Annotated in this window: 53 protein-coding genes (1 of these 53 only partly in view); 25 read left to right on the forward strand and 28 right to left on the reverse strand. The window is 63.7% G+C overall.

The genetic code is table 11. From position 1 onward, the window contains the following. From K8I61_12520 to K8I61_12535, 4 genes are all read left to right on the forward strand, one after another. Positions 1-1,007 (forward strand): efflux RND transporter periplasmic adaptor subunit (locus K8I61_12520; GenBank protein ID MBZ0272854.1); only part of this gene is annotated, 1,007 nt, incomplete at its 5' end. A 9-nt stretch (positions 1,008-1,016) separates the two neighbouring features. After that, complete coding sequence (locus tag K8I61_12525) at positions 1,017-1,715, forward strand: ABC transporter ATP-binding protein (GenBank protein MBZ0272855.1); 699 nt, start codon at positions 1,017-1,019, stop codon at positions 1,713-1,715. Beyond that, positions 1,715-2,905 (forward strand): ABC transporter permease, encoded by a 1,191-nt coding sequence (locus K8I61_12530; GenBank protein MBZ0272856.1) that lies wholly within the window; start codon positions 1,715-1,717, stop codon positions 2,903-2,905. Before K8I61_12525 ends, K8I61_12530 begins: the two co-directional genes overlap by 1 nt. Positions 2,906-2,907: 2 nt before the next feature. Further along, complete coding sequence (locus tag K8I61_12535; GenBank protein MBZ0272857.1) at positions 2,908-4,071, forward strand: ABC transporter permease; 1,164 nt, start codon at positions 2,908-2,910, stop codon at positions 4,069-4,071. Positions 4,072-4,074: 3 nt separating this feature from the next. On the opposite strand, the gene K8I61_12540 is transcribed toward K8I61_12535, so the two are convergent. Then, a complete protein-coding gene (locus K8I61_12540; protein ID MBZ0272858.1) occupies positions 4,075-4,773 on the reverse strand; it encodes a pirin family protein in 699 nt (232 codons plus the stop codon). 90 nt (positions 4,774-4,863) lie between these two features. On the opposite strand from K8I61_12540, the gene K8I61_12545 reads away from it, so the two are divergent. Then, positions 4,864-5,178: a hypothetical protein gene (locus K8I61_12545; protein MBZ0272859.1), complete on the forward strand. Its 315-nt coding sequence runs from the start codon at positions 4,864-4,866 to the stop codon at positions 5,176-5,178. On the opposite strand, the gene K8I61_12550 is transcribed toward K8I61_12545, so the two are convergent. Then, positions 5,144-5,770: a DUF4202 domain-containing protein gene (locus tag K8I61_12550; protein MBZ0272860.1), complete on the reverse strand. Its 627-nt coding sequence runs from the start codon at positions 5,768-5,770 to the stop codon at positions 5,144-5,146. The two genes, K8I61_12545 and K8I61_12550, sit on opposite strands and share 35 nt — an antisense overlap. A 125-nt stretch (positions 5,771-5,895) precedes the next feature. Between K8I61_12550 and K8I61_12555 the strand changes: the two genes are divergently transcribed. Then, positions 5,896-6,639 (forward strand): NAD(P)H-binding protein, encoded by a 744-nt coding sequence (locus K8I61_12555; protein ID MBZ0272861.1) that lies wholly within the window; start codon positions 5,896-5,898, stop codon positions 6,637-6,639. Positions 6,640-6,645: 6 nt separating this feature from the next. On the opposite strand, the gene K8I61_12560 is transcribed toward K8I61_12555, so the two are convergent. From K8I61_12560 to K8I61_12585, 6 genes are all read right to left on the reverse strand, one after another. Next, entirely contained in the window at positions 6,646-7,896 is a 1,251-nt protein-coding gene (locus K8I61_12560; GenBank protein ID MBZ0272862.1) for a glutamate-5-semialdehyde dehydrogenase, read from the reverse strand. 10 nt (positions 7,897-7,906) lie between these two features. Beyond that, on the reverse strand, positions 7,907-9,034 hold the full coding sequence (proB, locus tag K8I61_12565) for a glutamate 5-kinase (protein MBZ0272863.1): 1,128 nt from the start codon (positions 9,032-9,034) through the stop codon (positions 7,907-7,909). Between the two features lie 83 nt (positions 9,035-9,117). Beyond that, complete coding sequence (locus tag K8I61_12570; protein MBZ0272864.1) at positions 9,118-10,242, reverse strand: glycosyltransferase family 9 protein; 1,125 nt, start codon at positions 10,240-10,242, stop codon at positions 9,118-9,120. Positions 10,243-10,279: 37 nt separating this feature from the next. After that, positions 10,280-11,368, reverse strand: a complete 1,089-nt coding sequence (locus tag K8I61_12575; GenBank protein ID MBZ0272865.1) for a hypothetical protein — start codon at positions 11,366-11,368, stop codon at positions 10,280-10,282. A gap of 11 nt (positions 11,369-11,379) precedes the next feature. Beyond that, positions 11,380-13,290 carry a hypothetical protein gene (locus tag K8I61_12580; protein ID MBZ0272866.1) on the reverse strand — a complete coding sequence of 637 codons (1,911 nt, stop codon included), beginning with the start codon at positions 13,288-13,290 and terminating at the stop codon, positions 11,380-11,382. Positions 13,291-13,836: 546 nt separating this feature from the next. Then, positions 13,837-15,591: an alkaline phosphatase family protein gene (locus K8I61_12585; GenBank protein MBZ0272867.1), complete on the reverse strand. Its 1,755-nt coding sequence runs from the start codon at positions 15,589-15,591 to the stop codon at positions 13,837-13,839. A gap of 51 nt (positions 15,592-15,642) precedes the next feature. On the opposite strand from K8I61_12585, the gene K8I61_12590 reads away from it, so the two are divergent. Further along, entirely contained in the window at positions 15,643-15,951 is a 309-nt protein-coding gene (locus K8I61_12590) for a hypothetical protein (protein ID MBZ0272868.1), read from the forward strand. On the opposite strand, the gene K8I61_12595 is transcribed toward K8I61_12590, so the two are convergent. After that, the gene (locus K8I61_12595) at positions 15,948-16,601 is read right to left on the reverse strand and encodes a uracil-DNA glycosylase family protein (GenBank protein ID MBZ0272869.1); all 654 of its coding nucleotides are present in this window, start codon (positions 16,599-16,601) and stop codon (positions 15,948-15,950) included. The genes K8I61_12590 and K8I61_12595 overlap by 4 nt on opposite strands. Before the next feature lie 104 nt (positions 16,602-16,705). Here K8I61_12595 and K8I61_12600 point away from each other — a divergent pair, with 104 nt between their 5' ends. After that, positions 16,706-17,278 carry an isochorismatase family protein gene (locus tag K8I61_12600; protein MBZ0272870.1) on the forward strand — a complete coding sequence of 191 codons (573 nt, stop codon included), beginning with the start codon at positions 16,706-16,708 and terminating at the stop codon, positions 17,276-17,278. A gap of 101 nt (positions 17,279-17,379) precedes the next feature. Further along, positions 17,380-18,714, forward strand: a complete 1,335-nt coding sequence (locus K8I61_12605) for a M23 family metallopeptidase (GenBank protein MBZ0272871.1) — start codon at positions 17,380-17,382, stop codon at positions 18,712-18,714. 1 nt (position 18,715) lies between these two features. Here the strand turns inward: K8I61_12605 and K8I61_12610 are convergent, their stop codons facing one another. The 4 genes from K8I61_12610 to infA all read right to left on the reverse strand — a co-directional run bounded on the left by K8I61_12610 (position 18,716) and on the right by infA (position 22,587). Continuing rightward, a complete protein-coding gene (locus tag K8I61_12610) occupies positions 18,716-20,347 on the reverse strand; it encodes a tetratricopeptide repeat protein (GenBank protein ID MBZ0272872.1) in 1,632 nt (543 codons plus the stop codon). Between the two features lie 71 nt (positions 20,348-20,418). Further along, positions 20,419-21,438 (reverse strand): NAD-dependent epimerase/dehydratase family protein, encoded by a 1,020-nt coding sequence (locus K8I61_12615; protein MBZ0272873.1) that lies wholly within the window; start codon positions 21,436-21,438, stop codon positions 20,419-20,421. 3 nt (positions 21,439-21,441) lie between these two features. Beyond that, entirely contained in the window at positions 21,442-22,317 is an 876-nt protein-coding gene (locus tag K8I61_12620; protein MBZ0272874.1) for an acyltransferase family protein, read from the reverse strand. Positions 22,318-22,368: 51 nt separating this feature from the next. Then, the gene (gene infA, locus K8I61_12625; protein MBZ0272875.1) at positions 22,369-22,587 is read right to left on the reverse strand and encodes a translation initiation factor IF-1; all 219 of its coding nucleotides are present in this window, start codon (positions 22,585-22,587) and stop codon (positions 22,369-22,371) included. Between the two features lie 243 nt (positions 22,588-22,830). On the opposite strand from infA, the gene K8I61_12630 reads away from it, so the two are divergent. Then, positions 22,831-25,089: a hypothetical protein gene (locus tag K8I61_12630; GenBank protein ID MBZ0272876.1), complete on the forward strand. Its 2,259-nt coding sequence runs from the start codon at positions 22,831-22,833 to the stop codon at positions 25,087-25,089. Positions 25,090-25,116: 27 nt separating this feature from the next. Next, positions 25,117-25,353: a DUF2283 domain-containing protein gene (locus tag K8I61_12635; protein ID MBZ0272877.1), complete on the forward strand. Its 237-nt coding sequence runs from the start codon at positions 25,117-25,119 to the stop codon at positions 25,351-25,353. Positions 25,354-25,406: 53 nt separating this feature from the next. On the opposite strand, the gene K8I61_12640 is transcribed toward K8I61_12635, so the two are convergent. The 6 genes from K8I61_12640 to K8I61_12665 are packed head-to-tail and all read right to left on the reverse strand — an operon-like array spanning position 25,407 to position 33,086. Beyond that, on the reverse strand, positions 25,407-26,231 hold the full coding sequence (locus K8I61_12640; protein MBZ0272878.1) for a carbohydrate ABC transporter permease: 825 nt from the start codon (positions 26,229-26,231) through the stop codon (positions 25,407-25,409). Continuing rightward, the gene (locus tag K8I61_12645; GenBank protein MBZ0272879.1) at positions 26,228-27,106 is read right to left on the reverse strand and encodes a sugar ABC transporter permease; all 879 of its coding nucleotides are present in this window, start codon (positions 27,104-27,106) and stop codon (positions 26,228-26,230) included. Before K8I61_12645 ends, K8I61_12640 begins: the two co-directional genes overlap by 4 nt. A gap of 4 nt (positions 27,107-27,110) precedes the next feature. Next, complete coding sequence (locus tag K8I61_12650; GenBank protein MBZ0272880.1) at positions 27,111-28,445, reverse strand: ABC transporter substrate-binding protein; 1,335 nt, start codon at positions 28,443-28,445, stop codon at positions 27,111-27,113. After that, entirely contained in the window at positions 28,442-29,545 is a 1,104-nt protein-coding gene (gene ugpC / locus K8I61_12655) for a sn-glycerol-3-phosphate ABC transporter ATP-binding protein UgpC (GenBank protein ID MBZ0272881.1), read from the reverse strand. Before ugpC ends, K8I61_12650 begins: the two co-directional genes overlap by 4 nt. Positions 29,546-29,574: 29 nt before the next feature. Beyond that, positions 29,575-30,960 carry a hypothetical protein gene (locus K8I61_12660; GenBank protein MBZ0272882.1) on the reverse strand — a complete coding sequence of 462 codons (1,386 nt, stop codon included), beginning with the start codon at positions 30,958-30,960 and terminating at the stop codon, positions 29,575-29,577. Next, positions 30,957-33,086, reverse strand: coding sequence for a cellulase family glycosylhydrolase (locus tag K8I61_12665; GenBank protein MBZ0272883.1), 2,130 nt, complete (start codon positions 33,084-33,086; stop codon positions 30,957-30,959). The genes K8I61_12660 and K8I61_12665 overlap by 4 nt, the downstream gene beginning before the upstream one ends. 156 nt (positions 33,087-33,242) lie before the next feature. Between K8I61_12665 and K8I61_12670 the strand changes: the two genes are divergently transcribed. The 3 genes from K8I61_12670 (at position 33,243) to K8I61_12680 (ending at position 36,919) form a co-directional block, all read left to right on the forward strand. Next, positions 33,243-35,720, forward strand: a complete 2,478-nt coding sequence (locus K8I61_12670; protein ID MBZ0272884.1) for a hypothetical protein — start codon at positions 33,243-33,245, stop codon at positions 35,718-35,720. A 148-nt stretch (positions 35,721-35,868) separates the two neighbouring features. Next, positions 35,869-36,507 carry an FHA domain-containing protein gene (locus K8I61_12675; protein MBZ0272885.1) on the forward strand — a complete coding sequence of 213 codons (639 nt, stop codon included), beginning with the start codon at positions 35,869-35,871 and terminating at the stop codon, positions 36,505-36,507. A gap of 31 nt (positions 36,508-36,538) precedes the next feature. After that, the gene (locus K8I61_12680) at positions 36,539-36,919 is read left to right on the forward strand and encodes an FHA domain-containing protein (GenBank protein ID MBZ0272886.1); all 381 of its coding nucleotides are present in this window, start codon (positions 36,539-36,541) and stop codon (positions 36,917-36,919) included. Between the two features lie 42 nt (positions 36,920-36,961). Here the strand turns inward: K8I61_12680 and K8I61_12685 are convergent, their stop codons facing one another. Genes K8I61_12685 through K8I61_12715 form a run of 7 tightly spaced genes read right to left on the reverse strand, consistent with a single transcriptional unit; the run spans position 36,962 to position 43,482 of the window. Continuing rightward, the gene (locus tag K8I61_12685) at positions 36,962-37,984 is read right to left on the reverse strand and encodes a glycosyltransferase family 2 protein (protein MBZ0272887.1); all 1,023 of its coding nucleotides are present in this window, start codon (positions 37,982-37,984) and stop codon (positions 36,962-36,964) included. Next, a complete protein-coding gene (locus K8I61_12690) occupies positions 37,981-39,096 on the reverse strand; it encodes a glycosyltransferase (protein ID MBZ0272888.1) in 1,116 nt (371 codons plus the stop codon). Before K8I61_12690 ends, K8I61_12685 begins: the two co-directional genes overlap by 4 nt. Positions 39,097-39,100: 4 nt before the next feature. Next, complete coding sequence (locus K8I61_12695) at positions 39,101-40,210, reverse strand: DegT/DnrJ/EryC1/StrS family aminotransferase (GenBank protein ID MBZ0272889.1); 1,110 nt, start codon at positions 40,208-40,210, stop codon at positions 39,101-39,103. Further along, the gene (locus K8I61_12700) at positions 40,207-40,563 is read right to left on the reverse strand and encodes a hypothetical protein (protein ID MBZ0272890.1); all 357 of its coding nucleotides are present in this window, start codon (positions 40,561-40,563) and stop codon (positions 40,207-40,209) included. The genes K8I61_12695 and K8I61_12700 overlap by 4 nt, the downstream gene beginning before the upstream one ends. Beyond that, a complete protein-coding gene (locus K8I61_12705; protein MBZ0272891.1) occupies positions 40,563-41,399 on the reverse strand; it encodes a hypothetical protein in 837 nt (278 codons plus the stop codon). Before K8I61_12705 ends, K8I61_12700 begins: the two co-directional genes overlap by 1 nt. A gap of 10 nt (positions 41,400-41,409) precedes the next feature. Continuing rightward, complete coding sequence (locus tag K8I61_12710) at positions 41,410-42,708, reverse strand: aminotransferase class III-fold pyridoxal phosphate-dependent enzyme (protein MBZ0272892.1); 1,299 nt, start codon at positions 42,706-42,708, stop codon at positions 41,410-41,412. Between the two features lie 9 nt (positions 42,709-42,717). Further along, a complete protein-coding gene (locus K8I61_12715) occupies positions 42,718-43,482 on the reverse strand; it encodes a hypothetical protein (GenBank protein ID MBZ0272893.1) in 765 nt (254 codons plus the stop codon). A 141-nt stretch (positions 43,483-43,623) separates the two neighbouring features. On the opposite strand from K8I61_12715, the gene K8I61_12720 reads away from it, so the two are divergent. The 3 genes from K8I61_12720 to K8I61_12730 are packed head-to-tail and all read left to right on the forward strand — an operon-like array spanning position 43,624 to position 46,047. After that, complete coding sequence (locus K8I61_12720) at positions 43,624-44,694, forward strand: Gfo/Idh/MocA family oxidoreductase (protein MBZ0272894.1); 1,071 nt, start codon at positions 43,624-43,626, stop codon at positions 44,692-44,694. A 49-nt stretch (positions 44,695-44,743) separates the two neighbouring features. Beyond that, positions 44,744-45,019 (forward strand): hypothetical protein, encoded by a 276-nt coding sequence (locus K8I61_12725; GenBank protein ID MBZ0272895.1) that lies wholly within the window; start codon positions 44,744-44,746, stop codon positions 45,017-45,019. Further along, positions 45,016-46,047: a hypothetical protein gene (locus tag K8I61_12730; GenBank protein ID MBZ0272896.1), complete on the forward strand. Its 1,032-nt coding sequence runs from the start codon at positions 45,016-45,018 to the stop codon at positions 46,045-46,047. The genes K8I61_12725 and K8I61_12730 overlap by 4 nt, the downstream gene beginning before the upstream one ends. A gap of 9 nt (positions 46,048-46,056) precedes the next feature. On the opposite strand, the gene K8I61_12735 is transcribed toward K8I61_12730, so the two are convergent. After that, on the reverse strand, positions 46,057-46,491 hold the full coding sequence (locus tag K8I61_12735) for a DUF296 domain-containing protein (GenBank protein ID MBZ0272897.1): 435 nt from the start codon (positions 46,489-46,491) through the stop codon (positions 46,057-46,059). A 105-nt stretch (positions 46,492-46,596) separates the two neighbouring features. Continuing rightward, positions 46,597-48,630 (reverse strand): DUF2817 domain-containing protein, encoded by a 2,034-nt coding sequence (locus K8I61_12740; protein ID MBZ0272898.1) that lies wholly within the window; start codon positions 48,628-48,630, stop codon positions 46,597-46,599. 120 nt (positions 48,631-48,750) lie between these two features. On the opposite strand from K8I61_12740, the gene K8I61_12745 reads away from it, so the two are divergent. The 8 genes from K8I61_12745 to K8I61_12780 all read left to right on the forward strand — a co-directional run. Further along, a complete protein-coding gene (locus K8I61_12745; GenBank protein ID MBZ0272899.1) occupies positions 48,751-50,016 on the forward strand; it encodes a glycosyltransferase family 2 protein in 1,266 nt (421 codons plus the stop codon). Continuing rightward, the gene (locus tag K8I61_12750; protein ID MBZ0272900.1) at positions 49,995-50,930 is read left to right on the forward strand and encodes a glycosyltransferase family 2 protein; all 936 of its coding nucleotides are present in this window, start codon (positions 49,995-49,997) and stop codon (positions 50,928-50,930) included. The genes K8I61_12745 and K8I61_12750 overlap by 22 nt, the downstream gene beginning before the upstream one ends. Further along, entirely contained in the window at positions 50,927-52,237 is a 1,311-nt protein-coding gene (locus tag K8I61_12755) for an FAD-dependent oxidoreductase (GenBank protein ID MBZ0272901.1), read from the forward strand. The genes K8I61_12750 and K8I61_12755 overlap by 4 nt, the downstream gene beginning before the upstream one ends. A 4-nt stretch (positions 52,238-52,241) precedes the next feature. Beyond that, positions 52,242-53,585 (forward strand): glycosyltransferase family 39 protein, encoded by a 1,344-nt coding sequence (locus K8I61_12760; protein MBZ0272902.1) that lies wholly within the window; start codon positions 52,242-52,244, stop codon positions 53,583-53,585. A gap of 78 nt (positions 53,586-53,663) precedes the next feature. Then, the gene (locus tag K8I61_12765) at positions 53,664-55,217 is read left to right on the forward strand and encodes an L-glutamate gamma-semialdehyde dehydrogenase (protein MBZ0272903.1); all 1,554 of its coding nucleotides are present in this window, start codon (positions 53,664-53,666) and stop codon (positions 55,215-55,217) included. Positions 55,218-55,225: 8 nt separating this feature from the next. Further along, on the forward strand, positions 55,226-56,626 hold the full coding sequence (locus K8I61_12770) for a (2Fe-2S)-binding protein (GenBank protein ID MBZ0272904.1): 1,401 nt from the start codon (positions 55,226-55,228) through the stop codon (positions 56,624-56,626). Further along, a complete protein-coding gene (locus tag K8I61_12775) occupies positions 56,623-56,913 on the forward strand; it encodes a (2Fe-2S)-binding protein (protein MBZ0272905.1) in 291 nt (96 codons plus the stop codon). Before K8I61_12770 ends, K8I61_12775 begins: the two co-directional genes overlap by 4 nt. After that, positions 56,910-57,450, forward strand: the 5' end (the start) of a protein-coding gene (locus K8I61_12780) for an FAD-binding oxidoreductase (protein MBZ0272906.1). It continues 596 nt past the right edge of the window; only the first 541 of its 1,137 coding nucleotides appear in the window; the start codon lies at positions 56,910-56,912; its stop codon lies off the right edge, out of view. Before K8I61_12775 ends, K8I61_12780 begins: the two co-directional genes overlap by 4 nt.

The raw sequence follows: 57,450 nt of genomic DNA on the forward strand, positions 1-57,450 counted from the left end.
ACACGGGACCGGTTGCGGGTATCACTGCCAACGGATACGTCGTCGCGCGCACGCGCGCGTCCGTTTCCGCCAAGATCCTCGGCCGCCTCACGGAATTGAACGTCCACGAAGGCTCCGAGGTGAATAAGGGCGACATCATCGCGCGCATCGACGCGGCCGATTTCCGCGCGCAGCTTCAGCTCGCCCGATCATCGGGCGACCGCGTCAAGGCGGAACTCGAACAGGCCCAGCGCGCGCTTGAGCGCGCCCGAAAATTGCGCGCCGATGGGTTCATCTCCGCGCAGGAGCTCGAGACAATCCAGACGCGCGTCGCGACGCTTGACGCCGGAGGCCGGGAATCGACCGCGGAGGTGAGCCTCGCGCGCGCGAACCTGGAAAACACCGTCATCCGTGCGCCGTTCGACGGCACCGTTTTGCGCAAGGACGCGGAAGTCGGGGAGATCGTCTCGCCCGCGGGCGCGGGCGGCGTGGGCGCTTTGACGCGAACCGCCGTCGTCACGATGGCGGACTTGACGACGCTGGAGGTCGAAGTGGACGTCAACGAGGCCTACATCGCGCGCATCCGGCAGGGACAGCCCGCGAAGATCGTTCTTGACGCCTACCCCGACGCTTCGTTCAAGGGAGAGGTGCGGCAGGTTGTGCCGACCGCGGATCGCCAGAAGGCGACCGTGCAGGTCAAGGTATCGATCCTGGAAAAAGACCCGCGCATCCTGCCCGAAATGGGCGCGAAGGTCGTTTTTCTCGAGGAGGAAGTAACGACGGGGGAGGGCGAGGCGCCGCGATCGCGTGTCATCGTGCCGAATGACGCCGTTATCAAGCTCTCCGGCGGCGACGCGGTGTGGCTCGTGGAGGATGGCCGGGTGCGTCCGAAATCCATAAAAATCGGCGCGAGGCAGGGAAACGACGCAATTGTAAGCGAGGGCCTATTTGGCGGCGAGCGCGTGGTGCTAAATCCGCCGGAAAATCTGGAAGAGGGCGACCCGGTGCGCGTCGCGGAAGACGCGTAGGGAGGCATTATGGCGTCGGTCGAGGTTCGGAATCTGACGAAGATCTATCACCGCGACGCGGAAGATTTGCGCGTCCTCGACAATCTGTCCATGTCCATCAAGGACGGCGAGTTCGTCGCGCTGATGGGGCCGTCGGGTAGCGGAAAGACGACGCTGCTGAACATCATCGGCGGCATCGACGAGGCGACGAGCGGGCAGGTGAACGTCGGGGGCACGGACATTTCCGGGCTTTCCGGGCGCCGGCTCGCCAAGTGGCGATCGCGCAGCATCGGGTTCATCTTCCAGCTCTACAACCTCATCCCCGTGCTGACCGCGCTGCAGAACGTGGAGCTGCCGCTTCTGCTTTTGCCGATGAGCAAGAAGGAACGCATCAAGCGCGCGACGACGGCCCTCGAACTCGTCGGCCTTGGCGACCGGCTCGGCCATTTGCCGCGCCAGCTCTCCGGCGGGCAGGAGCAACGCGTCGCGATCGCGCGGGCGCTCGTGGCCGATCCGCTGCTGTTTCTGGCCGACGAGCCGACCGGCGACCTGGACCGCGCCTCGGGCGAGGAAATCCTGACGCTTCTCGAACGCCTGAATCGCGAGTTCAAAAAGACCATCATCATGGTGACGCACGATCCTCACGCCGCCGAACGCGCGCAGCGGCTTCTGCATCTGGATAAAGGCGAGTTGTCGAAGGACGAGACGCGGCAGGCGGGGAACGGCTGATGGGCTTTTTCCGCCTGGTCTTCGCGAACCTGTTTCGCAACAAGATCCGCACGACGCTGACGATGCTCTCCGTCGCCGTCGCCGCGTTCCTTTTCTGCGCCCTGGAGGGCGTGCTCGATACGCTCGAGGATGCGATCAAGCTCGGAAGCGAGACGCGCCTCGTGACGCGCAACGAGATCTCGCTCGTATTCCCGCTGCCGCTTTCCTACAAGGAGCGCATCGGCTCGGTGGCGGGGGTCGAGGACGTGACGACCCAGAACTGGTTCGGCGGGCAGGACCCGAAGGACTCGCGAAACTTCTTCGCCCAGTTCGCGGTCGAGGAAAACACGTACCCCATGTACAAAAACGAGATGGAGATCATCGACGCGATCGAGCCGCAGGCCGCACGCGGCGTGCCCGACGGCATGGACGCGAGGCTCGCGGCCTACCTGGAGGACCGAACGGCCGCGATCGTCGGCAAGTCGCTTTTTGATCGCATGGGGTGGAAGCTCGGCGATACGATCACGATCAACGGCACGATCTATCCGGGCGAGTGGCCCTTCAAGATTGCCGCCGTTTATCGCGCGAAAAAGCGATCGTTTGGCGAGGAGACGCTGTTTTTTCACTGGGATTATCTTTACGAAAAATCCGGCCGCGAGGCGCTCGCCGGCATCTACGTGTTGAAGCTCGCGGACCCCGACAAGGCGGGGGACGTATCGCGCGCGGTGGACGCGATGTTCGAGAACTCGACCGCGCAAACGAAGACCGAAACCGAAAGCGCGTTCCAGGCCGGGTTTGTCAGCATGTACGGGAACATCCCGTTCGTGCTTCGTGTCATTGGATTCGCGGTCGTGTTCGCGATTCTACTCGTCGCGGCCAATACGATGGTCATGGCCGTGCGCGAGCGCACCGGCGAGATCGGCGTTTACAAGACGCTCGGTTTCACCGACGGCGCGATCTTCCGCCTGGTGCTCGCGGAGGCCGCGCTGATCACACTGACGGCGGGGCTTTGCGGCACGATCGCGTCGAAATTGTTGATCGAAAAATCCGGATTCAACGCGGGCGGCATGCTGCCGCCGATGTCCGTGCACTGGGCGACGGTCGCGGCCGGCGTCGGCGTGACGCTGGTCGTCGGCGCGGTGTCCGGCATGGTGCCCGCCTGGCAGGCGGCGCGGCTGAAAATTGTCGACGCCATGCGGCGCGTGGGGTAGGTATGGCGATTCCGGTTTCCTACAATCTTCGCAACGTGATCCGCCGCCCCGTTTCGACCGCCATGACCGCGATCGGCATCGGCCTCACGGTCGCGATTTTCATCGGCGCCCTGTCGCTGGCCGCCGGATTTGAACAAGCGGTCAAAACCAGCGGTTCTCCGGACAACATTCTGGTGACGCGAAAAGGCGCGGACGCCGAACTGTCGAGCGCGGTATCGCGCGAAGCGGCGAATATCGTCCGCGCACATCCTTCCGTGGCCGCGGGCTCCGACAATCGCCCGCTCGCAAGCCCGGAGGTCGTCGTGCTGATCGTGCTTGATCGCCTGGGCCAGCCGGGATCCTCCAATGTAACGATCCGCGGCGTGGACCGCGAGGCGCTCGCGTTGCGCGACAACCTGAAGGTCGTCGAGGGACGCATGTTCGAACCCGGCCGCTCGGAGGTTATCGCCGGCAGGCGGCTCGCCGGACGATTCCAGGGGATCGACGTCGGCGGTACGGTCAAGTTTGGCGCGCACGAGTTCACGATCGTCGGCCTGTTTGAGGCCGGCGGATCGAATTTCGAATCCGAAATCTGGGGCGACAACAAGGTCATCATGCCCGCGGCGCGAGGCGAGGTTTTTCAAAGCGTCACGTTTCGCCTTGCGCCCGGCGCGAATTTTCACGACGTGAAGCACGAACTGGAAGCCGATCCACGCTTGCAGGTGGACGTTGAGCGCGAGTCGGAATATTACGCCAAACAATCGGAGATGCTCGCGAACATCGTCCGGTTTCTCGGCGTGTTCATCACGGTCATCATGGGCGTCGGCGCGGTCTTCGGCGCGATGAACACGATGTACGCCGCGGTCGGCCAGCGCACGCGCGAGATCGCGACGATGCTGGTGCTCGGCTTTTCGCCATTCATCATCCTGGTTTCGTTTCTGATCGAGTCCGTCGTCGTCGCGCTGATCGGCGGCGCGTTCGGCGCGCTTTTGTCGCTGCCGATCAACGGCATCTCCACGGGCACGACGAATTTTCAGTCGTTTTCCGAAACGGCGTTCGAATTTCGGGTGACGCCCGGCGCGATCGTAACCGGCCTTGTCGCCGCGGCGATCATGGGATTCGTCGGCGGCCTCCTGCCGTCGATCCGCGCCGCGCGCCACACGCCGGCGCAAGCGCTTCGCGGCTGAGCCTCAGACAAGATCGAATAAAACGATCTCCGCCGGCGACGTCGCGCGGATGACGATCTCACTTGTGTCCTCGACCGCCGCCGCGTCGCCCTCGTTCAGCGCCTCGCCGTTCACCGTCGCGCCGCCCTTGGCCATTTGAATCCAGATGTGGCGATCGGGCGTTGTCTCGTACCGCACCTTGGCGCCATCCGTGAGGATCGACGCGTACACGCGCACGTCCTGGCGGATCGTCACCGCGCTGTCGGATTCGTCCGGCGAGGCGATGAGCGCAAGCTTGTCCGTCCGGGCGTCAAGCGGCAGGCGGCGCTCCTCGTAGGACGGTTTCAGGCCCCGTACGTTCGGTTCGAACCAGATTTGCAGCAGATGCGCTTTTTCGGTGTCCGACGCGTTGAATTCGCTGTGCACGATCCCGGTGCCGGCGGTCATTTTCTGGATATCGCCATGTCGGATCGTCGATTTGTGCCCCATGCTGTCCTCGTGCGCGAGCGCGCCCTCGAGCATGTAGGTCAGGATCTCCATGTCGCGGTGCGGATGCATCGGAAATCCGCCGCTCGGCTCGATCCAGTCGTCGTTGAGCACGCGCATGGCCCGGTAGTTCATGTGGTCGGGGTCGTTGTAGCTGCCGAACGAAAACGAATGGTTCGAGTGCAGCCAGCCGAACTCGGCAACGCCCCGGTCTTTCGATCGTCGAATCGTGATCATGCGCGCTCCTGGAAAATGGTTTAGACTTTCCCCATGTCCAGATTACGTCGAAGTTTTTCCTCGCGGGAATTCCTGGCGGCGGCCATTGTTATCGCCGTTACCGTCGTCGCCGCCCTCGCGATCGCGTCGCGGTCGTCCGCCGCGGAAAAAGCGGTTTCGAAGGACTGCACGTTCAACGGGAAACCGCTCCACGGCAAGGTGAAATACGTCAGCAATTTTCCGGACATCAAGGTGAAGATCGTGGATTCGTTTCCCGATCTGAAGGTCAAAATGGTGACGAACTTTCCGGACTCCTGCGGCAAGTGGCAGATCGTCGAAAACTTCCCGGATTTTACCGTGAAGTTTGTCGACTCGTTCCCGGACATCAAGATCAAATACGTGGATAGCTTTCCGGGTCTTCCGTAACCTCGCCGGCGAGCGCGGCCTCGATCGTCGCGCGCGCCGCGTCGGATATCGGCAAGGCCAGCGCGGCGTCCCGGCCGCGCGGCGTCATTTTCGCCCACGTGCGGCGAATGATATTCGGCATCTTGGCGGGGTCGGTTTTCGCGGCGAACGCATCCAACTCGTAGCGGATGAACACAAGCGCGATCGCGTCCTCGAGAAGTTGCGTCAATGGGTCAGACGCAAGGTCCTCCTTGCGGACAATCGCCTGGACGCGCGCGATCGTCGCGTCGTCGTATCCCACGTCGCCAAGGATCTCGCCTGCGATGCGCGCATGCTCCAGCGCGGCGTCGCGCCGCCAACGATGGTAGCCAGCGCGCCCCTCGGGATAGCGGTCGCGCGGAAATTCCCATCGCCGGACGTGCTGCGCGCGGGCGGCCAGCAGCACGTCGTCCGGGGCGTCCGGATCGAGCGCGAGCACCGCTTCCGTGAGACGGCGCGCATAGAGCAGCTCCTTGGGGATGCCGGCGCCGTCTACGCTCTCCGAGCGCGGATCCCGCGCATTTTCCGCGTCCAGCCGCGTAATTGCTGCCGCGAATCGTGGATCGGCTGACATTTCGTGCGTCCCTCCGCTTATCAACGGCGGTTTTCTCGTGTTAACTAGAGCCGCCTGTTTCGTTCCTGATATCGTTTCGATCGGTCCCCGGCAAGGCGGGGGGCCACGGGGTGCCCATGGTTCCGATGTCCGCGCAAGGCAGCGCGGAGTCTCGACATCGCGCGTTCGTTACCGGTGCGACCGGCTACACCGGTCACGCGGTCGTTCGGCGCCTGCGTGAACGGCGTGTGGAAACCTGGGCGCACGTCCGTCCGGATTCGCCGCAGCTCGATGATTGGCGGCGCGAATTCGAGGCCGTCAACGCGACCGTCGATACCACGGCGTGGGACGCCGACGCCCTGGCCACCACCTTCCGCCGCATCGATCCGACGATCGTCTTCATTCTCGTCGGCACGACGCGCCATCGTGCACGCGCGGCCGCGCGCCGGCGTGGTAATGCGGAAAACGAAAGCTACGAAAACGTCGACTACGGCCTGACGAAAAAGGTTCTCGACGCGCTCCTCGCCGCCGGGATACGCCCGCGCGTCGTTTATCTGTCCGCCGCGGGCGCCGCGCCCAATGCGCACTCGGCCTACGGCGCCGCGCGATGGCGCGCCGAAGAGGCGGTTCGCGGCTCCGGCTTGCCGTACACGATCGCGCGGCCCTCGTTCATCACGGGTCTCGACCGGCCGGAACTGCGCGCCGCGGAGTTTGCGTTCGCCCGCACGCTCGACGCGGCGCTGTCGCTTGCGGCGATGCTCGGCGGGAAAAGCCTGCACGACCGCTATCGCTCGACGAGCGCCAAAACTCTCGCGCAAGCGTTGGTCGCGATCGCGCTCAATCCCGCGGCGGAAAATCAGGTGGTCGAGTCGGAGAACCTGCGGCGGTAGGATTCGTTACGACGTTCGGATCTGCCCGTCGCCGAACACGACGAACTTGCGCGTCGTAAGGCCCTCTAGCCCCATCGGGCCGAAGGCGTGCAGGCGGCTTGTGGAGATACCGATTTCCGCGCCAAGGCCAAGCTGAAATCCGTCGGCAAATCGCGTCGACGCGTTCACCAGCACGGTCGACGAACCCACGCGCCGCAAAAACTCCATCGCGCTCGGATGATGGTCGGTCACGATCGTTTCGGTGTGATCCGATCCGTGCGCGCGGATGTGCTCGATCGCCTCGTGCATGTCGCGCACGACGCGCATGGCGACGATGAGATCGAGATACTCCGCGCCCCAGTCGTCCTCGGAGGCGGGCGCCGCCTCGGGGAACAATGTGAGGGTGCGTTCGCAACCGCGAATTTCCACGCCGGCCGCCGCGAGCGTACGGCACAGCGACGCGAGCAGATCTTTCGCGTATTCCTCGTGCACGAGAATCGTCTCCACCGCGTTGCAGACGCCCGGACGCTGCGTCTTGCCGTTCAACGCCAGCGCGACGGCCATTTCCGGGTTTGCGGTACGGTCGATGTAGAGATGGCAGACGCCCTTGTAGTGCTTCAGCACCGGAATCCGCGAATTTTCCGCGACGAAGCGGATCAGCCCTTCGCCGCCGCGCGGAATGACAAGGTCCACCAGGTCATCGAGCGCGAGGAATTCCTTCATCACCTCGCGCGAGGGATCATCGATAACCGTGACCGCCGCGCCCGGCAGGCCCGCAGCCGCGATTGCGCCTTGCAAGACCTCGCCGATGACCTTGTTCGAGGATGCCGCATCCGACCCGCCGCGAAGGACGATCGCGTTGCCCGCCTTCAGGCACAGGGACGCCGCGTCCGCCGCGACGCCCGGCCGCGCTTCGTAAATGAGCCCGATGACGCCGAGCGGAATGCGCATGCGCCCGACGAGCATGCCGTTCGGACGGCGCGAAAGGCTCGAGATCTCGCCGACCGGATCGGGCAGGGCCGCCACTTCCTCGACGCCGCGCGCGATGGCGTCGAGGCGCTCGGGCGAAAGGCTCAGGCGATCCATGAGCGCGTCCGATAGACCGCCTTCCAGGGCGCGCCGCCGATCCTCGTCGTTGGCGGCGACGATCTCCGGCGTGCGTTCGCGAAGCGCGGCCGCCATCGCGAAAAGCGCCGCATTTTTCGCGCCGGTGTCGGCGTCCGCGAGCGCCCGGCTCGCGGCGCGGGCTTCGGTGGCGAGCCATCGGATGTCGGACATCGGCAAACCCCTAATCCAGAACGAGGAGATCGTCGCGGTGGATGACCTCATCGCCCAGTGTGAATCCCAGAATTTCCTCGATCTCGCCGGATCGCCGGCCCATGATCAGGCGGATCTCGCGCGACGAGTAAGCCGACAATCCGCGGGCGAGGCTTCGACCTTCCTCGTCGCGGACCTCCACGGGCGCGCCCTGGCTGAATTCGCCGTCCACCTCGCGGATACCGCTTGGCAAAAGGCTGCGCCCTTTCTCGATGAGCGCCCGCGACGCGCCCGCGTCGACAAGAAGGCGTCCGAGCGGCGCGTCGTGAAAAAACAGCCAGCGCTTCTTGCCGCGTATCAGCGTGTCGCGCGTTTCGAAAATCGTCCCGACTTCCTCGCCCGCCAGCACATCGCGCAACACACCGTCGCGCTTGCCCCGTGCGATGACCGTGGTCACGCCGAACCGCGCGGCGAACCGCGCGGCGGTCACCTTTGATTGCATGCCCCCCAGACCTCGCCCGGAGCGGGGCAGGCCGGGCACGAAATCTTCGTCGCCCGTCAAGCTCACGACCGGGACGAGCTCCGCGTCCGGGTGCGCTGTCGGATCCCTGGTATAGAGGCCCTCCTGATCGGTCAGCAGGATCAACGCGTCCGCGTCGACGAGCCCGGCGACGACGGCGGAGAGTTGATCGTTGTCGCCGAGGCGAATTTCCTCCGAAGCGACGGTATCGTTTTCGTTCACGATCGGCACCACACCCCACGCGATGAGCGCCGAGAGCGTATGCCGCGCGTTGAAAAACCGGCGATGCACGTGGATGAGATCGCGCGTGACAAGCACCTGCCCGACGCGCACCTGGTGTCCGGCAAAAAGGTTCGCCCAAAATCGCATGAGTTCGGTCTGCCCCACCGCCGCGAGTGCCTGCTTGACGGTGACGTCGAGCCTGTCCGCCGCGCGCCCGCCTTTTTCCATGACGCTGCGCCCGGCTAACACCGCGCCGGACGAGACGATGACGATCTCCCGGCCGGCCGCGCGCGCCGCCGCAAGGTCGGCCACGATCGCGGCGATCGCCGGCTCGTCGAATCCGCCTCCGGCCGCGCCCAGCACATTCGTGCCGAGTTTGACGACGACGCGGCGGGCATTTTTCAGGCGGTTACGCATGGATCCTGCGAGGCGGCGTCCATGTGGACGCGCCCGGTCGGTTCGGGGATAACGCTTGGGTGTATGGCGAAAACGGGGTGCGTTTACGCCGCCGGTTTGATCGCGATGCGGCCAAGCGCCTCGACCACGTCCTCGGCACGCACGTCGTTCATGCACGTGTGATGATCGCACGTCTGTTTGTAGCAGGGCGAGCACCACGGCTGCATCAGGAATTTCTCGCCGCGACCGTAAAGGTGAACCTCCTGGGGACACGTCGGCCCGAAGATCGAAAGCACGGGCACGCCTTCGGCGATCGCCAGATGTTGCGCCAGGGTATCCACGCATACCATCGCGGACAGCCCGGAAACGATCGACGCGAATTTCCGGATCGGATGCTCGCAGCCGGCGTCCTTCACGATCGCGCCGACGCGCTTGACGATCTGTTGATTGCGCTCGGCTTCGCTCGGTCCGCCGAGCAGCACGGGCGTATAGCCCAGGCGTTCGCGAATCAGGCGGCAGATGTTAGCCGTCGTGTCGATCGGCACGCGCTTGGTGGCGAAAAAATCGCCCGCGCCCGTATTGACGCCGATGAACGGATCGCGCCCCCAGCGCGCCAAAAATCGGCGGCCTTCCTCGCGCTCGTCGTCCGTGATCCCGATGCGAAGGGGCTCGCCGTTAAAGCGGAAGCCGCTCATCTCGAAGACGATTTCCTGATACGTTTTTTTGTTTTCGAGGAATTTGAACGGATCGTCGATCCCGAGGCGCAGGGCGTATAGGCCGTCGTCGTCGTGCACGTCGAGCGTGCCGTAGGGCGACAGCGTAAATCCTTTTTTCGTCCCGGCCGGCACCGTCGCCGACAACGCGATCGCGCGCGGGTCCTTGTCCAGGCAATAGACCTCGTCAAATCGCTGCGCGTTCAGAAACTGCACCGTTTCCTGGTTCATGACCATGATCTTCTCGATGCCGGGCACGCCCGTCAGAAGCGGCACCGTCGCCTTGTCCATGACCCACGTCACGTGCGTGCGCTCGTGGCGAGCCCGGATCGGCTCGAGGATCGGCGTCGTGCGCACGACATCGCCCATCGCGGCAAGTTTGATGATGAGCACGCGCTTGCCCATCGGGTCGTAGAAAGTGCAGCCCTCGCACGAATCGCGCTTCAGGCGGCAAGGAACGACGCCGTCGAAGTGCCGGCAGTCGATATTCGCCCAGGTGGTTTTTTCGGCCGTCATACCCGAAATCATTGCAGGCCGCGCGGCGCTCGGCAAGTCATGGCCGGATTCGACTCGCGACAATCGTCCGCGTGAATCTCATGCGGCCATCTCCAAGGCCAGGAGACGACTCGAAATGGGGCGTGAGCGGAATCGGCTCCGATCGGATAATCCCTGGCGCGGATTTGAATGCCTCTTTTTGTCCGCCGGACGAATACCACGAAACGGTGCAGTCGGGACGATCATCGACTCCATTGATGTCCAGTGCCACGACACCGCCCGCGCTTCCGCCGATGACGCACCAATGGCCGTTGGTCCAGTACAAGCCATCTTCCGTGTTGCCGCTGCTCGCGACCTTCTCGACGAAATTGTTCGTGCGCAACAGCGCAAGACCCCAGTCAAAAAACAAGCTCCTCCCGAAATCCGGGGCACCATTACCGATGCCGGGGAAGCCGTCGATGTAGTCATTTGGGCAACCCATGCCTTCGCCGACGCTGAACTGGTCAGGACCGAAATATGGGTTCGCCGCCAAAGCGCATTCCGGCCTGTTTCCGTCAACGCCTTCGTATGTATATGGATCGTCAACCTCGACACAATCGTAACCTTGTCCAGGCGCGGAAAGCGCAAACACGATCGTTGGCACGTCGTCGGTTGACGTGATCTTCGCCATCATCATCGCGTCCAAAAACGAGCCGCGAAAACCGTCGCCGTGAAGCCAGATGATGCCGGGGCGGAGAGAGCTAGGATCGTAATCGCGAAATCCACCGGAATTGCCGTTAAAACCGTCGTCGGCAAAGTGATCACAATCAAGGTCCAGTGCGTCGGGAACACTCTTTCTGGTCGCATAATACATAAAAACCGGCCCAGGCTCGCTAGAGCCATCTACCTCCGCGACCGTTGCTAACCAAATAATGCCGACGCAATACGGTCCGTCCCATGGTCCGTTCGCCAGCCAGTTTACGCCGCCATTGTATTGTCCTTGCCAAACAACATTCCAGGTATCGTACGTCCCCGATCCACGAGGCTCTTCTTCGAGCGTATAAAGAGCTTCGTAATCTGACCAATCGGCGGGTTGCGCCTTCGCTTCGATTGACAACCCGAAAACAACCAACGCCGATACAATCACCGTCGCAATGCGAAAAGACATGGTATTCCCCCTTAAGGTATTATGGACTCGTAGGCAGCTCCACTGTCACCATGAACCTCGAAAAAGTTCCCATTTTTATCGAATTTCGCACTTTGCATTGTACGCGCTCGATCGATAAAAGACCTTTCCCAACCGATTCCGTTAAAAAAGTAGACGGCGATCTCTGCATTTTCGTAGTCTCCCACGGCCGCGCCTATGAAGCCAGTGCCTGTCAGCGTGACGCTGACGTAACGTGCATCGGCGTCAAGATCGGTCCATTCCCAGGCACCATCTGCGTTCGTCGCATAGCGAACACCAAAATCGTTTTGATACAAAACATGCACGATCCCATCGCTATCGACGAAAATCGATTCATATCCCTTGTCGGTCACGGGAAGAGTGGCATCGATAACATCGAATCGCCATGTTCCCTCGTCGTTTGTCGCATAGAGAACGGCATTCGATTGACTATAAGTCAAATAAATAGAGCCGTCGTCGTCATAAAAAATATCACCGACGTCCGCGCCCATCGGATCGACCCACTCAAAAAACCAGTCGCCGCCATCGTCCTGCTCCCCAACATGCACTCCGGGCGCGTCATAGCCGAAAAATGTTACCGCGCACCTACCTGTGGCATTACACGAAATCCGTGGATGGTCCGCATCGTCGTTGATCGGTGTCGCCGTCCAGGCTCCCGACTCGTTCGTCACGTAAGTTATGCCAAAAACATCGATGACAAGATGTGCGATTCCGTTGACATCCAAGTCGAAATCTGACCAGAGCCCAACTCCATAGTCGTCGGTTATCAATTCAAACGACCAATCGAGACTGTTTTCGCCTCGTGTCGCGTAGACATATCTATCACCGGCCTGGTCGCCGATAATCGCGTGATGCAAGTTTTCGCCGTCAATATCCATCCATGCTAAATTAAATAGTCCAGAATCCAGCGTCGCTTGCTTCCAAGCGCCCGACTCGCGCTGAACGTATATCGCCGCGAATCCGTCGTCCGAATAATATACCACGCGCGGCTCGCCGTTGGCGTCAAGCGCGATCGCAGCGTTTTCGGTCCATTCCTCTTCGTTGAGGGAGGCAAGTTCGCGATGCCATGTCCCCGAAGCGTTGGTGAAATACGTCGCTCCTACGGGCGACGGTATGACGTCGTTGCCCGCCCAATCCGCGACGTGGGAGAACCCATTCTCGTCGATGACGAGATAGGGATCCCAGCCTTCGCCGAGAACTCCACCCATGGGAGAAAAGGTCCATCCAGACGGCGTATGGGTGCCGTATTGCAATAGAAAATTTCTTAACAGCGCCATCCTCGGTTCGCCATCGATCCCGATCGCGATCGACGGGCGAAGGATGCTTCCCGACGGAAATTCCGTTGTCCACGTCCCACCCCGGTTTGTCGCGTAACCGAGATAGCTCGCCGTGAAATATTGGATCGTCATTGCTGCGACGTGCGCAGAGCCGTCCGGCGCCACGGCGATCGACGTGTGCTTTCCCCAATCGCCCTCTGCGATGATCGTTTCGACGGACCACGTGCCGCCGGACTTCGCCGCGTAACGAATGTCGGCGTTATCGCGCTCGACGTAAGCCAGGTGTGGCTCGCCTTCAGCACTCAGGGCGATCGACGCGTGTGCCTGATCGATATGATCGTCCGGAAATTGGTGAAAAGCGCCGATCGAATCGACCGTTTCGATGACCCACGTCCCGCTTTCGTCCGAGGCGTATTTCAGCGCGTCGTTCCAGAGGTCGGTATACACGAGATGAAAGCGACCAGCGGCGTCCATCTTCATGTCCACGCCGGAGGCCATGAAGTCGATGGTTCGCGCCTCGCACGAAAATTCGCCGCCCGCGTCTTCCGTGATCGAGTAGATGCGCACGTCGCGGCCCTTCACCGCGGCGACGTACGTCGTGTCGTCCGCGCCGATCTGGATCGCCATGCCGGTCGACCCGGGCATCCCGCCCGCGATCATCGAGACGCACGCCCCATCCGGGTTCAGGAACCCGCGCGGGCACGGCTCGTCGTCGTGCTCCCAGACCTCTTCGCAAATACCCGGCGGGGGTAACTCGTCGTCGTCGTCCGCATCGTCGTCCGCGTCGTCATCGCCGGACGAATCGTCGTCGTCCGCGTCGTCATCGAATCCAGAGTCGTCGTCGAAAGTGGAATCGTCGTCGCTCGCCGAGTCGTCGTCGTCGTCAATTGGCGCGGACACGCCATCGCTATTGTCGTCGTCGCCGCACGTGCAGCCGGGGAGCGCGAGGAGAAGCGGGAGGGCGAGGAGGAAGAGAGCGCAAAACGCAAGGAAGCGGCTCGCGGTTTTTTGCCGCGATTCGGCGCGCCACGATTTTTCGGCGACGCTCATGAACCCTCCCTCATTGAGCAGAGCGATATTCGCACTGACAGGATCATTTTGTGTAGCAATTTTTGCTTTTCGGCGCGTCGCGCCGCGGTGTCTACACGGCGCATTCGACTTCGCAAACAACGTCTAACGTATCACCGGCGCTCCATCCATGATTTCGGGGATCGCAAGGCCGAAGTGCCGCAAAATCGAAGGGGCGATGTCGCGCAGACGCACGCTCGCGGCCTCCGGCGTGTTCGCGGAGGCGAAGAAGCCGGGAATCAATTCGGGATCGACGCCGCAGTGATCGGCGCGCCATCCGGAGTCATTCGGCGCGAACGCGGGGGTGCCGGTGCCGCCAAGCGAGCCCGCCCAGTCCACGCGATATCCGGATTCGAACCCCAGTACGAGATCGCCGGACGCCGCCATCGCGGTGCCCCAGTAGATCCGCCGCGCGTCGAAAACGCGACGCAGAACGCGCGCGCCAGTTTCCGGATCGCGCAGGTCGAGCAGGCGATCGGCAATCTCGGCGCGCAAAATCTCTGCCGGGCGACCGGGCGGCACGATGCCCGCGGCCTCGCGCCCCTCGAGGTTGAGATAAACCTTCGAGAGCCCAAGCGCGTAGGCACGCGATCGCCCCCAATCGACGCCGCTCCAGAGCACACCTCCCGGCGAAAGCGAGGAGAGACTCGGGTCGGCATCGCCGCCCTCGACGACGAGATAGCCCCAGTCGCGCAGGATGCGGTTGATGTTGACGCGCCGCGTCCACGGCGCGAAGCCGTGATCGCTCGCGAGCCACAGCGTCAGTTCCGGATGCTCGCGAACGATCGACCCGACCACGCCGTCAAAGCGCACAAGAGCGCCGGCGAGCGCCGCGCGGGCTTCCTCGGGCGCATTGTCGCCGAATCCGGCATGAGCGAGGCGGTCGAACAACTCAAGGTCGGCGAACACGAGATCGAGCGACGAATCCGCGAGCGCGTCGAAAATCGTCGATTCGACGAACGCGGATGTGCGTTCGCAGAGTTCGAGAAACGCGGGGAAGGGGATGTTGTCCTCGGCAAGCAGGAGATTCGGCTCCGGCCAACCCGAGACGGGCTGCGTCCCGTGCCGCGCACAAAGTTTCGCGCCGAAATCGGCCGGGCGAAATGCCGGCAGGCGGGTGTCTTCCGGATGTTCCCACACCGGCGTGACGACGAAAACCGGCACGTCACACGTGCCTGTCGGGCAAACCGCAAGCACGCCGCGCCGCCCGTTTTCAAGCCCGACTTCGATCCACGGGCCAAAGCGGTTTCCCGGAAATCGCACCTCGCCCGCGCGGAAGGAGTCTCCGTCGCGAAAGAGCGCGATGGGGTCCCGCGCGAGCGGAACGTCGAGCACATACGCCTCGCCCACGCGCCGAAGCGGATGCGTCCGCGTGCCGAACAGATCGTCGGATTCCTTCGCGCCGTCGCGGAAAATCGTTCCGCGTCCCCACGAGCCTTCCGCGTCCGGGATGCCAAGGCCGCTTGCCGCGAATGTCGCGGTTTCCGGCGCCGGGAACGTGCCCGGAAGGCGGATGAACGCGTGCCTCACGCCCGCGCGCGAAAGCGGCTCGCTGATCGTCGGCACGCGCAACGTCGGGGAAAAGCCCGCGTCGGTCACGTCGTAGAGAGCAATGCGCGGAAGGTAGGTCGCCGGATCGCGGTGCAGAAAATCGAAAATGCCATGTTTGCCGGGATTCGTCCCGGTCAACGCCTCGGCAAACGCGACCGGGCTTTCCGCCGGGCAGGACGTCGCCAACGGAACGCACGCGCCACCCTTCACCAGGCGCGCGATATTCGGCAAGAGGCCTCGCCCGAGCATCTCCGACACGAACGAAAACGGCGCGCCGTCGCAAAACAGAACGGCAAGCCGGCGCTTCACGCGGCTTCCGGCGCGCGTACCAACTCGACGCGCGCGTTTCGCGGCGCTAGCATGCCGCGCGACATGAACGGAGCCGAAACGAAAATCTGCGCGTCGTGCCTGACGCTTTTCACCGCGGGCGATACGTGCCCGGCGTGCGGCCGGGGCCTCGTGCCGCTGGGAATGTGGCGGCGGATGCGCGGCGAACCGATCGAAACCGAACCGGCGTCGGCGCGGGATTCCGCGGACGCCGATAACACCGCCGCGGCAACGGGCGCGATCGATGGCGCCGATCGTTCGCGATTCGTTCTCGGCATCTTTCTCGCCTCGCTCGCGTTTTTCATCGCCTTCCTCGCCGCGTACATCGTCACCGAACTCTAACCCGCATTCGCGGATCGCCTCGCGTGCCCGCACCGCAGGATATCGCGAACGCGCGCGCGCAATTCGGGAACCACCTCGGCCTCGAACCACGCGTGCGTCTTGAACCAATGCTGATTGCGCGGCGACGGGTGGGGCAGCGGCACGTATCGCGGCGTGTATTCCCGAAACGCGCGCACCGTTTCGGTCAGGCTCGCCTTTTGCCGATTGCCAAGATAAAGCCGGTGCGCGTACGTCCCCGCGAGAATCGTCAACTCGATATCCGGCATGCCCGCGAGAATGCGCGCAAGCCAGATATCCGAGCACTCGCGGCGCGGAGGCAAATCGCCGCTCTTGCCGCGCCCGGGGTAGCAATAGCCAGCGGGCACGATGGCGATGTGCGACACGTCGTAAAATGTCTGGCGGTCGACGTCCATCCACGCGCGCAGGCGGTCGCCGCTGGGATCGTTCCAGGGAATTCCCGTGGCGTGCACCTTCGTCCCTGGTGCCTGGCCGACGATCAGAATGCGCGCCGTGGCGCTCGCACGCAGGACCGGCCGCGGCCCGAGCGGCAACTCCGCCTCGCAGAGCCGGCATGCGCGCACCTCGGCCAGGAGAGCGTCGAGGTTCCCGGGGGCGTTTTCGATTTGTTGTCGCGGCGAGCGCCTGATCATACGGGCGAGTCTAGATTCGGCGGCGCGACACGCCAAGCGAGTCCGCGTTGCGTCGAGGAATCGTTCTGCTAAGATCGCGCCCGCATCGTGGAAAGGAAATCGACATGCCCGAATATGGCGAACTTGAAAACTCCCGCGCGTCCACCGCGCTGCTTATCGTCGACGTGCAGGAAAAGCTGTTCCCGTTCATCCACAACCACCAGGAACTCGAACGAAGTATCGTCAAGGTCGTGACGTTCTGCCGCCGCCTCGGCATTCCGGTTTTCGTCACCGAACAGTATCCGAAGGGACTGGGCACGACGATCCCCTCGGTGCGCGAGGCGATCGGCGACGCGTACAAACCGATACCCAAGACGGTATTCTCGTGCTTCGGCAGCCGCGAATTCGTCGACGCAATCGACGACGCGAACGTGGACGTCCTGACCGTCGTCGGCATCGAGACGCATATCTGCGTTCAGCAGACGGCGCTCGCGGGAATCTGGTCCGACGAACTCGAGGTGCAGATCCTTGCCGACGGCGTCGGTTCGCGAAAGCCGCTCGATCATCAGATCGGTATCGAGCGTCTGCGCGACGAGGGCGCCACGATCGCCACGATCGAGAGCTTCATGTACGAGATCCTGCTCGAAGCGAAAACGGACGATCACAAAAAGGTCTTCGACCTGTTAACGGATCGCTAGTGCGCCCGGGCGGATCGCGGCTTAAAGTAAAGTCGTCGCAAACATTGTCCAACTATCGATAATCCTTGCTTTTCATACGCACCGCGGGTTAACCTCTACCCATGCCACGCAAGACACCGCCCAAGACGCGGCCGGCCCGCCGGTCGACGTTCCTTTTGCGTGTCTTTCTGGTCGTTTTCGGCGCCGCGCTGATCTATGGCGAGCTGCGCGCGCTCAACTGGATCGAGCGCCGGGAGTTGCGTTCACGCGAGGCCGAGGCGCTCTGGGTGCCGCCCCCGGCGACGCACGTCGTTCGCGGCGGCGTCCTTTCGGGCGAGGCGATCGGCGCTTCCTTCGAACGCGCGGGCATCCCCGGCGTCACGGCCGGCGACATCATCCGCGAGCTTCGCGCCGAGGGCACCTTCGATTTTCGTCGCTGCCGCCCGGGCGATCCGTTTGCGGCGCGGATGTTCGACGACGGTTCTCTCGTCCGGTTCACGTACGTTCTCGATCCTCTGCGCCGCATCGTCATCGAGCGCGGCGACGATGGCGATCTATTCGCGCGGGTCGACGAGTTGCCGACCGAGACGGCGACCGTGGTCATCGAGGGTTCGATAACGTCGACATTTTACGAATCGATTCTCGGGCGCGGCGAGTTACCCCGGCTCGCGGGCAACGTCGTTCAGGTTTTCGAATACGACATCGACTTCGTGCAGGACGTGCGCGAAGGCGACCGCTGGCGGATCCTTCTCGAACGCGTCACGCACAAGGACGCGGTCGTCGACTACGGCCGGATTTTCGCGGCCGAATACGTCGGCAAACAGGCCGGCACGGTGAAGGGCTATTGGTTCGATCACGAGAATAAGGAAATCGCCGGCTTTTATAACGAGAAGGGCGAGCGCCTGAAAAAATTCCTGTTGCGCGCGCCGCTCGACGTCCTGCGCGTGACGAGCCGTTTCGGAATGCGTTTTCACCCGACACTCAAGAGTCGGCGCATGCACACGGGCATGGACTACGGCGCCCCGACCGGCACGCGCGTCTGGGCCGTCGCCGACGGAGTCGTCACGCACGCGGGGCGCATGGGCGGATACGGCAATCTCGTCGCCGTCAACCACGGCGGGCTGACATCGCGTTACGCCCACCTGTCGAAAATCCACGTTCGCCGCGGGCAACGGGTCAGTCAGCGCCAGGTGATCGGGCGCGTCGGATCGACCGGTCGCTCGACGGGACCGCACCTGCACTTCGAGCTGCTGCAGGGCGGCCGGCACATCAATCCGGCCAAGGTGAAGGTCGGCAATCCGACCAAAATCGACGCCAAGCTCATGCCGCGCCTTCGCGAGATCATGGCCGCCGCCGACGCGCGGATGGAATCGACGGCCGTGCTGGCGCCGGACCCCGCCGATAACGTCGCCGCCGGTGTGACGCCTGCCGCAAGCGCGGCCGAACCCGCCTCCTGAATCAGAGCCTCGCGAACGCCTCGCGAATCGCCGCCTCGCCCGATTCGGCAAGGACACCGGCGCCGAGCAACGAGCGCGCGTAGTTTGCGATCGCCGGCGTCGCCGATCGTTCGATCGCGCCGGCGACTACCAAGGCGGCGTCGTGCGGCCGTCCCTGTTGCAAACGGACCTTCACAAGATTGTCGAGCGTCTTTACATCGCCGGGGCGAAGCGCCAGCGCCCCGGAAAGAACCGAGGCGGCTTCGTCGAATTTATTCTGGCGTGCGAGCGTCGTGCCGAGGTTATTCATCGCCGGGGCGTGGCGCGGCTCGATTTCGAGCGCCCGCCGATAATGAGTCTCGGCCGCGGGAAGATCGCCGTCGTGCGCGGCGACGAGGCCGAGGTTGTAATACCCCAGCGCCCGGTCCGGGCGGTCCACAATCGCCTGATTCCAGAAAATTTCGGGACGGCTCCAGATCCGTGCGCGTTCAAACGTCGTCAGGGCCAGAACGCACGCGATCAGCATGAGGGTCGGCACCGCCACGTTGCCCGCGCGGCCCCCCAGAAGCGAGCGCGACAGATCGCCGAGCGCGATCGCGAAACCACAGAGCGGCAGGAGAAAATAGCGCTCCGCGATCGGCATGCCGATGGGCACGATGTTCGACGAGGGCAGGTAAGTCAGCCACGCGATCGCAAGCCCAAGCGAGGCTACGGGATGTTTTTGCCGCAAACGCCAGGCCGCAAACGGCAACCCGACGAAGAACGCGATCCCGATAAGAATGTGCGGCGCATCAATCGGTGCTTCGGGGAAAAAAATGCGCGCGTTTATCGGGAACAGGAAGCGCGTCACGTACACGCCCGGCGCCGCCAGCACCCGCAGCAGGTGTTCGCCGAGATTCCCCCCGGCGTCGATCTGGGCGACGCGGCCGACGAGCATCGTGCGGACGATGAAGTAGATCGCCGCGAACACGAACGTCAACGCGATAACGGGCTTCGCACCTCGACGGTCGATCGACGGATCGGCGGTCGCCGCCGACACCATCAGCACGAACGGCGCGACGACGCCCGTCTCCTTGAACAGCATGGCGATCAGCGCGAACAAGGCCGCCGCGAACATGTATCCGTCCCGGCGGCGGTCGACGCAGCGCATCCCGAATTGAAAGACCAGCACCGACGAGAGCAGCCAGACCGCGCACCAAAGCGTCGCCTGCGCGCTTACCCACGCCGCCGCCTCGGCGCTCATGGGATGGATGGCGACAAGGCTCGCGGCGAGGGCGGCGGCGCGATTGTCGCCGCCGCGTAAATACGCGACGAGGCTGTGGATGACGCCGACGACATTGAGAAACACCAGCAGCGAGAACACGTGATACCCGGACGGGTTCGCGTTGAAAATCGCGTGCTGGGCGGCATACGCGCTTGTCGCGAGCGGCCGATAGATCATCCGCGCCTGTTCGGGATGCGCGACAGCCGTCTCGGGGTTTGAGAAGAAGAAGGGAAGATTCGCGAGGCGCCGGATCGCCGGATTGTCGCGAACGTAATAGAGATCGTCGTAAATGAAATCGCCGGGGATCGCGCGCGCGTAAAGCAGCACGATCAGAAGGCCGATGAAAACGCCCGCGTAGCGGACGGTCGCGGGATCACGCGCCGGCGTCATGATCGGATGATGACATGAGCCGGGATTTGCCGCGACACCCGCGCGCGCTCGCTCGCGGAGCGGGCGGGGGCTCAGAAATCGATGTGCCCCGTGGGCTCATAGCCCAACACCCGCTGGGCTTTCGCCATATCCAGAAGGCACGTGTATTTCTGCCGTTCCTTGTCCACGTCGTAGTAGTACTGCGTCAAACCGAGCACGCGCTGGATCTTGTTGACGAACGGCAGCAGCGGCTCCGGAAGGCTGACGACGGGCGCGCCGGAAAGCTCGGCGATCGTGGAGATCGGCGCGGTGTCCGCTCCGGCGATATTGAAAATGCCGTGGGCGTTTTTCTTGAACAGCGAAAGCTGGATCGCCTGGATGACGTCCTTCATGTGCAGAAGGTTGATCATCGGATTGAAGCCCATCGTCTTCACAATCGGCTTGGAGTCGAAATACGCGTTGAGCTGCCCGTCCACCTTGCGCCCGATGATGTTGGACATCCGCAGGATGACGATGCGCATCGACTTGTTGTCCATCATCGAGCGGCAGATCATGTCCGCGTCCACGCGATCCTTCACCCACTGATCGGCGTTCGAGCCGAAATTCAGGTCCGCATTTTCGTCCAGGTAGATGGGGTTGTTCGGGCGAAGCTTGTAAACGACATCCGAGCTTTTGAAAACGAATTTGCGGATATGGCCCGACTCGATGCACGTTTCGAGAAGCGCCTTCGTCCCGAGCACGTTCAGCGCGTGCACATCCTCGCTGTGATACACGCGCGTCTTGAACGCCAGGTGCACGACGGCGTTGATGTTCGCCTCGACGAAGAGGCGCGAATAAAACAGATTTTTCAGCTCGCGGGCTTTCAGGATGTCGCAGGTGCGGTAGATGAAGTTGCCGCGCGGCGCGATGTCGTCCACCCAATACGGGCGATCCTGCTGTCCCACGCCCATCACCACGCCGACCTTCGGATCGCGGCAAAGATGCGTCGCCAGGTGTCGGCCGATCGACGTCGTCACGCCCGTGATGAGAACGTTGACCTTGTCGTTCGAACGCGGCGGCGCGCCCTTGCGGGGTCGCGTGGCAGGTACGGGGCTGGTGCGTTTGGCGGGCATTGTTTAAGCGAAAACCGATTGCCGCTCGTCCAGGCCGTGAACGATCATGTCCTGCACGATCATTTGCACGCGGTCGGCGAGCATCCGGATGCGTTCCGGATTGTTGATGGTTTCCGGGCCGTATTCCTCGTAGAGATGGATCGGCTCGCCGTACGTGACGTGGTAGCGGACCGGCATGGGGATCGCGCCGAGCGGTCCGAGCCAGGGGAAAAACGGCGTGATCGGGAAATACGGGAAGCCCAGCATGCGCGCAAGCGGCTTGATGTTGCCGATCATGGGCGCCTGCTCTTCGGGACCGATGATGCTGACGGGCACGATCGGCGCCTTGTAGCGAAGCGAAAGTTCGACGAATCCGACATTGAACCGCAAGAGCTTGTAGCGCTCGGAAAACAGCTTGCCCGTTCCCTTGGCGCCCTCCGGGAACACCGCGAGAAGCTGATCGTGGCGAAGCAGGTCCTCGAAGTTGCGCCGCGCGCCGACGACCTGTCCGACGCGGTTGAAAAATACGTTCACGAACGGAAGGAAGCCGGCGAAATTATCGACCATCGCGCGGAGCACGCGCGGCTTTTTCATGCGGAACAGAACATCGACCGCCAGCATCGAGGCGTCGATCGGAATCACGCCCGAATGGTTCGGGGTCAGGATCGCGCGCCCGCACAGGGGAACGTTTTCGATTCCCTTCGAGAGCACGCGAAAATAATACTTGTGAAGATAGCTCGCGAACGCAAACGCGAGGATGACGGATTCCTTTTCCATCCCGAAATGGTCGTAGCCGAAGCCGTTGTCGTCGGCCTCGATGCCAAGGAGGTGCTGGAACTCCTGGTCGGACAGGAGCTGCTTGGCGAGTTTGACGGCGGCTCGGCGCTGCGTTCGTGTCATGGTCGATTCGATCGTGTCTCGCGCCCGAAGGCCGGGGCGAAAGCCGCGGTATCAGCGTTTTCGGAAAATGATGCGTCCGCGGGACAGATCATACGGGGAAAGCTCCACCGTGACCTCGTCGCCCGGAATGATCTTGATTCGGTATTTGCGCATCTTGCCCGTCAGATGGACGAGCGCGTTGTGCCCGTTTTCGAGCTCCACCCGAAACATCGCGTTCGGCAGGGCCTCCGTGACGCGCGCCTGAACCTCAATGGCTTCTTCCTTTGGCATTCGGCCTCACAAAAAAACCGGGTCGCCCGCCGCGTCGTTTCCGGCGCGGATTGGGGACCAGCGGCAAATGATTTTGAACAAGCCGGCGAAAATCGCCGAAATGGTTGCGCATCGTTTAGCGCATTTCGCGCCTCCTGTCGAGCGAATCCGCGCCCCTATGCTTTGTGGAATCCGCTGGAATTTGGTAAATTCATGCGCCTTTAATTGGGAGCATGTTCGCGCTTTTTGCGCGAATACAAACCGATGCGCACAAATCATTCCGCGTGGATCGCGATATTCATTTTCGCGCTCGCCGCCATCGTATCCGGCTGCGGTTGTGGCGACGATGACGATGACGACGGAACGCCTTCCTACAATTCTCCGACGCCGCCCGACGATGACGCGCCGGACGACGATGGTGTTGACGACGACACCGGCGACGATGACTTCGATGACGACAGCTCCGATGACGACGTCGATGACGATAGCGACGACGACGCCACGGATGACGACGACGCATCCGATGACGACACCGGCGACGACGATACCGCTGATGACGACACGTCCGACGACGACACCGGCGATGACGACACCGGCGACGACGATATCGAAGGCGTGACCATCGTCTTTGACCGTGCCGATCCCGACTTCTGGGCGTTGCCGTTCCCGAGCGATCTGCATCTCGATCCGGACGGCACGCTCGCCGTTCAGAACTTCCCGAATCCCCGAAACTCGCCGGTCATCGCGCGCTATCTCGATGTCGGCGATCGCGACGTATCCGGCTTCGGGACAAACGGCGCGACGTTTTTCCAGTTCACCGGTCCCATCGATCCGGCGACGCTGCCGGCCGACGAAATCGAGTCGCTGCAAACGGCCTCGCCGGTCTTCCTGGTCAGCGTCGATCCCGACGCCGCGGATTTCGGCGCACGTTATCCGCTCCAGTTCAAATTCAGCGAAAACGCGTCCGTTTATGGCCCGCCGAATTTCCTTTCGATCCTGCCGGTGCCCGGAGTCGCGCTGTTGCACGACACGACCTACGCGGTGGTGCTGACGACCGATCTCCTTGATCCCGACGGCGAGCCGCTCGTCTCCAATCCAACCGTGAAGGCGGCTCTTGCCGGCACGGCCGCCGATGCCGAATTGAACGCCCTTTTCGCGCCGCTGGCCGGGTGGCTGACCGACAACGGATATTTTTTCACGGAAATCGTGGGCGCGACCGTTTACACGACTTCCGATCCGCGCCCGCGCTACGCGGCGCTGCGCGACGATGCCCTGACGCAAGACCTCGACCCCATCGATCCGGGAACGCTGTCGTTCGAGCGCGCACAAACGCGCTATTACGACGTGCGCGGCGAAGTCGAAATCCCGATCTACCAGCAGGGAGATCCGCCGTACCTTTTCGCCGGCGGCAACATCAAATACGACGCGAACGGCGATCCGGAATTATATTCTACGCTGACGACACGCTTTGCGCTTTCGATCCCCAAGGGCGACATGCCGCCAGGCGGCTGGCCGATCATGGTCTACAGCCACGGTACGGGCGGCGACTGGGACAGCTTTATGAACAGCGACCAGACTGCCGACCTCATGGCGCACGCCGGCATCGCGGTCGTGTCCATCGACGCGGTGAACCACGGCACGCGCAATCCGTGGGGTGGCGGCGAGGACTTGTTGTTTTACAACGCGCTCAACCCCGAGTCGTTCCGCGACAACGTCGTGCAGTCGGGCGTCGAACTCATGGTCGTGCTGCGCCAGGCGGCGGACCTCGTGGTGCCCAAGGAGCTGATCGGGATTTCGAACGACGCGATTTTCGACATGGAATACGCGTATTACGCCGGGCATTCGCAGGGGTCCACCGTCGCGCCGGTGACGGTGACACTCGATCCCGATATTCGCGCCGCGTTCCTGTCCGGCGCGGGCGCGTACATCATCTACACGATGCTTTACAAGGACGCGCCGTTCCCGATCCGGCCGCTCGTGGGGCTTGGCCTGTTCCTGAACGCGCAGGAGATGGCGGCGGAACTTGACGAGTTCCACCCGGCGCTGTCTCTCGTGCAGCACCTCGCGGATTCCGTCGACGGCGCGGGGCTGAACCGCTACTACTACCTGGACACCATCGACGGCTCACGCCCAAAGCACATCTTCCAATCCCAGGGCATCACGGATACCTACGTCACCTGGCAAAACGAGCACGTCTTCTCGGTGACTTCCGGGCTCGACGTCGTCGGCGACGTGCTGCTCGACGACCTCGCGTGGCGAACGCTGCTGGCCGGCGGCCAGTTGCTCGAGGATGCCGGCATCAGCGGCAACGAGTTCGATCTGCACGGGAACCCGATGACGGCCGTCACCGCGCAATACCCCGCCCCCGAAGGCGGGCAGGACGGGCATTTCGTCTACAAGTATTTCCCGTCGCTACGTCACCGCGTGGGCTGCTTTTTCAAAACCGATCTCGAGGACGGCATCCCGACCTTCGTGCCCGAGCAGGAAGCCGGGTCCGAGGACCAATACGCGCCGTGTGACTAGCGAGAATCGAGCGAACGAATTGCGGAAATCGCGATGAGCCTACGCTTTGAATACGACCGTGACGGAGACATTCTCGCGATCTCCCGTTGTCATCCGTACGCCCAACAGGTTTCAGAAGAGTTGGGCGACGACATCGTCGTACGCTTGAATCCCGCATCGGGCGCGGTCGAGGGTATCGAATTGTTGTTTTTTTCAGCCAGGTTCCAGGCGACGGATCGATTCGAAATCCCGATCGACGCCATCTTAACATTGAGCGCAATCTGACGGCGATCTGAATCTGTGAAATCTGTGAAATCTGTGGATCCAGTTCCGATCCGCTATCCCTTAACACTCCCCGCCAGGACGCCGCCCGCGAACCAGCGCCCCAGTAGCACGTAGACCGCGAGCGTCGGCACGCTCGCGATCAGCGCGCCGGCCATCTGCGTGTTCCATTGGCTGATCATCGATCCCGACAGGTTCTGCAGCGCCACGGTCACGGGCTGCGTCGCGGGGCTCGATGTCAGCGTCACCGCGAATAAAAACTCGTTCCAGATATTCGTGAACTGCCAGATCGCGACGACGATGAAACTCGGCAGGCTGATGGGCAGGAAGATGTGGCGGTAGATGCCGATGATTCCCGCGCCGTCCACGCGGCCCGCTTCCACCAACTCGTTCGGGATCGTCGCGTAGTAGTTGCGGAAAATCAGCGTCGCGATCGGCAGGCCGTAGACCACATGCACGAGCACGAGCCCGGCGATTGAATCGTAGAGCCCGACCGCGCGCATGAACGTCACAAGCGGAATCAGGATGCTTTGATAGGGGATGAACATCCCGAACAGCAGCAGCGTGAACAGCAGGTTCGAGCCGCGAAAACGCCACTTCGAAAGCACGTAGCCGTTGAGCGATCCGGCAAACGACGATAGCAGCGTCGCGGGGATCGTCAGCAAAAGGCTGTTCACGAGTCCGCCCGCCAATCGTCCGAACGCCGTACGGAATCCATCCGCCGATATCGCCGCCGGCAGCGCCCACATGGGCGAGGCCTGCGCCTCGGCCAGCGTCTTCGCGCCCGTGGAAAGCATCACGTAGATCGGCATCAGGAAGAAAAGCGCCGCCGCGCCAAGCGTCGCGTACACGGCGAATCGGCCGATCGCGCGCGTCGTCATCGCGCGTCCATTTTTCGCGCGTACACGAGGTACGGCACGATGACCGCCGCGACCATGACGAGCATCACGATGCCGATCGCCGCGCCGCGCGCGAACTGATCCGCGCGGAACGTCGCCTCATACATGAAGATGCCCGGCACATCCGTCGCCCGCGCCGGGCCGCCCTGGGTCATGACATAGATGAGATCGAAGATCTTCAGGCTGATATGCCCGAGGATGACGATCGCGCCGATTGTCACCGGCCAAAGCTGCGGCAAAAGGATATGCCGGAATATTTTCCACTCGCTTGCGCCGTCCAGGCGAGCGGCCTCGCGGATTTCGCCGGAAATCCCCTGCATTCCGGCGAGGAACTGCGCCATCGTGAAGCCCGCCATCTGCCAGACCGCCGCCAGCGCGACGCACGCGAGCGCCATGCGCGGATCGGTGATCCAACCCCAGCGCGCGGTGTCGAACCCGATGGCCACGAAAAGCCGGTTGATGCCGGACGTCGGGTTGAAGATCCACACCCAGATCGTCCCCGTGACGACAAACGAGATCGACATCGGAAACAGGAAGATATTTCGAAAAATGGCGTGGCCGCGAAGGCGCGCGTCGAGCAGCGCGGCGAGCAAAAGTCCAAGAAACAGGTTGCCGGCGAGGAACAGCGCGGTGAACGCGCCGGTATTCACCAGGTCGCGCCGAAAGCGCGGATGATCGAAAAGGCGCTCGTATTGCCCGAATCCCGCGAACGACCAGTCCGGCGTCAACGTGTTCCAGCCCGTCAGGGATATCCACGCGGACACGCCGATGAAGCCATACACGAACACGAGCGCCGCCGCGACCGACGGCGCGAAGACGCACGCGGCGACAAGGCGATCGCGACCGGCGCCTTTCACGCGATCATTCCGAAATACCCGCGTCCTTCGCCGCGGCCATAAGCGCCTTGGCCGTCGCCGCGACGTTTTTGCTTTGCAGGAACACGGAAAGCTCGTCGTTCAATGCAATGACAAACGCCTCGCGCACGGCTGATCCGTGGGCCGCGCTCGGCACAAGCGTGTCTTTCGCGAAGTCGGCCATCGTCTGCCGGGCGATCGCGTCGAACGCATCCATCGGCGCGTCTGTCCGCGCGGGGATGGAACCTTTTTTGACGTTGAACGCGACCTGTCCGTCGATCGATCCGATGATCTCAAGCAGGTTTCTTGTCGCCTCCGGATTCGGCGCTTTTTTCGGGAGGCCGAAGGTGTCGGTCACGACGATGAATTGCCCCACGGTTCCCGGCGCCGGCACCGCGCCGTAGTCCACGCCCGCCGTCCAGCCCTGCGCGAGAAAATAGCCCTTGGCCCAATCGCCCATGACCGTCATCGCGGCCTTGCCTTCCTGCACCAGGCCGCACGCCTGATCCCACGTCAACGCGGAATGATCGGCGTTGACGAATTCCATGAGCGCCGCAAGGCGCTTCAACGCTTCTTTCACGGCGGCGGAGTCGAAAGGCGTCTTTCCCGCGAACAGATCGCGGTAGCCGTCCGGGCCTGCGGCGGCCAGCAACAGGCCCTCGAACAGGTGGAGCGTCTCCCATTTGTTGCGCGACCCGAGAGCGAGCGGCGTGATGCCCCGGGCTTTCAGGATTTTGGAAACGCCGATCATCTCCTCGAGCGTCCCCGGCGGCGAAAGCCCCGCGTCGTCGAAGACCTTTTTGTTGAACCAAAGCACGTTTCCGCGATGCACGTTCGACGGCACGGAGTAGATGGAACCCTCGTGCGTCACCATATCGAGAAGCTGCGCGGGGAACTTGTCGCGCGGGATGCGCGATTCGAACAAATCGTCGAGCGGAGCCATGTAGCCCGTCTTCACCCAACCGTCGATCAACTCCGAGCCGCCGTGCACCTGAAACGTCCCCGGCGCGTCCCCGCCAAGCATGCGCGTTTTCAGCACCGCCTTCGCGTTCGTGCCCGCGCCGCCGGCGACCGCCGCGTTTTCGACCGCCGTGTTCGGGTACTTCGCCTCAAACAGACGGATCAGTTCCGCGAGACCGTCCGCCTCGCCGCCGGCCGTCCACCACGAAAAAATGACCAGGTTCTCCTTCGCGGATTCGGGCGATGCGGAGGAACCCGGGTCCGCGGGCGGGGATTGCGGCGCGGGCGCCTTCTCGCCAACCGCGACACGTTTTTGCTCGCACGCCACAAGCGCGACGCAAACCGCGAGCGCGAAAACGAATCCGAAAACGATGCGTCTCATGTTCCCTCCGGATAGCGGGGCGACGCGATCGCCGCGCCGGTTTGTTTGTCGAAAAGCCGGGTGTGTTCCGGGTTGATGAAAAACGTCGTCGTCTCGCCCGGACGCACGGGGTATCCCGCGGGCACGAGCGCTGAAATCGTCTGCCCGTCAACGCTCGCGAAAACGAGTATCGACGCGCCGAGCGGCTCGAGAATGTCCACGCGCACGCGCACCGGTCTGTAACGCTCGTCGTGATCGGCGATCGCCCGGATATTCTCGGGGCGAATGCCGAGCACGCGTTCGCCGAGGGCCGATTCGGCCGCGCCCGGCAGCGGCAAATCGAATCCCTTCGCGCGCGCAGAGATACCGCCATCGCCGCGTTCGATATTCACATCCAGAAAATTCATCGCCGGGCTTCCGATAAACGAGGCGACGAAGAGATTGTTCGGGCGATCGTAGATTTCGAGCGGCGTTGCGATCTGCTGCGCCACGCCCTGGTGCATCACCGCGATGCGTCCGGCGAGCGTCATCGCCTCCATCTGGTCGTGCGTCACGTAGATGCTCGTCGTCTTGAGGCGCTCGTGCAGGCGCTTCAATTCCAGGCGCATCTGCACGCGCAGCTTTGCGTCGAGGTTCGAAAGCGGCTCGTCGAAAAGAAACACGCGCGGATCGCGCACCATCGCGCGCCCCATCGCCACGCGCTGCCGCTGCCCGCCGGAGAGTTGCGCGGGTTTGCGGCCAAGCAGCGGCTCGAGCTCCAGCACGCGCGCCGTCTCGCGCACGCGGCGGTCGATTTCGCCGGCCTCCGTTTTCTGCATGCGCAACGCGAACGACATGTTTTTGTAGACCGTCATGTGCGGGTAGAGCGCATAGCTCTGAAACACCATTGCCACGCCGCGATCCTTTGGCGCCGCGTCATTCACGACACTGCCGCCGATGCGAATCGTCCCGTCCGTCACCGCTTCGAGCCCCGCCACGAGGCGAAGCACGGTCGATTTGCCGCAGCCCGACGGGCCGACGAGCACGAGCAACTCGCCATCCTCGACCGCAAGCGACATGCGATCGACGACGAGCGTCTCGCCGAATCGCTTGGTGACGTTGTCGAGTTCGACGCGAGCCATAATGTCCCGGCGCGGCGGGCGCGCCGCGGCTAGAAGCGGATGATCATCGAACCCTGAGCCTGGCCGAGCGGCTCGGTTTCGCCCTGGTCGATTTCGTTGACGAGCATCGCGCCCGCGCGTCCAGGCAGCATGCCGCCGCCGATCAGATGAAAGAGCACGTGCTCTTCGTACGGCGCGAATTCGAGACCGATCTGCCCCTCGACGCCGAGATAAAGTTCATCGTCCGTCGCCGCGCCGTCGAGCAGCCAGCCCGCGCCGCCGACAAGTAGCAGCCGAAATGCGTGTCCGAGATCCAGCTTGACGGACTGATCCGCGACGACAAGCCCCGCGCCCTGCGCCGCCGCCCGTTCGTCGATATTGTCGTAGTGATCGGAAAGCCAGTTGAGCGTCAGGATCATCGTGCGGCTTTTCGACCACCCGGAATACGACGAAAATGCGGTGTCGTATTGATCCTGCCGATCGCCGTCGTCCGACGTGAACGCCAGCGCGCGCTCCTCGAGCGTCACCGCACCGAATGTCAGCGTCAGACCGAGCTGCGACGCGGCCGCGAGGATGCTGACGTCGCGATTATCGAGCCCCGCGCGCTCGTGCACGCCCCACTGGCCGACGAGATCCCACTCCAGGCGCACGGTGTCCGACGGCGTCCAGACCGTGTTCAGAAGCGGGTTCGCGACAAAACGCGGGCGGTCGATCTCCGTCTTGTCCCAGCGCGTCCACACCGCGGGTTCGATCGTGAAGCTTCCGTGCTCGTGAAACCGCGCGCCCGCACCGAGAACGAACGCGTCATGCTCGAAGTTGTTACGCGCCAGGCGGTCGCCGTCGCGCGCGAATGCCAGGCCTTCGTAGGTCGTGTCCGGTACCTGCCCGGCCACCGCGTAAATGGTTGTCGCGCGGCTGGGGTTGTACGAAAGCAGCCCCGCGCCCATGTAGCGGTCGAGCACGAGATGCGTCGGATCGTGCAGGTACATATACCCCGTACGTAGTCCAACCCCGCCGCCCGGCGTCGTCACCTCGCCCCAGACCTCCTTGTGACGCATCACCGGTCCGTTGGCCGCGTTCGGATCGCGAACGTCAAGGTCGTTCGCGCTCCACACGTTTTCACCGACCTCGAACTCGTAGCGGATCGCGACGGGCGCCGCCGGCCGCCACGTGATTCCCGGGCGGAAGGTCGTCAGCACATATCCGCTCGTCTGCCCGTTGTCGTCGTACAGCGGCGGGGTGCGGTCGAAATCGCGATCGTTCGCGACGAACACGTACGTCTGGAAAAACAGGTCGAAGCTCGGCGCGAGGGGGTTGACCTCGACGACATCCGCCGGGCGCACGCGATCGGCCATCGGGTGATCGGAGTCCTGCGCGAAAGCGGTGCACGCGAGAACGCAAACGAGAAGCGCGGCAAGCGCGATACGCATGGTCATCGTCCCGGCCCCTCGCGAACGGTGTCGCCGTCGAAGAAATAATCCCACGCCGGGTTCTGCCAATTCGAATACGTCGGATGAACGCGCAGCGCGTGCGTCGTGTCGGGATCGTCCGCGGCCGGGTACCAGTACACGACGAAGCGCTCGGGATCGTAATCGGCGCGGCCATCGGAAATCTCCAGGTAGAAACCGTCCGGATATTGCAGCGGCGGCACGAAGATCTCGGTCGGCGCATCGGTCTCCTTGCTCTCCATCTCCATGGCGAACTCGAGGTACGGCGTCTGTTCGCCGTCACGCGGCTCGAAATAGTGCATCGGCGAGTGGAAATGCATCGAAAGCAGTCGCCCGCTCGTGAAGCGCGGCGCCGTGCGCGAATACGCAATCCATGCGCGCGGTTTGCGATCCGGCCCGAGGATCGAGAAATCTTCCTTGTTCCATCCGTCGCCGTTCACCGGATCGTTTTCTGGCGAGTAGCACCACAGCATGCGGTGCAAAAGCAGTTCCTCGTACGCTTCGTAATACGGATTCAGCACGGCCGACGAGACGATGTATTTGTTTTTCATCGACTCCTCGATGCCGCCGAAGTTGTAATACGTGCCGAATTCTCCGAGCACCACGGGCGGCTTGCCGAGCGAAAAGTCGACCGAGCTGACCGCGTCCTCGATGCCCGGCAGGTAATCGCGGAAGCGCTTTTCGTCGACCGTGAACTCGCGCGGCGGCACGTTGAAGCCGAGCTCCGGGTAGATGTCCGTGTAGAAATGCGGCGCGTACGCGACCGAGTTCAATCCCGCCGGACGCAACATCGGCTCCGCCCAGAAACCCGCGATGCCGCGATCCGGCAGCCCAAGCACCTGCTCGATGAAGATCGTCGCATCCGGGTCCGCCTCCTGGATCGCCTTCCCGACGCGCTCATGGAACGGCTGCATGTAATGGCGGTTGAAGTTCGTGTTCAGCGCGAGCACGGCGTTGACATCAGGCCGATAGGGCGCCGCGGATTTCTCGTCCGGCGCGAATCCCCGCGCGCGCATGTCGGCCAGGCGCTTGGGAAGCAGATCGTAATCGACCCACGTGGCGCGCAGCAGCTCCGCCTGATCGAGCGACATGCCCCGGTCCATCAGCGTTTCGATGAATCCGTCGAGAACCGAAAGCGCAAGCGCCTCGTCAAGGTCACCCGCGGGCGCGGACTTTCCGGCCTCGTAGAGCAGGGCGTAGAGCGTCAGCGCGATGAACACGCCGCCCGGCTCGTTCATCACATCGTAGCCGATGACATTGCGATATCCGCCGACGCGCGCCGCGACCTGCCGCCAACTTTCGGCGTACGCCTCCTGCAGGTAGTCCTTAACGTTCTGCTCGCCGATATAATAGCCCGGCCACACGGCGTCGCCCGCGAACAGCGCCGCGAAGCAGCGGTTGATATCCACGCTCGTGCCCATGTTGATGAACCAGCTCGTGAACGGCAGCACGTCGCTCGTGGCGGTCGCGCTCGACACCTCCGTCCACGGCAGGCCCCACTCCGGCCCGTCCACGTTCTTCTCCGGCAGGCACGTCTGCACAACCCAGCGCGGGGCGCCGTCGCCGCCGACGCGGTTGTTGAATCCGTATGGCTCCGCGCGCTCGATCTCGTCCGGATCGACAAGCCCCATCTGATCCGTGCCGTCGTCGAACATGCGGAATAAAAAGCGCGAGAACATGTCCTGGTGCATGTCCATCAGCACGTAGATGCCGTGCTCTTCCGCCTTGGCGACGACCTTTTCGATGTAGTCCAGGTACTCCAGGTCGTATTCGCCCTTTTCGTACGGCTCGATCGCCTCCCACATCAAGAGCAGGCGGATCGAATTGAATCCGAGCTTTCGCAGCATCTTGAAATTCGCGTCTGCTTCTTTAAGCGGAAACGGCTTGCCGACATAGCTCACCGGGTCCGTCACCGCCGGCACCTTCGTGGAGCCCGAGAGGTTCACGCCGTTGATGTAGAGGTAACGTCCGAAATCGTCGCGGAAAAACGTCTGATCCACGTGGATCGGCGACATCGAGGCGTCCGCCTGGTCCTCGAAATCGTAATGGTCGTCGCACCCCGCCGCGAAAATCGCGCAACACACGGCCAGAGCCGCGAAAAAGCCCCGCTTCATGGCACGCACCCCGAAATGGAAAAAGAGCGCGCGCATCTTAGCACAGCGCGCGGGGGAGGGAACGGCCAGTCGGCGACACGATCGATGCTGTACTCGGTGGACGCTGGACGCGTGCGCGGGTACTCTTGTCCAAGGTATTCGTGGTTGGGTGGCACAATGGCGGTTCATCCTTATTCGTTTGGGATCGATCACCTGTCCCGGCACGAAGGATATTTGCGCGCTGTTCAATTTCTGTGGCTTTCCTTCGGCGTGTTGATCGTGGCGTTCCCGATCTCCGGTTGCGTCGACGCATCAACAACCGACGACGCAATAACCGACGATGACGATGACGTCTTTGACGCAAACGACGGCGCAAGTGACACGGTGTCCGGGCCGGACGACGACGATGCGTTTGACGATGACTACGCCGACGACGATCGATTCGATGACGACAGCGACGACGACAGCGACGACGATACCGATGATTCCATCTTTCCCTTTACCTGTACTCCGATTTCTGATCCGCAACCGTCGCTCGGAATCTGTTCCTCCTACATGCAAAGAAGCGGGTCGCCATTTCCGGGGGAGCATTGCGCCATCGCCGCGCGGAGTGGAAGCGATCTGGGCGCGGAAATTCAGCAGGCGCCGGACGGTACACTCTATGCGCTCGTAAATAGCGGCGGCGAGCTCCGTCTATATGAAATTGAGTCTGAAACGAAATCCGCGGCACCCGGCGCCTTCGAACCTCGCAAGTTCGAAATTCTTGCGTCGAACGTCGTCGTCGCCCGCTTTGCGATAAGCGACAACGGTTTGTTTCATGTCGTTTACAGCGGCGCCGCACGCGAATTGAAGTATGCCGTCGGTTGTTTTGGCGGCCAATGGGACACATTCGAGATATCCAAAAACGGGCCCGTTTACCAATACAATTTGGCGATCGCGGTAGGACGCGATGGCATTCCGCACATCGCTTGGCAGAGCAGTAGCGGCTTCGATCTTCGGTACGCAACCCCGACTCCGCCTGATTTCGATTCCTGGCCAGTCGAAGTTCTGAGGGATTTCCAAGGGTGGTCGCCATTTTTTGCAGCGTTCGCGGGAGTCCATATCGACATCGCCATTAACGCTGGTGGCGACGTTCACATCGCATCTTTGTCGGACTTCGGTTTTTGGGTAAACCTGGAACACCTTTCGAAATCAGATGCGAACTGGACGAACGAAACGATCGATTTCGGGGCGATCTCTCATCCGAAAATGCTGCTCGGAGACAAACAAGGAGAGATCGCGCTCGTCTACGTATCGGGTTGGGGCGCTTCGGACGCAAGAAGCTGGATCGCTGTATTTCAAAATGGAACGTGGCGCCGTTTCGGTATCGACCGCTTTTTTTACGACCGCGATCTCGACAATATCGGCACGGCTGAGTGGGGAAGCGCTACGGCCGCCATCGCCTACCTGGACGAACAGTCCGGGGCGCAGCTGGGTTCGCGACTTTGGAAAACGGAATTTGGTCCCTCGGGCAAAGCAAAGACGTTAGTTCGCGAATGGCCGGTCGGAACGGATCCGAACTTTCTTTTTTATGCGGGCGATCTCTCGGGCGACTGGGCGGTGAGCTACTTCGAGTGGATCGAAGGGCCGATGTTGTTGCGTTCCACGGGCTCGGGAACGTCGGTGAACTCGTTGACCGATCAGCCGTTCTACCAAACCATTGATTTTGCTTTCGGTCCGTCGGGCGAGATCATGCTCGCGGCCGTCGCGGGTGACGACACGATTCGATATATCGGCAATCCGAACGACGAATGGATCGGCCAGATCGTCGGATACGCCGATTCAACGCAGCTTGATCGAATCTCGATTGCGGCGGACCAAGGCGGAAATGCACACATCGTATACAGGGACGGGGAGCACCTCGTCTATTCGACAAATTCCTCAGGTGACTGGCAAGGCGAATCCATTAATTCGTCTCTCGAACACCCGGTCGCGTCGCAAGGCTTCGTCGCCGTGGACTCGCATGACGAGATCTATGTCGCGTTTTCCGATGATGCCGCCGGCGCCTGGCACATGGCGCATCGACAGGCCGGCAACTGGAGCTATGAACCGATCCCGCATGTCGGAACGGGACTCGTCGCGGATTTCGTTTTCGGTCCGGACGACGTCGCGTACATCGCTTACAAACGATACGATGACGCAAACTTGGGCTCATATCTCATTGCGAAAACCGGTTCACGGTGGCCGCCGTTGTTCCGCTACCCGAAGGCTTTCGGACGCGCACATCTGGCGACGGACGAACATGGGCACATTCATCTCGTCTTCAACGCCGTCACGGCATCGGGTTTCGGCGAACACATGTTTTATGCGTCTAATCGAACCGGCGCCTTCACGCTTCAGTCTTTCGATAATGCCACTGAGTCTTTTGTCGCGTGGGATTCCAACCGTAGTGTCGCCGTCATCTACCGCGAATGTCTGGACAGACTCGAAATCGACGATGCGCTCAACGTCGTCGCCGATTCGGCGCCTTGCCCGTTCCGTTCGACTTATTTTCGCGACGAAATAAACGGGGTCGCCGTCGACTCCACCGGCACTCAGCACGTGATCGTCGGGGGGCCTGCTGGAGAAGCGCCCGGAATCGGGTATGTCCGCGTGTATCCCCCGACGGCGCCGTGACTTAGAAAAAATTCGACACGGCGACAACGATGATGGCACATCGTGAACCTTGTGCGGCTTCCTTTGCACTTCGCGCCGCACATGGAAGGCTTGCGCCGCAAATCGTGGTTCGCTATTCATGATCCGAAATGTCGGCGAGCGGCAAACCATGATTCGGCTGGTCATGCGGGACGCGGAGGGCGGCGAGGCGTCGTTCCCCGTCGTGGCGGAGGTGACGATCGGCCGCAGCTCCGAGTGCGAGGTGCGCGTCAATGACGCGGCCGTTTCGCGAAAGCACGCGCGCGTCTCGATCGACATCGAGGCCGGTGGCGGGCTTGTCATCGAAGACCTCGGCAGCCCGAACGGCACCTTTGTGAACGGCGCGCGCATTCAGGGCGCGACGCCGCTGAATCCGGGCGACACCATCCAGGTCGTCGCGCAGAAGATCCGCGTGGTCGAAACAAGTCCGCTCGAGGACTACGCCTCCACGACGCGCATCGACTTCAAGGGCGCCCCCAGGGCCACCGCCCCCGGCGGCGCCGAAAGCGGCCTTTCGTCCGCGCGCGACGCGGGGCTGGCGATCGACGAGAACTCGCTCGTATCCGCCGCGGCCCGCGCCGAGCGCCTGGAGCGCGCGATCCGCAAACAGAACCCTGAAAACAAGTGGAACCACACCATCGCGCCGGGCACGTACCGGAACAACACGCCGATCGCGCCGCGCGCGGGCGGCTCGAATCGTTCGTTCTTGTGGATCGGGCTGGCCGTCGTCGCCGGTATCGCCGTCATCATCTGGCTTCTGGCAAGATGACGGGCGCGCCGCGATCCCCTGGAGTCAGGCGATGAGCGAGAAGGAAACCGACGTCACGATCATCCACCAGACGCCGGAGGGCGGCGCCGTGCCGCGCTCGCGCGCGTTCGATTCGCCCGAGCCGTTCCTCGTCATCATGAACGGCGACGAAAAAGGCAAGAAGATCGTACTTCTCGCGGCTACGACCACGATCGGCCGCGGCAGCCGCAACCACATCCGCCTGAAAGACCCGCTCGTCTCCGGCAGCCACGCCGAAATCCTCCGCGACGGCGCGAATCTCACCATCCGCGATCTCGAATCCACCAACGGCACCCTCGTCGAGGGTGGGCGCGTCACGACCGCGCCGCTGTTCACCGGCGCGCGGATTCAGATCGGCGGAACGCACCTCGAACTCGTTATCCCGGAATCGTAAACGTTTCATTTCACCGCGAAGACGCGAAGGACGCGAAGTCGGTTATTCTTTCGGCCTTTGCGGTAAAAAACTATTCACACGCCCCCAGCCGATCGCAAGCCGCCGTAGATAAAGCAGCGACGGCGTCGCGATGAATGTCGCGACATCTCCGCGCCTCGCGGTGAGGTACAGCGCGCGCGTCGTGGTGCGATCCTCGAAAATTAGATACGCGATACCGGCGGCAAATGGCAGCCAGAACACCGGATGCCAGGCGAACGCGCCGGCGGCGTACAGCGGCAGCGCAGCAATGAGCGCGAAGCGGATCGTGTAGAACAGCTTTTGCCACCCGCCCGACAATCCGCGCCAACGAGCCGCGACCACGCCGGAGTGCAGCGCGCCGCGATACGCGCGTCGCATGTACGCGCGCAGCGTGTCCGGGTCCTTGTGGTAGAGCGTCGATCGCCCGCCGACGACGGTGCGTCCGCCGCGCGCAAGCAAGCGCAGCACGAGATCCACGTCCTGACCGATGCGGCACACCGGGTCGTAGCCGTTCACCGAAAAGAACGCGTCGCGCGTGAAAGCCCAGGCGCCGGTGCCGCGCTTTCCCGCAAGCACGAGATCACCCGCCGCTTCGAGAAGATCATTCTGATGACGCACCAGCACGTTGTCGCGATCGGTCCACACGCGCCGGCCGACGTTCGTCGCGCCGACGACATCGGGCAGATGCAGATGACGCACGATCTTTTCGACGTAGTCCGCGTCGTAGTAGCCGTCGGCCTCGGCGAAAAAGAAGATGTCGCCTTTCGCCGCCCGCGCGCCTTCATTCCGCGCGACGGCCGCGCCGGCGTTTTTCTCCTGCCGCAGATACGTGAGGCCAAGCGCGCACACGACGCGCGCCGTGTCGTCGGTCGAGGCGTCGTCGCTGACGATGATCTCCGTGCGCGGATACGTCTGCGCCTTCAGCGACGCGATCGCGCGTGGCAGCGTCGCGGCGCAGTTGTACGTGGGAATGATGATCGACACGAGGCCGGGATCGGGATTCGGCGGCGTGTCCTCGGGAGGAATATACGGATAGGGCAGCTTCATCGGCTTGCCGCCACGCGCCGGTAGATGTCCTCGAGGCGTTCGATCTGGCGGTCGATGTCCCACGTCTTTTCGACCAGCCGCCGTCCCAGAAGCCCCAGCCTCCGGCGAAGCTCCGCGTCCGCCACCAGCCGCCCAAGCGCGGTTGCGAGCGCGTGCGTATCGCGCTCCGGCACGAGCAGGCCCGTTTGCCCGTCGGTGATGACCTCGGGAATGCCCGCGTGGATGGTCGTGACGATCGGCATCGCGGTCGCCATCGCCTCCTTCAGGACCATGCTGATTTCGTCCTTGCCGCCGAACTGGTCGGTCACGCTCGGCAGGCAGAAAATATCCGCGTTTTCCATCTCGCCGGGCAGGCGATCGAACGGCAGCACTCCAGCGAATTCCACTTGATCGCCAAGCCCAAGCTCCGCGACAAGCGCCTCCAGCCGTCCGCGCAGCGGCCCCTCGCCGATGATCCGAAGCGGCACCGTCTTCCCGCGAACGTTCAGGATACCGACCGCACGAATGAGAAATTCGAGCCCCTTTTTTTCGACAAAGCGCGCCACGGTCAGGATGCGCGGCGGCCGTTCCGGGCGCGCGGTGACGCGAAAATCGCGAAGATTGATGCCGAGGCGATAGATTTCGATTTTTTCCTCCGGACAACCCAGGCGGACAAGGTCACGGCGCATGTCTTCGGATAGCGCAAGGACAAGGTCGGTGCCGGCGAACATGGCCGCATAACGATTTTTCCACTTCGGAACCGACGGCACCTCGAAGACATCATGTCCGTAAATGCTGGTGATGAGCGGAATGCCGAGTTTCCGTTTTGTGGCAAGCGCGTAATAACCCGTTTGCCCGAAGTGCGCGTGCAGCAGCGTGGCCCGGAGGCTTCGCGCCGACCCGGTGTAGAATGGAATCTCACCGAGGATCCCGCGCTGAAGGTCGTTGAGGCGGCGCCGCCAGGAAGGCTCATTGCCCAGCGAATAGACGTTCGCCGTGGGGAAGTTGCTCTCGTTCGCGGTGCGTTCGCAGAGGAAAACCGCCTCCACCGTTTTGTGGCGCGTGTAGATATCGTAGATGAATGTTTCCGTGCGGCGCAGGAACGTATCGCGCAGGTGGGCGACGCGGATCAAACGTTCATCCGAAAAACGAGCGTACGCCCGCGATGACGCGCTCGATCTCGCCGTCGGTCATCTCCGGGAACAGCGGCAGGCTCAGAATCTCGCGCGAAAGCCGCTCGGCAACGGGAAAGGCGCCGTACCGATAGCCAAGCTCCGCGAACGCGGGCTGCCGATGGATCGGAATGGGGTAGTGGACCTGCGTTCCGATCGCGTGCGTACGGAGATGTTCGGCGAGCCGGTCGCGCTCCGGCGTCGCGACAACGTACAGATGGTAAACGCTCGTCGCGCCGTCGGGATCGGCCGGGCGGCGAAGCGGCAGTTCGGCAAACGCCGCATCGTATCGCGCCGCGATCTCACGGCGTTTCGCGTTCCATGCGCCGAGATGGCGAAGTTTGACCGAAAGGATCGCCGCTTGTATTTCGTCGAGCCGGCTGTTGATGCCCGGCACGGCAGCCTCGTAACGCGAGGTCTGTCCGTAGTTACGCAGATAGCGTACGTCGCGCGCCACCACATCGTCCCGTGTCGTCACGGCGCCGGCGTCGCCCGCGGCGCCGAGATTCTTGCTCGGGTAAAAGCTGAACGCGGAAGCGCGGCCGAAGCCGCCGGCCGGTTTATTCGCGATTCGCGCGCCGTGCGCCTGGGCGCAATCCTCCACCACCGTCAGATCGCGAGCGTCCGCAATTGCCATGATGGCCGGCATATCCGCCGGCCGGCCGTAGAGGTGCACCGGCACGATCGCCTCGGTCCGATCCGTCACGGCCGACCCGAGCAACTCCGCGTTCATGTTCCACGAGCGTTCGTCGACATCGACGAAGATCGGGCAGCAGCCCATGTCCGCGATCGCCATCGCCGTGGGGATCGCCGTGTTCGGCACGGTTAAAACGTCCGCGCCGCGGCGCACGCCGCAAGCCTCGAGCGCGAGACGGATCGCGTCGGTGCCGTTTGCGACTCCGATCGCGTGGCGCGCTTCGGCAAATTTGGCGAACGCCGCTTCGAAATGCTCGAGGCGCTCGCCAAGGATGTACCGGCCGCCGGCGAGACACTCGGCGACCGCCGCGTCGATCTCTTCGCGGATCGCGGCATATTGCCGGGCCGCGTCGAAAATCGGGATGATCGGCTCGCTCATCTGTCTTCCGCCCCAGCATCGTCGGCCGACTCGACAAGCGCGACGCCGATCGCGATGCCGCCGTCGTGCGCGATCGACAGTTGAACGACATCCGACGACGGCGCGCCGAGGTGCCGTGCCGTGGGTGCGCCGGATGCGTCGATGGAAATCTCGACGTGGAAGGGGTCCGTGTCGCTTCGTCCGTAAGCCGCAAGCACCGCGCGCCGCGCCGCCGCGCGCCCGGCGAGAAACGCGGCGGAATCCGTGCGCGTCTTCGCGATCCGGCGCTCCGCGTCGCTGATCGACTCCCACGGGGTATCGCCCGGCACATTGGGGATCGGCACGATGCGGATGCCGACACCGCGAATCCGCATTACGATCCGGGCGTGCGGACGCTGACCGCGGATTCCGCGAAGGAAATGACGCTGCGTTTCGGGTAAAGGCCCGAAGGCGGATTGACGCACGGCATGATCCACGACGACGGGCCGAGCAGCGTGCCGGGAGAGGTCACGGCGTTGCAGCCGGTTTCGCATCCGTCGCCGAGGATGGCGCCGAGCTTGCGCCGCCCGGTGTCGTGCCGCTCGCCGTCCGGCGTCCGGACGCGAACGCTGCCCGGCGTGATCTTCAGGTTGGCGAGCTTGGTGCCCGCGCCAAGATTGACGCCGCGTCCGAGGATCGAGTCGCCGAGATACGCGAAATGACCGGCCTTGGCGCCGTTCAACATGATCGAATTCTTGATCTCCGTCGCGTGCCCCACGAGCGCCTCGTCGCCGACCAGGCAATCGCCGCGAAAATACGCGCCCTGGCGAACCTCGGCGCGCGCGCCGATGACGGTCGGCCCCTTGATGAGCGCGCCCGACTCCACCACGGTTCCCGGCCCGATGATGACACGGTCGTCAAAGAGGTACGCGCCCGCCTGGATCACGGCCGCCTCGGGCTTGGGCTCGTCGTCGATGTGTACGGTGACCGAACCCTTTTTCGTCGGCACGAGCGCGATATTTCCCTCGAGTACGACCTCGCCGTTCAGGATGACAAGCGGTTCCTGAACAAGGCCGACAAATCCCTTCAGCGCCCAATCGCCCTCGAACAACGCCGCAAGGTAGCCCGAAAGTCGATCGAGCGCGGTCCACACGGGCGCGTCGCCGTCGAAAAGCGCGCGGTGTTCGAATTCAGCGAGATCGAAAAACGCGGATGCGGAAAACATCGTCATTCCGGCCGCGTCATCCGGCCTGCATCGCCTTGAGCGCCGACTCGCCGTGATTCAGCGTCTCGTCGATATCGGCCTCGGTGTGCACGGCGGACAAGAACCAGTTGTGATGCGGATGCAGATAGCTGCCGCGCCGCGTCGCCTCGGCGCAGAATCGCTGCACCTTATAGAGATCCGCGTCGTCCTCGAGCACGAGATACGGCATCGACGCCGGGCCAGTGAGTTTCATCGGATATCCGTAGCGGTCGCCAAGTTCGGAAAGCCCCTTGCCGAGCCGCTCGCCCATCGCGAACATCGCCGCGATGCCCGCGTCGCGCTCCAGGATTTCCAGCGTCTTCAAGCCGGCGGCCATGCACATCGATCCGTTCCAGTAGCTGCCTGTGAGGAACACGCGGCTCGCCGCCGCCTTGAGCTCCGGTTTGCCAACCGCCGCTGACAGCGGAAAACCGTTGCCGATCGCCTTGCAATACACGGCGATGTCCGGCACGAAACCGAAAAAGTCGTGCGAGCCGTGAATCGACAGCCTCCAGCCCGCGCGCACATCGTCGAGGATCAAAAGCGCGCCGTTCTTGTCGCAAAGCTCGCGCACCTCGCGCCAGAAACCCGGCGCGGGCAGCACGCTCTCGCCGAACGCGGGGTGGTGGTAGGGCGTCATGATGACGGCGGCGATTTGGCCGCCCTGCGTCTTGAAGAGGTCCGCGAGCTGGTCGGCGCGGTTCCAGTCGAAAAACAGCATGTTGCTGCGATCTTCCGGAATGACGCCGCCGTGCCCCGGCGTGCACCACGCGTGCGCGCCGTGATACGTACCGCGAACCATCGCGATCTTCGAGCGATCCGTGTGCTCGCGCGCGACCAGCGTCGCCCATGTCGTCAGGTCGCTTCCGTTTTTTGCGAAGACCGACCACCCAGCAAAGGGCACGAGCGTCGTCAGCCGCTCGGCGAGCTTCAACATGCGCGGGCCCGGGTGGTTGAAGCAGTCGCCTTCTTGCAACGCTTCGATCGCCGCCGCGTTCACTTCGTCGTTCGCGTAACCGATGACCATTGGCCCGTACGCGCACATGTAATCGATGAACGTATTGCCGTCGATGTCCGTGTAACGCGCGCCTTTGCCCCAGGCGGCATAATAAGGAAACGACCCCGGCACCATCAGGGCGGGGCTCTGGTGGCCGTAGATGCCCTGGGGGATGAGCCGGGTCGCCTTGACGAAGGTTTCGATGTTCTTGTCGAAGGTGCGCAGCTTTTCCACCGGCGCCGCGATCGTGGCCGCGGCCCTGGTTTCGATCTCGTCCACGTGGGAGGGTTCGGTCGCCATGATCGTCTCCTAACTCAGATAGACCGGCAGGCGGTCCAGAGCAGCGTTCAACTTGTCCGCGATTGGCACGAAGCCCTTGATTTTGAGACGGCAGGAGCCGACAAGCGCCATTGCGTCGCCCTCGCCGCCGAAGAGCTCGAACGCCGTGTCGTGATCGGCGATCTCCATGATCATGCTCGGATTTTCGACGATGCCCTTTTGCGGGAAGAGCCGTCCACCCTTAATGACCACGTGCGCCGCGGGACCGTTCGGGATGTGGATCAGGCCGATGCCGTCGCGGATCGACGCGGCCGCCAGGCGCGCCTTTTCATCGTGCTCCGCGACGGGCGAAAGCCCGAACGTCACCGTGTTCAGCAAGAGGCCGACATGAAATTCGAAAACCTTACGGTCCTTGAGCATTTCCGGCGTCGGCTTGAGGTAATGCTCCATCCGCTTGGCGAGCTTGTCAAAACCCTTCAGCACTTTCAGGCGCGTCAGCCCGCGCAGCGGGATCGGCATGCTGAAACCGCCCGTTCCGGCGAACGTCCGGTTGAGATGCTCGGCGGACAGGAAATGCAGGTGCACCGTCGGGCGCTTCGTGCGTCCGGCATGCCAGCGCACGCGGCCGTCGCCGATCTCCAGATGCGCCGCGATGCCGCCGGGGCAGGAAAACTGCAAGACCTCGTTCCAGCCCCGGATGATGTCCCGGGCCTCGTCGTCAAACGCGACGACGTCCTCGAGATTCTGGAGCACGGCCGACAAATGCAGCCGCGCGAGCACGTTTTGGTCGATCATGGGATAAGCACCTGAAATGACGGAACTTGGCGAAAGCATAGGTCAGATGAGGGGGCGCTTCAAGCGAGGGCGCGTCGTCTTATTTGCATTCACCGGGGGCGTTGCTATCGTTCGCGCCTTGTTAACACTCGTCGCCGGTCCATGAAAGAAACGCTCGGTATCGGAATCGTCGGCTGCGGCCGCATCGCGGATATGCATGTCCCGGGTTACCGGCGGCGCGCCGATGCGCGCGTCGTTGCGATTTGCGACACGGACGAGGCGCTTCTCGAACGCCGGCGCGTTGAGTGGGACGTGCCGCGCGCGTACACGCGATACGACGAGCTGCTCGCCGATCCCGCGGTGGACGCCGTGGAGATTCTCACGCCGCACGATACGCACGCCGCGCTCGTCGTCGCCGCCGCGCGGGCGAAGAAGCACGTCAGCGTGCAAAAGCCAATGGCGGTCACCGCCAAGCAATGCGACGAGATGGCGCGGGCGTGCCACTATGCCGGGGTGACGCTGCGCGTTTTCGAGAACTTCATTTTCTATCCGCCGTTCGTGCGTCTGAAACAGCTCGTCGAAGCCGGCGAGATCGGCGAGGTGTTGACCGCGCGCGCCAGACTCGGCGCCGCGTCGGGCGGTTGGCGCGTGCCGCTTTCCGCGTGGCTGTGGCGGCTTGATCCCGTGCGCGGCGGCCCTGGCGCGACGATCTACGACGACGGTTATCACAAATTTTCGATGCTGGTGGACCTGTTCGGACCGATCGCGGGCGTGAAGGCAAACGTCGATCGCTCGCTTGCGGTCATCGACGCGCCGGCGGTCATCAACATCACATTCCGCGACTCGCCCGCGCTCGCCACGTTCGACGCCGCCTTTTTACCGAACCTGCGCGTGCGTTCGAAGTATTACGGCGCGGACGAGCGGCTGGAGCTTGTCGGAACGCGGGGGACGATCCGCCTGACGCGCTGCACCGCGCGTCTTTTCGACGAGCCGGCGGTCGTGCTCGAACGCGACGGCCGCACCTACGGTTTCGACGACGTTTCCGACGACTGGCTCGAAAGCTTCATCGGCAGCACGCACGATTTCATCGACGCGCTACGGGCGTTTCGTGCGCCACGCCTGGAGCCGTCGGTGGGTAAGCATCTTGTGCAAGCCGCACTCGCCGCGTACGTCTCGAACGCAACCCGGCAGGTCGTCGATCCCGCCACCGTTACCGGCGAGGAAGCGATTTGAATTGGGAATTGCGAATGGCGAATTGGGAATGCCGCCGAAAGGCTCATCAATGAGTCCGGCGGGTGCGCGTATTCGGGCGTCGATCGCCTATTCCGTCATGCGCGCAGGGCTTGCCTTGCCGGACGCCTTTGTCGGGCGGCTGGTCGGGTTTGCTTCGTTCGTCTTTCGGCTGTTTGGCGGCGACGAACGCGCCTATGAGGCCATGCGTGACGCGCGCAGCGTTTTTCTCACCGATCCGCGCGGCGCGATGTTGGTGCGGCGCATGGTGCGCGATGTCGATCGTCGCCGTCTCGTGATGATCCTTCGCGGGCGGTTTTTGCCGTGAGCGCACGCGACGATATGCGCGTGGCGCTCTGGGGCCTTGGCCGGGCGGCCGAGCGCTGGATCGCCGCCTACAAGACCGCGGGCGTTGCCGTTGTGGGCGCCGGCGATCCCGGCGACGCCTTGGACGAATTCGCGGCGACGCACGGACTGGCGCGCCGATTCGCAAGCGTCGAGGAGATCATCGACGACGAGAGCATCGGTCTTGTGGAAATCGACATCCCGGCGCCGCAGGCGGTGAAGGCCGCGTCGCTCCTGCTCGAGGCCGGTGTGCCGGTCGGTCTGCGTGCGTCGGCGGTGACATCGGAGGCCGATGCGCAGGCGCTCGAGGAGGCGCGCAAGCGCCGTGTGCCGCTGCGACTCCATTCCCCCGTGTTTTATGCGACGCCTGCCGAACGTGCGCGGGACGACCTCGATCGGGATGCAATCGGCGATGTCCAGACGCTCTTCGCGCGGGCGATCGCGACGGCAACCATCGGCGTCGCGTCCGCGTGGGAAGACGTGTTCGACGCCCTGCCGCTCATGCACCTGATCGGCCCCGTGCGTTCGTTGCACGTAACGCATGGGAGAGATGACGCGATGCTTATCGCGTGGGCCTCGAATATCGAGCGCGGCGCCGGGCGGTTCGGATGTTTTGAGGCGATCGTTCGCGCGCGCCCGCCGCTCGACGCGTCCGCGCTCGCCGCTTACGCGACGACGCCGGCGACAGAGGCGGCCATCAATCCGGCCCCGGACATTTCGTTCGAGGTTTCGGGAACGGACGGTTATTTGTTCGGCGCGCATCTCGCGGGAGGCGAGGGCCGCGCGCCGTATTCGCGCTACATTCGCGGTACTCTCGACGCGCCGCTCGGAGATCTGCCGCTTGGGGTGGAGGCGATGTTCGCCGCGAGCGCGGCCGATATCGTGCGCGCCGTCCGCGCGCGCACCGCGCCTCGATTCGGCATCGAATGGGCGCACGAGATCGGGCGGATACGGTCGGCCATCAACGCGTCGCGCGAAAGCGGTCAGGAAGTGTTGATCGAACCGGATTGATCGGCGCGATCACTTCCACAAAAACAGGCCGGTCTTCTCGTCTAACTCGCGCTCAAGCGGCGGGGCGTGGTAGGGGGTGATGACAAACTCCAGCGCGTAAACCGTCGCCGACAGCAAGTGCCCGGCGACGATTTTCGTGCGATCGTTTTCGAGTGCGCCCGCCGTGACGTGGCAGTGCCAGAACGGCTCGCCGTCGCGCCGGGAGAGGTTGCCGTAGAGCATCAGCACCTCGTGCAGGCCCACGCCGTTGAGCGGATCGCGGTAGGTCTTGCGTTCGTGGTCCCATTCGGTGACGGCGACGCGCGTCAGCGCGCCCAACGCGCGAATCTCCGCGGCTTGGAGTTTTCGCTCGCGCGCGACTTGATCGAGCGCGTCGAAAAGGTCCTCGCCGTATTCGATCCGGCCGATGATCGCGGGCTTGGCCGTGGCGTCGTAGAGTTTCATGGAAGTCCTCCGTCAATGCGAATTCGGTGGACGCGATTCGTGCAGACACGGAACCGCCCGCTCCCTTGCGGTCGCGGCTCTGACATGGCGATTATCGTAGTCGCATCAGCATCCGCAGCCGCTGTCGTTATCATCGTCGTCGCCGAAATCATCGTCGTCGTCCGCGATATCGTCATCCGGGTCGTCGTCCGCGCCGGGCTCGAGAACGATGACCGCGACGCTCGAGGATGCGCTACCGCGCGGTCCGGTTGCCGTCAGCGTCGCGACGTATTCGCCGGGCTGGTCGTATATGTGCATCGTGTTTTGTTCGTCGCTTGTCGAGGCGTCACCGAAATCCCATTCAAAGCCGGTAAGACACGCCGCGTCCACGACGATGTGCCCGGTGAACGAAACGGACAGCGGCGCCACGCCGTTACGCGGATCGGCTTCGGCGTGAACGCCGGGCGCCAGGCAATGTTCGGCCAGCACGACCGCGTCGATATCCGCGCCGGGGCTCTCGCCGGCGATGCGATCTCCGTTGTCGCGGATCAGCACGTATCGGAAACCGGACTTGAGAACTGGCGTAAAATTCGACGTCCCCGTGCCGTTTCCGAGCGACGTGAACGGGCTGTCGCGATTGGGCGAGGCGAGGACCTCGTAGTCGTCCGCGCCATCGGATTCGTCCTCGAAGACGGTCAGATCGATCTCGGGCGAAGTGGAGAGGCTCTCACCGAGATCGAGCATCAGCGCGCCGCCGCCGCCGATCGAATACGAACGCCCGTCCGGAAGAAACAGCGCATCGTGCGGCAGCGTCGTGTTGTCGAAATCGGCGAAGGGCCGGTTCATGTCCGTCATCATCACGCGGATCGCCGATCGCTCCGGCTCATGCTCTTGTGCCGGCAACGCAATTTCCAGGTCGTCCACCGGGCCGCTTGCGGTGTCGATCGAGAGCACGCGGCTCGCGTGCCCGTTCGCATGAACGAATACGCGATGTTCGCCCGGCCCGACGACGCGCGCGAACGTGCCGGCCTGGGCGGAGCTGTACGCCGGCCACAGGCCGTCCACCACGAGGACCGCCTCGAGCGGATCGCCTTTTGCGTCCGTGACGCGGCCGCGAATTCCCTCGCCCGAGCTTCGGATCGCGTCGAGCATCGCGGCGATGTTGCGATCGATATAACCGGGGATCTTCGCGGCCGCGGGGTTTTTCGGCACGGAGAGCTCGAGAATCACCGACAGCGCGCCACCGGCCTCGTAGCTTGTTTCCTCCGAGATTCCGTTGACCATGTACCAGTCGTAACCGTTGATGATCGGATAACCCGACAACTCCGAATAGCGATCGGACATGGCGATCAACAACGCCTCGTCGGGCGTGGGTTGCGGCGTCGAATCGAACGGGTAGTTCACGACCTCGGCGCCCGAATGAAGCTGCATCGCGATCGCGGGCGCGGTTTCGATGTAATACGCCGACAGCGCGCGCGTCTCGCTTTCGCTCAAGGCGGTGTCCGAGCCGCCGGCCGGCACGTGGTTGATCGCGAAGTTGCGGTTGAGATCGACGCCGTTTCCGTTGGCGCGACGGTGCGCCGCATGGCCGTCCGGGTTCGCGATCGGGATGACGCGCACATCGAATGCGTCGAGGATCGCATCGGCTTCCGCGCTACCGGACACGAGCTCGCCAACGAGCGCCATCAGCACCTCGGTGCCGATTTTCTCGTCGCCGTGGATCGCGGCATCGAACACGACGCGCGGCCCGTCGCACGGCGCGCGGCAAAGGCGCGCGGCGAAAATATCGCGGCCAGTCTCGGATGAGCCGATCGCGCCGACGCTGACCGAGTCGGGGTGCGTCGCCGCGAGGTCGAAAAGGGCGTCCACCACGTCGTCGTAGCCGTAGTAGCCGGTCGGCGCTTTTGGACTTGCTTTCGATTCGACGGCAAAACCCCACGCGGCAAGCCGGGGAATTTCCGAGGCATCGACCGATAACGTCACGACATCGCCGTGCCGCGAAGCGATATCGAACCCCGCATACGCGAGAAAATCGAGCCTCGCGCGATCCGGCACGCGCACGTCGATTTCCATCGCTTCGGCGCGGGCCGCGCGGGGGATCGCCGCGCAAAGAAAAAACACCGCGATGGCGGCGAATCGTGAAATCGTCTTGCGTCCCATTTCGCAACCATCATACGCACGGCGCGCCTGGTGCGCCACGCCGCGCCTTGCTTGCGGCGCATCGCATTTCGGGCATGATGCCGCCGCATGTCGAGCGCGCGAGTTCTCAGGATCAGCCTCGTGACGACCGTCTTTCTGGCTGTCGCGCTCGGGATCATTGTGTCGCCGGCCGCCGCGCTTATCCTGCCGGCCTTCGTATCGGGCGCGTACCTTTCCGCGGTCACATGGCGGCGCATCACGCTGACGCGCGCCGCGATGCGCCGACGCGAACGCGAGCCGATCCCGGCCGTCGCCCACAAGAATCTGCTGATCCTCATCCCCGCGCGCAACGAACAAGACGCGATCGGCGGCTGCCTGAAAAGCCTGACGCATCTGAACTGGCCGGCGGACAAGCGGCGCGTGATCGTGATCGATCATGCGTCAAACGACGACACCGGCGATATCGCGCGCGTATTTGCCGAAAAGCGGCCGGGGCACGCCGTCGTGCCTTGCGAGGACGGGGGCGGAAAAGGTGCGGCGCTGAACGCCGGGCTCGCCGCCGCGCGCGCGGACGGATTTGAACCGGCCTACATTTATGTATTGGACGCCGACGCGAGAGTGGCGCCGGATGCCGCCGCGTGGCTTTCCCGCGCGATGGACGCGCCCGGCGTTTTTGCGGCACAGGGTTCGATGCATGTCCGCAACGCGGGCGCGAGCCTGGCGGCGACGTACGCATCGATCGAGGCGCTCGTACATCAAGGCATCACGCTATGCGGCGCGTCCCGCCTCGGCCGCGTCGTGTCGCTTCTCGGCAGCAATGATCTTGTTTCGGCCCGGTGGATCGACGGGCACGGCGGCTTTCCGCAAGACACGCGCCTTGAGGACGTGGAGATGACACTCGCGATCCATGACGGCGGCGGGCGCGTGGCGTTCGAACCACGCTCGGTCGCCACGATCGAGGCCGCGCGGCGCGCAACGAGCGCGTTTGGCCAGCACCGTGCGTGGGGGCGGGGATTTCTGGACGCAGCGGCGCGCGCCGATGCGAAGGCCGATGATTTCGCGTCCGGCGAACGGGCCGAGCGACACTCGCTCGCCTTCCGCCTCGACCGCGCGTTGTTTGAACTCGGTTATCTCGATCGCCCCGCGTTGCTGGTGTTCGCCGCCTGCGCCGCGTGGGCGTCCGTCGCATACGAAACGCATGCGCTCTGGATCGCGCTCGTGGCGTATCTTCTCGTTCCGGCGTATCAAATTCTCGCCGCGCTGTGGCGATATCAACGCCCGCTTGCCGACTATCTCAAACTTCCGCTTTTGCCGTTCGCGTTTGCGTTTGACCTGTTGGCGCAGTCCCTCGCCCTCGTCGACTTTTTTCGCGGCGGCAAGGCGGCATGGCGGCGGACCAGGCGATGACCGGCACAAGCTCCGATGCGCGCGATCTTTTCGAGGCCACGTACGCGCTCGTCATCGCGCACAATTCGGGCGAGGCGCTTGTGCGTTGCGCGGAGCGGCTCGCCGCGATTTTTCCCGGGCGCGTCATCGTTTTTGACAACGCGTCGGCGGATGACGCGCCGTCGTGCCTTCCCGATGGCATCCGCCGCTTCAGGAGTCCGATAAACGTCGGCTATTGCGCGGCCGTAAACGAATTGGCGGACCGCGCCTTGAACGCCGGCGCGCGGGCGATCGTCGTCGTCAATCCGGATGCCGCGATCGACGAGGCCTCGGCGCGAAATCTCGTCGCGCCGCTTGCGGGCGCGGGCGTCGCCGCGGTTTACGGCAAGGTCGTGCGCGCGGACGATCCGTCGGTCCTGGAGGGAGCGTGGGGGGAGGCGACCTTCCGCCACCGCGCGGTACGTTTGCGCGGGGAGGGCGCGCGCGACGGACCGCGCTGGAATACGCCGCGCCGCGTCCTTTCCGGTCATGGCGCGGCGTTCGCGGCGCGGGTCGATGCGTTTTTGGCGGCGGGCGGCCTTGCGCCGGAGTTGTTCGCGTATCAGGACGAAGCTGAATTTGGGCTGCGCCTTGCGAAAGCGGGCTACGCCAGCGTTTACGAGCCCCGCGCCGTGATTCGTCACGATCGTCCGAGTGACGCCGCGTACCGCGCGCGAAAGGCGTATTTTGTCGCACGCAACAGCGTATTCATCGTCACGCGGCACGGCGGATTCGCGCAGCGCGCGAAGTTCGCGTTATTCCTATTGGCTGGGGCGTTGCTATACTACCTCCCTCGCGCCATCTTCGCGGATGCCGAGGCCCGCGCTTCGCTTGGTGGCTGGATGGACGGCCTGCGCGGGCGTTTCGGTCCACGGCACGACGGAAGTCCCATTTGACGCATCGATACATCATTCTCGGCGGCGGGCTCGCCGGCCTGACCATGGCCGACGAGCTTCTCGCGAGGGGCAACGAGGCGACGGTCCTTGAGGCGGCGCCCGAGGTGGGCGGCCTTGCGCGCAATATCGAGGTGCGCGGGCATCTGTTCGACATCGGCGGCCATCGCTTCTTTTCCGACAAGCAGGAGATCAACGACTGGTTCCGCGCACTGATGGAAGGCGAAATCGTCGAGGTCATCCGCAAAAGCCGCATCCTCATGAACGGCCGTTTCGCGGATTATCCCCTGCGGCCGGTCAACGCATTTTTCGGCATGGGGCCGATGCAGTCGCTGAAAATCGTTCTCGGCTACCTGAATGTCGTCGGACGAAACGGCGGGCCGCAGGAGAATTTCGAGGATTGGGTCGTCGCCCGGTTCGGACGGCCGCTATACGACATCTATTTCGGCCCGTATACGGAAAAGGCGTGGGGCGTCGATCCGACGCGCATCAGCGCCGAATGGGCCGCGCAGCGCATCCAGCTCGTTTCCCTGACCGAGGCGGTCCGCAAGGCGGTGCTGCCGTCGAAGGATTCGCCGCGCACCTACGTCTCGCGCTTCATGTATCCGCGCCGCGGCATTGGCCGAATCACGCAACGACTGGCCGAACGCGTCCGTTCGCGGGGTGGCGACATCCGCCTGAAACACGCCGTCGAAGCGATCGAAAAGCGCGGATCGCAATACGCGGTTTCCGCGGGCGGCGCGACCTTCGAGGGCGACCGCATTGTCTCCACGATTCCCGTGCCTCTTCTGGCGAACTTTCTTGGTGAGCCGATGGGCGAGGGCGCGCTGGAATACCGCTGCCTGCGTTGCGTCTTCTTGCTCCTGAACCGGCCGCGCGTCACCGACGATACGTGGATCTACGTGCCTGACCGCAACGTGACGTTCGCGCGCATCCACGAGCCGAAGAACTGGTCTCGCGAGATGGTGCCCGGCGACGGCACGAGCCTGTGCCTGGAGGTCTTTTGCACCGAGGGCGACGAGATCTGGAACATGCCCGGCGACGAGTTGCATCGGCTCTGCGTCGACGATCTGGCGCGCCTGAAGTTCATCGATCCCGGCGACGTCGCGCACGCGCACGACATCCGCGTGCGGAATGCGTATCCCGTGTTTCTTGTCGGATACCGGCCGATCCTCGATGACGTTTTGCGTCGCGTCGCGGCGCACGAAGGCGTTTATACCGTGGGGCGCACCGGGTCGTTCACCTACACCAACATGGATCAGGTCGTCGACCAGGCGTTACGTCTGACCGAACGGATCGTCGGCGCGTAGGCGTATGGGGCGCATCCTCGGCTCCCCGCATCCGGCCCGATTCCTCGTCGTCGCCTCGAGCGGTTTTGCTTGCGCGCACCTCACCGGACTTGTCTTGTGGTCGGGCCTCGGGGGCATGGACGCGCCGGAATGGCGCGCGCTCGCCATCGCGCTTGGCGCGGTGATCGCCTGGACAATGGCGATTCTCTTTGCCGTTGACCGTTCCGGCCGCGGTGGCGAACTCGTCACGCGGATCGCGCCTTCCCGGCTTGCGCGGATGGCCGGGTTTGCCACCGTTGCCGCCGCCCTCACGGCGGTGGCGGTGACGATGATTTTCTGGAACGACGAGTCAAGCAACGTCGCCGCCGCGAACTTCCTGATCGAAAAGGGGTTCGCGAATTACTTCGCCTCCTACGCGACGATCAACGACTGGCTTGGCCCGCATCATCCACCGGTGCTGCCGGTGATCTACGCGTCGTATTACGCCGTCTTCGGCGCAAGCGTCGGCCTGGGCCGCGTCCTTGCCGTTGTTTGCTCGCTTCTGGCGCTCGGTGTCGGATATCAGTGGATCACGCATCGCGCCGGTGGGCGCGCGGGTTTTCTTGCCGTCGCGGGCGCGCTATCGATTCCGATGACGCTATTCGCCGGCACGGCCGCGATCCTCGACGCGCCGTTTTTTCTTTTTTTCACGCTCGCCGTCATCGCGTGGGAGCGCTTTCTCGAAAGCCGAACCTATCGCGACGCCATCGTCTGCGGCTTTATCGTCGGCCTCGCGATGCTTTCGCGATACAACGGCGTGCTTTTGCCCGTGCTGTTTTTCGCACAGCTCGTCCTCCTTGGCGAAGAGCGCTCGCGGCTTCGCGACCCGCGCACCTGGGTCGCGCTTGCGACGCCGGCGATCGTCGCGCTGCCGTGGATTCTCGTCGCGGCGGCGAGCGGCACGCTGATGCCGCAGGTCGAGCGCATTCTTTCGTTCGTGCTTATCGCCGTCGTTCCGCCCGGCGGAGCGTTTTATCTGAAACAAATGATCGTCCCGCTATTGCCGTTCATGATCGGCATCTGGAATCTGCCGGTCTGGATTCACGGCGGCATGGCGGCGTGGCGCGATCGCGACGGCGCGCTCGGACGGCGGCTTGTCGTGCTCGCGGCGGTGTACGTGGTCATTCTCGCGGCGACGTTGCCGAATCCGCGCTACATTCTCTCGATCGCGATCCCGCTCGGATATCTGGCCGCGCGCTCGATCGAGGCGGTCGAAATGCGCGAGGGTCGCGGGTTTGCGTACGCGGCGCACCTTCTGGGCCTTACGGCCATTCACGTCGTGTTTGTTCTACATCAAACGAGCGACCGGACGATCTACCTTTTCTATTGACCGCCGATCGCGCGTTTCTTGAAGCGGCGAAATTCGGGTGCTAACGTTTTCCGGTCACGCCGCGCCAGGGAGGAACGCATGCCCTCCGAATTTCGAAACGAGACCTACACCGACTTCACGGACGCCGAAAACCAGAGGGCGTTTCGCGACGCGCTCGATTCGCTGCCGCTTGGCGACGAGCAGGGGCTTGTCATCGCCGGGCGCGAGGTCAAGGCGCGGCGGCGGATCGAAAGCGTCAATCCGTCGCGTCCCGCCGAAATCGTCGGCCGCTTTCCTGTTGCCGAAGCCGCCGAGGCGCGTGCAGCGCTCGACGCGGCCTGGGACGCATTTTCCGCATGGGCCGCGACGCCCGTCGAAATCCGGGCGCAGGTTCTTTTTGATGCGGCCGCGCTCATACGTAAAAACAAGCATCTCTATTCCGCCGCGATGGTCGTTGAGGTCGGAAAGCCCTGGGGCGAGGCCGACGCGGACACCGCGGAGGCGATCGATTTTCTGGAATTCTACGGGCGCCAGGCGCTTGCGCTCCAAGGCAGAACACATGCGTTGACACCGTATCCGGGCGAGCGGCCCGAGCTCTTCTACATTCCGCTCGGCGCCGGCGTCGTGATTCCGCCGTGGAATTTCCCGATGGCGATCGCGCTTGGGATGACGGCCGCCGCGATCGTCGCCGGCAACACGGTCGTCCTCAAACCGTCGAGCGACGCGCCCTTCATCGGCCGGCTGTTTTTCGACGCTCTCGTGGCGTCGGGCATGCCGCCGGGTGTCGTCAACTACCTGCCGGGCGAAGGGCGCACCGCCGGCGAAGAGCTTGTCACGAACGCGCGGACGCGGTTCATCGCCTTCACAGGTTCGCGCGAGGTCGGTCTTGGCATCGTCGAAAAAGCGGGGCGCACCGCCGCCGGCCAGGTGTGGATCAAGCGCGTCATTGCGGAGATGGGCGGCAAGAACGGCATCGTGGTGGACGAGTCGGCCGATGTGGATAGCGCCGCGGCGGGAATTGTGGCGTCCGCGTTCGGGTACGCGGGGCAAAAGTGCTCCGCGTGCAGCCGGGCGATCATCCACCCCGCGGTGTACGATCGCGTGCGCGATGCGGTGGCCGAGCGCGCATCGGCCTTGCGCGTCGGCGATCCGCGCCGCGTCGATACGCAGATGGGGCCGGTCATCAACCGAAATGCCCATGCCAAGACGATGCACTACATCGACATCGGAAAACGCGAGGCGAAGCTGCTCGCCGGCGGCGAGGCCATCGACAACGACGGCGGCTATTACATCGCGCCGACCGTTTTCGAAAACGTCGCGCCGGGATCGACGCTCGATCAGGAAGAAATCTTCGCGCCGGTACTCTCGATCATCAAGACGGACGCAACGGCGTTCGAGGATCTCGTCGCGCTTGCGAATGCGACGGAATACGGCCTGACGGGTGCGGTTTATTCGGCCGATCGGAAACATCTGAATTACGCGCGCGATCACTTTCACGTGGGCAATCTCTACTTCAACCGCAAGTGCACCGGCGCGCTCGTGGACGTGCATCCGTTCGGCGGATTCAATATGAGCGGCACGGACTCCAAGGCCGGCGGGCGCGACTATCTCCTGCTTCTGACGCAAGCCAAATCCGTTTCCGAAAAGATCTGACGGGACGTATGCGACCGCTTGACGCGAGCCCGACGCCGATAAACGCGGCGGCGCGGGGCGAGCCGGTGACGATCACCTTCAACGGGCGCGCGTATCCCGCCTGGGCGAACGAATCCGTCGCGGCGGCGCTTCACGCCAACGGGGTGCTGCGCCTTTCGCGGAGCCTCAAATATCACCGGCCGCGGGGATCGTTCTGCTTCTCGGGCTCGTGCGCCGGCTGCTATCTGACGATCGACGGGCGCGCGGCGGAACCGGCGTGCCTGACAGCGTGCCGCGCGGGCTTGGCGGCTCACGGCGACGGCGCATCGATCGACCCCAAGCGCGGAGCGGATCTGATGTTTCCGCGTTTCATCGATCACCACCACCTGTTCGCGACGAATCCAGCCGCCAACCGCGTGCTTCGCGAGATCGTGCGACGCACGCCTGACGGTATCGCGTTGCCGGATGTGCCTCGCGAACCCGCGTCCCCGGCGCGGCGCGTCGCGTGCGATGTCCTGGTCGTCGGCGCGGGCGCGTCGGGCCTCGCGGCGGCGACGCAAGCCGCAAGCGCGGGGCGACGCGTGATCCTCGTTGACGAAAACGATCGGCCCGGTGGGCGGTTGCTCGACGACGATCGTGCCGAGGCGGCGTCGTATCTTGCCGACGCGCTCTTACGTATCCGCGAAAGTGCGGCGAGCGTGCGGCTCGCGACGCGCGTCTTCGGGCGCTACAAGGAAGGCAACATTGTGGCGCGAGACGCCCAGGGACTGCTTTCGATCGAGGCGTCCGCCGTGATTTTCGCCAACGGTGCGAACGATGAGCCGGCGTTGATCGGGAACAACGATCGGCCCGGCATCATCGCCATGCGCGGAGCGCGGCGCCTGTTCTATGGCTACGCGATATTGCCGGGACGCCGGCCGGCGATCGTCGTTCGCGATGCGCGTTCGGTCGCTTTCGCGCGCGCGCTTTCGGCTTCCGGTGCGACGCTCGAAGCGCTCATCGTTGAAGACAGGGGTGCCCCTATCGAATTCGAGCAAGACAGCGATTATCACGCCGTCGTTTATCGCGGCTATCGCATCGCGCGCGCGACCGGGTTTGGGCGCGTAACTGGACTGCTTGTGCGTTCGACTGACGGCCGCGAGACGAGTATCGACGCGGATGCGATCGTCATCGACCAGCCGCCGGTGCCCGCGTACGAGTTGGCCGCGCAGGCTGGGGTGGCGGTGGAGTTTGATGCCCGGGCTGGGCATTTCGCGATCGTTTCCGACGAAGCAGGGCAAACCGGATCGCCGGGAATGTTCGTCGCGGGCGAACTTGCCGGAATCGACGGCGCGAATGTCGCCGCGTTAGGCGAATCGGGGGAGAGGGCCGCGCGCTCGGCCATCGAATATCTCGCGACGCGCGCCGGCCACGTGGAGATCGACGAATGATGGCCAAGGTCTTTGTCTGCCGCTGCGAAGACGTGACCGAAGAGGAAATCCGCGCCGCGGTGCGCGCGGGACGGCGCGATCTGGAGAGCCTGAAGCGTTATCTCGCCGCGGGCACCGGGCCGTGTCAGGCGCGGCATTGCATGTCCGCGATCGCGCGCGTGCTCGAGGACGAACTCGGTGCGCCGCTTGACGGCACCGCGCCTTTCGTGAGCCGCCCGCCGTTTGCCGCCGCGACGATAGGCGAATTCGCGGCGACCGGCGCGGGCGACGACGGGGATTCACAATGAACGCGCGCGTCGTCATCATCGGCGGCGGCGTCATCGGACTTGCGATCGCGTATCACCTCACACGCGGCGGCGCGAAAAACGTCGTCGTCCTGGATCGCGAACATCTGAACGCCGGGGCGACGGGCCGTTGCGGAGGCGGCGTGCGCCAGCAGTGGTCGAGCGGTTTGAACGTGCGCATCACGCGGCGCGCGGTCGAACTGTTCAAGGCCTTGCCGATCGAGACGGGGCACAACGTCTGGTTTCGCCAGGGCGGCTACCTGTTTCTTGCGAAGTCGCCGGCGCAGCTAGCGAGCCTCGAGACAAACGTGCTTGTCGAGCATGAGTACGGCGCGAAAACGCGCGTTCTCGATGTGCACGAGATCGGCCGCCGCTGGCCGTTCCTGAATCTCGACGGCGTCGCCGGCGGATCGTTCAACGCGGAAGACGGCGTGCTGTTTCCGTTTTCTGTCGTTTGGGCGCTTGCGGAAGGCGTGCGCCAGCACGGCGGCGAGGTGCGAACGCACGTGGAGGTGACGGGACTCGACACGGCGGGCAACC

The sequence above is a fragment of the bacterium genome (genome assembly GCA_019912885.1).
In the GTDB taxonomy this organism is placed as follows: Bacteria; Lernaellota; Lernaellaia; order JACKCT01; family JACKCT01; genus JAIOHV01.

What these genes read in the sequence shown, in the direction of transcription:
- K8I61_12760 (MBZ0272902.1), top strand. Translation starts at nt 52,242, where the DNA reads ATGGGGCGCATCCTCGGCTCCCCGCATCCGGCCCGATTCCTCGTCGTC.
- K8I61_12685 (MBZ0272887.1), bottom strand. Translation starts at nt 37,984, where the DNA reads ATGAAGCTGCCCTATCCGTATATTCCTCCCGAGGACACGCCGCCGAAT.
- K8I61_12700 (MBZ0272890.1), bottom strand. Translation starts at nt 40,563, where the DNA reads ATGCGGATTCGCGGTGTCGGCATCCGCATCGTGCCGATCCCCAATGTG.
- K8I61_12640 (MBZ0272878.1), bottom strand. Translation starts at nt 26,231, where the DNA reads ATGACGACGCGCGCGATCGGCCGATTCGCCGTGTACGCGACGCTTGGC.
- K8I61_12695 (MBZ0272889.1), bottom strand. Translation starts at nt 40,210, where the DNA reads ATGAGCGAGCCGATCATCCCGATTTTCGACGCGGCCCGGCAATATGCC.
- K8I61_12530 (MBZ0272856.1), top strand. Translation starts at nt 1,715, where the DNA reads ATGGGCTTTTTCCGCCTGGTCTTCGCGAACCTGTTTCGCAACAAGATC.
- K8I61_12630 (MBZ0272876.1), top strand. Translation starts at nt 22,831, where the DNA reads ATGCGCACAAATCATTCCGCGTGGATCGCGATATTCATTTTCGCGCTC.
- ugpC (MBZ0272881.1), bottom strand. Translation starts at nt 29,545, where the DNA reads ATGGCTCGCGTCGAACTCGACAACGTCACCAAGCGATTCGGCGAGACG.
- K8I61_12525 (MBZ0272855.1), top strand. Translation starts at nt 1,017, where the DNA reads ATGGCGTCGGTCGAGGTTCGGAATCTGACGAAGATCTATCACCGCGAC.
- K8I61_12540 (MBZ0272858.1), bottom strand. Translation starts at nt 4,773, where the DNA reads ATGATCACGATTCGACGATCGAAAGACCGGGGCGTTGCCGAGTTCGGC.
- proB (MBZ0272863.1), bottom strand. Translation starts at nt 9,034, where the DNA reads ATGCGTAACCGCCTGAAAAATGCCCGCCGCGTCGTCGTCAAACTCGGC.
- K8I61_12620 (MBZ0272874.1), bottom strand. Translation starts at nt 22,317, where the DNA reads ATGACACGAACGCAGCGCCGAGCCGCCGTCAAACTCGCCAAGCAGCTC.
- K8I61_12660 (MBZ0272882.1), bottom strand. Translation starts at nt 30,960, where the DNA reads ATGACCATGCGTATCGCGCTTGCCGCGCTTCTCGTTTGCGTTCTCGCG.
- K8I61_12670 (MBZ0272884.1), top strand. Translation starts at nt 33,243, where the DNA reads ATGGCGGTTCATCCTTATTCGTTTGGGATCGATCACCTGTCCCGGCAC.
- K8I61_12765 (MBZ0272903.1), top strand. Translation starts at nt 53,664, where the DNA reads ATGCCCTCCGAATTTCGAAACGAGACCTACACCGACTTCACGGACGCC.
- K8I61_12715 (MBZ0272893.1), bottom strand. Translation starts at nt 43,482, where the DNA reads ATGATCGACCAAAACGTGCTCGCGCGGCTGCATTTGTCGGCCGTGCTC.
- K8I61_12555 (MBZ0272861.1), top strand. Translation starts at nt 5,896, where the DNA reads ATGTCCGCGCAAGGCAGCGCGGAGTCTCGACATCGCGCGTTCGTTACC.
- K8I61_12675 (MBZ0272885.1), top strand. Translation starts at nt 35,869, where the DNA reads ATGATTCGGCTGGTCATGCGGGACGCGGAGGGCGGCGAGGCGTCGTTC.
- K8I61_12605 (MBZ0272871.1), top strand. Translation starts at nt 17,380, where the DNA reads ATGCCACGCAAGACACCGCCCAAGACGCGGCCGGCCCGCCGGTCGACG.
- K8I61_12615 (MBZ0272873.1), bottom strand. Translation starts at nt 21,438, where the DNA reads ATGCCCGCCAAACGCACCAGCCCCGTACCTGCCACGCGACCCCGCAAG.
- K8I61_12750 (MBZ0272900.1), top strand. Translation starts at nt 49,995, where the DNA reads ATGGCGGCGGACCAGGCGATGACCGGCACAAGCTCCGATGCGCGCGAT.
- K8I61_12770 (MBZ0272904.1), top strand. Translation starts at nt 55,226, where the DNA reads ATGCGACCGCTTGACGCGAGCCCGACGCCGATAAACGCGGCGGCGCGG.
- K8I61_12665 (MBZ0272883.1), bottom strand. Translation starts at nt 33,086, where the DNA reads ATGAAGCGGGGCTTTTTCGCGGCTCTGGCCGTGTGTTGCGCGATTTTC.
- K8I61_12680 (MBZ0272886.1), top strand. Translation starts at nt 36,539, where the DNA reads ATGAGCGAGAAGGAAACCGACGTCACGATCATCCACCAGACGCCGGAG.
- K8I61_12725 (MBZ0272895.1), top strand. Translation starts at nt 44,744, where the DNA reads ATGAGTCCGGCGGGTGCGCGTATTCGGGCGTCGATCGCCTATTCCGTC.
- K8I61_12570 (MBZ0272864.1), bottom strand. Translation starts at nt 10,242, where the DNA reads ATGACGGCCGAAAAAACCACCTGGGCGAATATCGACTGCCGGCACTTC.
- K8I61_12740 (MBZ0272898.1), bottom strand. Translation starts at nt 48,630, where the DNA reads ATGGGACGCAAGACGATTTCACGATTCGCCGCCATCGCGGTGTTTTTT.
- K8I61_12590 (MBZ0272868.1), top strand. Translation starts at nt 15,643, where the DNA reads ATGCCGCGCGACATGAACGGAGCCGAAACGAAAATCTGCGCGTCGTGC.
- K8I61_12595 (MBZ0272869.1), bottom strand. Translation starts at nt 16,601, where the DNA reads ATGATCAGGCGCTCGCCGCGACAACAAATCGAAAACGCCCCCGGGAAC.
- K8I61_12550 (MBZ0272860.1), bottom strand. Translation starts at nt 5,770, where the DNA reads ATGTCAGCCGATCCACGATTCGCGGCAGCAATTACGCGGCTGGACGCG.
- K8I61_12650 (MBZ0272880.1), bottom strand. Translation starts at nt 28,445, where the DNA reads ATGAGACGCATCGTTTTCGGATTCGTTTTCGCGCTCGCGGTTTGCGTC.
- K8I61_12600 (MBZ0272870.1), top strand. Translation starts at nt 16,706, where the DNA reads ATGCCCGAATATGGCGAACTTGAAAACTCCCGCGCGTCCACCGCGCTG.
- K8I61_12610 (MBZ0272872.1), bottom strand. Translation starts at nt 20,347, where the DNA reads ATGACGCCGGCGCGTGATCCCGCGACCGTCCGCTACGCGGGCGTTTTC.
- infA (MBZ0272875.1), bottom strand. Translation starts at nt 22,587, where the DNA reads ATGCCAAAGGAAGAAGCCATTGAGGTTCAGGCGCGCGTCACGGAGGCC.
- K8I61_12575 (MBZ0272865.1), bottom strand. Translation starts at nt 11,368, where the DNA reads ATGTCTTTTCGCATTGCGACGGTGATTGTATCGGCGTTGGTTGTTTTC.
- K8I61_12710 (MBZ0272892.1), bottom strand. Translation starts at nt 42,708, where the DNA reads ATGGCGACCGAACCCTCCCACGTGGACGAGATCGAAACCAGGGCCGCG.
- K8I61_12720 (MBZ0272894.1), top strand. Translation starts at nt 43,624, where the DNA reads ATGAAAGAAACGCTCGGTATCGGAATCGTCGGCTGCGGCCGCATCGCG.
- K8I61_12535 (MBZ0272857.1), top strand. Translation starts at nt 2,908, where the DNA reads ATGGCGATTCCGGTTTCCTACAATCTTCGCAACGTGATCCGCCGCCCC.
- K8I61_12735 (MBZ0272897.1), bottom strand. Translation starts at nt 46,491, where the DNA reads ATGAAACTCTACGACGCCACGGCCAAGCCCGCGATCATCGGCCGGATC.
- K8I61_12560 (MBZ0272862.1), bottom strand. Translation starts at nt 7,896, where the DNA reads ATGTCCGACATCCGATGGCTCGCCACCGAAGCCCGCGCCGCGAGCCGG.
- K8I61_12705 (MBZ0272891.1), bottom strand. Translation starts at nt 41,399, where the DNA reads ATGACGATGTTTTCCGCATCCGCGTTTTTCGATCTCGCTGAATTCGAA.
- K8I61_12775 (MBZ0272905.1), top strand. Translation starts at nt 56,623, where the DNA reads ATGATGGCCAAGGTCTTTGTCTGCCGCTGCGAAGACGTGACCGAAGAG.
- K8I61_12580 (MBZ0272866.1), bottom strand. Translation starts at nt 13,290, where the DNA reads ATGGCGATCCAGATCGGCGCGGACGACACGACGTACGTCGCCGCGGTG.